Raw genomic sequence first — 57,671 nt, 5'->3', positions numbered from 1 at the left:
TTTCGGGAAGGGACTGTAAACCCACCAAGAACCCTTTCAATGCGGACAAGCCCACATTGATTGTGAAGGTAGTTGACGGATGTGCTACGCACACCGACACAGAAGAAGCCATTGCACAAGGCAATGTCTTTGATTTCGCCTCATTGCATTTTGGCTTATCGGGTCAGGAACTCAATGAAAAGCTGAATGAAGAATTGCATTTGCGCATAGGTCATAAAAATGGCTTTTACACTCAGGAAGAGTCACAACCACAAGTGGTTGCTCCTGTGCATGTGAAGCTAAAAGCTCCGCTTTTCAGCTTCTACACCAAGCCAGTTACCAATATCAATCCAACAAGAGATATTGATTTGGTAGAAGCCTATTCGATTATCAAGGGAGATTCATTTGCTACGTGTACAAGTACACTTCGCAGCATTCAGGATGTCAAGGAAGCCCGTAAGTACAAGGCGTTCAATTTCGATTACGTGACCTTCTCAGGCACTTTCTCACAACGAAATGATAAACACCTTAGAAAGCATTCAGGGCTTCTTACAATTGATTTTGACCATGTAAGCGACCTATCTGGATTGAAAGCGGAATTACTCAAAGACCAGTACTTTGAAACGGAGCTACTGTTTGTATCTCCTTCAGGTGATGGGTTGAAATGGGTAATTCCAATAGAGCTTACAAAGGCAAAACACCAGGACTATTTTAAAGCGGTAGCAAACTACATTCAGCACACTTACAAGCTGGAAGTAGATCAGTCAGGCAAAGACATTTCCAGAGCATGTTTCCTGCCTCACGACCCGCAAGCATTCATTAATCCCAAATACCTGTAGGTTATGGAAAAGAAAACGTTTAATCCGTTGGAATGGATGGAGAATCCTGCCCAACAATCGATAAATACAGAGCAAGCTCAACCATTGAGCAACAGCAACGAATCAGAAGTAGAAACTATCATTCAGCAAATTGAAGCGAACCAGATAGATATTACCACCGCTTACAGCGATTGGCGGAATATCGGCTTTGCCTTTGCTGATGAATTTGGAGAATCAGGCCGTGACTACTTCCATAGAATCAGTCGCTTCTATCCTGATTATTCAGCTTCCGAATGTGATCGGCAGTTTGACAACTGCCTCAAAGCAAAAGGTCAGGGCGTTTCCCTGAAAACCTTTTTCTACCATGCAAAGCAAGCTGGAGTTCAAATTTCCAAGCCAAAGACAACCAGCCAACCTACCAAACAGGAAATGCCGAATCTTCCAGATTCTTTATTTCCTGAACTTCCTGACTTTCTTCAAAAGGTGGTAAGTGTTGTCACATCCAATGAAGAAAAGGATCTGTTGCTCTTAGGCTCTTTGGTTTCAATCAGTGCATGTTTGCCCAAACTATTCGGAATCTATGATGGTAGAAAAGTCTATTCCAATATGTTTCTGTTTATTACAGCCCAAGCCTCCGCAGGTAAAGGCCGCTTGGTACATTGCCGCCAATTGGTCAACCCTATCCATAAGGAGCTGAGAGAACAAGCCAAGTTGCTAAAGCAACAGCATGAATTGGAAATGGCTGATTACAATACCAAGAAAGGCAAAGAAGAAGGAGTTGAAAAACCCGGCAAGCCACCTGAAAAGATGCTGTTCATTCCGGCCAACAATAGCTCTACTGGAGCCTATCAGCTTTTGGGTGATAGTGATGGCAAAGGATTGATTTTCGAGACAGAAGGCGACACATTAGCTCATGCCTTCAAATCCGATTATGGCAACTATTCTGATGGATTCAGGAAAGCATTCCACCATGAAACAATCAGTTACTATCGAAGAACTGACCGTGAGTATGTGGATATTGAAAACCCCTGCCTTTCGGCAGTGCTTTCAGGAACGCCAAAACAAGTTTCGGCTCTCATTCCTAATGCTGAAAACGGCTTATTCAGCCGATTCATTTTCTACTTTATGAATGTACGTCCAACTTGGAAAGATGTCTTTGCAGACACCACTTCTCAGGGCTTGGATGAGTATTTTGACACTTTAGGAGCTGAGTTCTACGAACTCTTTAAAGTATTGAAGGCAAGTCCTGAAATGCAGTTCTGCCTTACGGCAGACCAGCAAGCACAGTTCAATGGGTTCTTTGCCCAGGTGCAAGACCATTACATGACCTTGCAGGGCATTGACTACATGGCAACCATTCGCAGATTAGGATTGATTGCCTTTCGTATCAGCATGATTCTTTCCGCTTTGCGGATATTGGAAACAGGCGATACAAGTACTCAAATCATTTGTGAAGAACGAGACTTTCAAACTGCACTTGCTATGGTTAGGGTGTTAGTCAAGCATTCAGCCAAAGTGTTTACTGAATTGCCGGAAGATGTGAAACCAAGCCCTCGTAAGAATAGGAAACAAAAGTTCTTAGATGCCCTGCCCCAAGAGTTCAACAGGCAGAAGTACCTGGAAGTAGCCAAGCAAATGAATATTCCTGATAAGACAGCAGAAGGTTATATCACTGAGTTTGGTAAAAGTGGCCTAATACACAGAGAGAAGCAAGACCACTACATAAACCTGAATAGTCAGGAAGTTCAGGATTTTAAGGATGCTAAGGACTGACCGTCCTTGGCTTCCTCGGTTTCCTTAAAACCCTGAAGTAACTCACTTCCAAATCTTTGCCTTTATTATCCCTTTATTTTCTTATATTAGTCAAATATTGACAAGTCATAAATTGAAAGGTCATGCATTTTGGTGAGCAAATCAAACAGCTACGTGAAAAAAGAGGATTATTACAAAGACAACTTGCAGCAAGTTTGGAAATAGACACCCCTATGTTTAGCAAGATTGAGCGTGGAGACAGAAGGGCAAAGCGTGAGCATGTTGTTCAACTTGCAGAACTATTGGATTTTGATGTTAACCAACTCCTTTCACTGTGGCTTTCTGATCAAATATTAGACATTGTTAGCAGTGAGGAAGTAGCCTTGGAGGCATTACAAAATGCTGCGACAACACTCAAAAAGAATAAAGGAAAATAAACGCTATGGGAAAAAACTCACTATTCTTTAATATTCTGACATTCGATTGGCCGAAAGCTCCAATCACTTTTTACTTTTCAGATCAGGACAACGGAAAAAGCCAAAAGCTACACTTCACGCTATTTCCAAATGAAGCAGAGAGTTTGTTTCCCAATGTTGTTAGAAATAGCACCAACGAGCTTTATACCACATTCACAGGCGAGACTGAAGGCTTCCAGCCTTTGCAGATAGATTTTAAGACCGAGAATCCCGACCTGATAAGGAGATACTACAACCGCCAAATCAATTTCTATTTCCGCTCCATTCAAAAACAAATAGTAAAGGTTGGCTTTGTGAAGGAGAACCAGGTATGGTTAAAGTCTCGAAAAAATGAAACCTCTCAATGGTGGATATATGAGCGTTTCTCGCTCAAAGTCCAACTGAATACCGTTAGCAAGTTTCCTGAAATACTGCTATCCTATGATGGTCAGTCAAAAGTCTCTAAGCAAAGTGCAGCGGAACTAATCCATCAAGTAAGTCCTACATGCTTCAATTGGGTTATCAATGCCAATCAAATCAAAAGATGGGATTGGATTCAAAATGAAGAAGAACCGGACTATGACAATTGCTTTCCGGTACTGAACAAAGACTTGGAAGGTGCGTTGGGCATTTCTGCGGAAGCCCCGCCCCGAGACAATCGTTATCCAAAGTACCTCACACATATTCAGGCATTTTATAAAAAGTTTATCGATACTCCTAAATTCAGAGAGCTAATCCCTTTGCACAGTGGAGGCTTTATGGATGTTCCGATAACTCGTATTGACACCACTACACCTGAGAGCAATCAATTACTCTTTGGTGGCAACAATGCAAGTGAAGTTCCCAAGTTCGCACTGAGAGACCATAAGCCATTCAAACCAAGCCCCTACTCAAACATCCATTTGTTCTTTATCCTGCATGAAGATGATAAGGACATGGCCGTGAAGATTGAAGAGTATTTCAGGAAAGGCTACAAATGGTTCAAGGGAATGTATGACTATGCCAGATTACTGTTCCATACAGAGAAGGGATTCAGCATTGTTTTTAAGGACAAGGAAAACCCTATTCCTGAAATCGAAAGAGAACTATCAAACCGAGTCATAAACCCGGAAGTAAAGTACATAGCTGTTTATGTTACTCCATACGGCAAATTCGAGTACGACAAGGAGAAACGAGAAATCTATTACCAACTCAAAGAAGTCTTGTTGAAACGCAACATTACTTCTCAGGTAATTGATTCCAACAAAATGCGTGAGCAAGGTGAAGGATGGGTCTACAGCTTGCCAAACATTGCAGTTGCAATGTTGGCCAAATTAGATGGTATTCCCTGGCGTTTGAACACCCCCCATAAAAACGAATTAGTAGTTGGTGTAGGAGCTTTCAAGCATGTCGATGAAGGTGTACAATATATCGGTAGTGCATTCAGTTTCGGCAACAATGGAAAGTTCAATCGCTTTGAATATTTCCTAAAAGATGAATTGGATGTTTTGGCGGGTTCAATAGCCAGTTCCATAAAGGAATACGCCACAGTGAATGAAGACCCTGACAGGCTCATTATTCACTTCTACAAGACCATGAGCGAGAAGGAACTGGAACCCATTCAGGAAGCATTGGAAAACCTGAATCTTTCGATTCCGGTATTCATAATTGCTATCAACAAAACCGAATCAGAAGATATAGTTGCCTTCGACAACTCTTGGAATGAATTGATGCCGCCAAGCGGCACATTCATTAAGATAGGAGAAGCGAAATACCTTCTTTTCAACAACACTCGATACAACGGAGTGAATTACAGTAAGGCAGATGGCTTCCCTTTTCCTATCAAGCTCAAACTGAAATGTACCCAACCTGAATTGCTTCAAGAAATACGAGTAGTCAGAGAGTTGATAGATCAGGTGTATCAGTTCAGTAGAATGTATTGGAAATCAATCAGGCAACAGAACTTACCAGTAACAATCAAATACCCCGAAATGGTGGCTCAAATCGCCCCTCATTTCGTAGGTGAAGAAATACCGCCTTACGGCAAGAACAATTTGTGGTTTTTATGAAAGAAAATTTAGAAAATAAACTAGAAGATCGAAAAATTAAGCCAACCACAATGCGCCTATTAGTGCTTAGAAAATTGGTAGAATCTGGTGCAGCCATCAGTTTGAGTGATCTAGACGCAAAATTCGAGCAAGCGGATAAGGCAACACTTTATAGAACACTCAAAACCTTTGAAGACAAGAAGCTGATCCATAGCATTGATGACGGTACAGGTTCTGTTAAATATGCACTCTGTGAAGAAGGATGCGAATGTGAACCACAGGACCAGCATATCCACTTTCATTGCATAACGTGTGGCGAGACATACTGCCTGACACAATCCAAAATACCTCAAACTGTTATTCCTTCAGGATTCAAAGCCGCCAGTGCCAGCATGGTGTACAAAGGCACTTGTGCAAATTGTACCTAAACTTTGCAAACAGGTTGCATTCCTAAATCAATACATTTGTAGCAAGTGAAGCTTATAGTACACATATCATTCTCATTGATTTTCATCTTGCAGGTTATGTCCCCCAATTTGGACATGTGCTGCGAGTTGAAAAAACTACCTGACCTTTTCTCGCACTTTGAAGAACACAAGGCAAAGGGTGGTGACACATTTTTAGAGTTTTTGGTTGAAGATTATGTACACCACGATGAAAATAGTTCGGGGCATCATGACCATGACAAAGATGATGACCTACCCTTTCATGGCCAGCATCAGTGCTGTCATGGGCCCGTATTTATGACCCTTTTTCAGTATTTTCCTGAAATAGAAAATTTCTGCCTTACCAACCAAGTTAAAGTTTCTACTTATAGCTTTTCTCTTTGCTCTGAGTACTGTGAATCTCCTTTCCAGCCTCCCAAGGCCTGATTTTTCCAGACACCCACAGAAATCAATCTTTAAATTATTGCCAAAGGCAATGACTTAAATACATTTTGCCGTGCCGTCTGGTATCCCCGATGTGGGATATATATGCCCCTTTCAATTCATTAAATCAGGAAATAAAATACGGAATAAATGCTAGATAAAATCATTCATTTTTCAGTCAAAAACAAGTTGATCATCGGCCTGCTTACACTGAGTCTGGTCATTTGGGGAGGCTATTCACTAATGAGGCTTCCCATTGATGCCGTACCGGATATTACAAATAATCAGGTACAGATCATCACCTCTTCTCCATCTTTGGCAGCTGAGGAGGTGGAACGCTTAATCACTTTTCCAATCGAAATCACCATGGCCACCATACCAGAGATAGACGAGATACGCTCTTTCTCCCGCTTTGGCTTATCAGTGATTACCATTGTGTTTAAGGAAGATGTAGATGTATACTGGGCACGGCAACAGGTAAGTGAACGCCTGACCGATGTACAGGCACAAATCCCACCGGGAGTCGGCCAGCCTGGGATGGCACCAATTACAACCGGGCTGGGAGAAATCTATCAGTATGTGGTAGGAACTAAACCGGGCTATGAAGATAAATATGATGCCCGTGAACTACGCACCATTCAGGACTGGATTGTCAGAAGGCAATTATTGGGTACTCCCGGAGTGGCAGATGTGAGCAGCTTCGGTGGCTATCTCAAACAATATGAGATTGCCATTGATCCCGACAGACTCAAAGCCATGAACATCTCCATTGCCGACATTTTTCAAGCATTGGAAGAAAACAATGAAAACACAGGGGGAGCCTACATCGAGAAAAATCTTAGTGCCTATTTTATCAGAAGTGAAGGCCTGGTGAGCAGTCTGGACGACATCCGAAATATGCTCATCAAAAACAATGAAAATGGAATCCCTGTCCTTATCAATGATGTAGCCAAAGTCCAATTGGGAAGTGCTGTAAGGTATGGTGCTACCACCCGTAATGGTGAAGGCGAAGTGGTCAGTGCTATTGTGATGATGCTGAAAGGTGAAAATTCCGCAGAAGTTATAGAAAATGTAAAAAACCGAATTGCAGAGATCCGCAAAACACTGCCTGAGGGCGTTACTATCGAACCGTTTCTTGATCGCACCAAACTGGTCGATACAGCCATAGGCACAGTAAGCAAAAATCTGGCAGAGGGAGCCTTGATCGTGATTTTTGTTTTATTGCTTCTTCTTGGAAATCTCCGTGCAGGTTTAATCGTAGCATCGGTCATTCCCCTTGCACTCATTTTTGCCTTTGGCATGATGAACCTTTTTGGTGTATCAGGCAACCTGATGAGTTTGGGAGCCATTGACTTTGGCTTAATAGTGGATGGAGCGGTGATTATAGTAGAAGCCACCCTGCACCATTTGGGTTTACTGAAGCTAGGAAGGAAATTGACCCAGCAGGAAATGGACAAAGAGGTCTATCATTCAGCCAGCAAAATCAGAAATTCAGCAGCATTTGGGGAGATCATTATTCTCATCGTGTATCTACCCATCCTTGCTTTAGTAGGGATTGAGGGGAAAATGTTTGGCCCTATGGCACAGACAGTGAGCTTTGCTATTCTGGGCGCTTTTATCCTTTCGCTTACTTATGTGCCGATGATGTCTGCATTGGTTTTGAGCAAGAAGACCGAATACAAACCCAATATTTCAGATAAGATCATGACTTTCTTTCATAGATTGTACGACCCTACAATCCGTTGGGCAATGCACAAACGGCCATTGATGATTGCCTTTGCTCTAGGATTGTTTGGCATATCCTTATGGGTGTTTTCCAATATGGGTGGTGAATTTGTACCTACCTTAGAAGAAGGTGATTTTGCCGTGGAAACAAGGGTAATCACAGGAAGCTCTCTCCAAAACACCATAAAAGCAACTACCCAGGCAGAAAAAATCTTATTGGAAAAATTCCCCGAAGTAACTCAGGTAGTTTCTAAAATCGGTGCTGGGGAAATCCCCACCGATCCTATGCCTGTGGAAGCAGCAGATTTGATGATTATTTTAAAGGATAAGGAGGAATGGGTTACCGCCTCTAACCGCGAAGAACTGGCTAATAAAATGGCCGAAGCTTTGGAGGTAATACCTGGGGTAACTTTTGGCTTTCAGCAGCCCATTCAGATGCGGTTCAACGAACTGATGACTGGGGTTCGACAGGATGTGGCCGTAAAAATTTACGGAGAAAACCTCGATGAACTTTCTGAATATGCAAGGCAGATTGGAAAACTGGTATCTGGTGTAGAAGGAGCCGTTGATCTCTATATAGAGGAAGTGACGGGAGTACCACAGATCGTAATTAACTATAAACGGGCACAGCTGGCTAAATTTGGCCTGACCATCCGTGACGTTAACCGCTCGGTGCAAGCCGCTTTTGCGGGGGCATCTGCCGGATTGGTATATGAAAACGAAAGACGTTTTGATCTGGTGGTTAGATTGGATAAAACCAACCGGGAGGATGTTGAGTCGGTTCGTAACTTATACATTGCCCGAAAGGATGGTCATCAAATACCACTGTATCAGGTCGCTGATGTAGAGATCAAAGAAGGCCCATACCAAATCCAACGGGACGATACACGAAGGAGGATCATAGTAGCCTTTAATGTGCGCAACCGGGATGTAGAAAGCATAGTAACAGAACTTCAGCAGAAAATTGATCAGTCAGTGGTATTGGCTCCTGGCTACACAGTTTCTTATGGTGGCCAGTTTGAAAACCTCGTGGAAGCTCGTGAAAGGCTTGCCATTGCCGTTCCGTTGGCTCTTCTACTCATTTTTGTTTTACTCTATTTCACTTTTGGTTCAATTAAGCAGGGCATCTTGATTTTTACGGCTATTCCACTTTCTGCGATTGGAGGCATTTTCGCCCTTTGGCTTAGAGATATGCCTTTTAGTATATCAGCAGGCGTTGGATTCATTGCATTGTTCGGAGTAGCAGTATTGAATGGAATTGTACTGATCAGCGAGTTCAACCACCTCAAAAAAGAAGGAATTACAGATATTTTTGAAAGGATTTACAAAGGTACGAGCGTGCGTCTCCGTCCAGTGATTATGACTGCTGCCGTGGCTTCCCTTGGTTTTTTACCTATGGCCCTCTCTCAATCAGGTGGTGCCGAAGTGCAACGGCCGTTGGCTACTGTTGTAATTGGGGGCTTGATTACAGCCACCTTTTTAACATTGGTCGTACTGCCCATCCTTTACTATTATTTTGAAAGAGGGATAAAAGTAAAACCAGGAACGGTAGCTCTATTGTTATTCATTGGTGTGTTATTCTTCCAGTTTCCTGAAGCAAAGGCGCAGGAGTCTCAAAAAATCTACCAATCGCTGGATGAGGCTATAAATACGGCCATTCAAAACAATCCCGGGCTTAAAGCAGCAGATTTACAAACCCAGCAAGAAAGGTCTTTAAGAGGTGCAAGTTGGAACCTACCCAAGACAAATTTCAGCCTTACCCACGGCCAGTACAACAGTATCTACAATAATGACAACCAGTTCAATATTTCACAATCCATTGCATTCCCTACCGTTTATGCCAACCAAAGCAAATTGGCAAATGCTCAGGTGGAAGCAAGTGAGTGGCAAAAGACAGCTACCCAAAACGAATTGGTGCGACAGGTGAAGGCTACCTGGTATTTCCTGTGGCTGGAGAAAAACAAAAGGCAATTATTGATAGAGCAGGACAGCATTTATCAACGCTTTGTAAGAGCAGCCAGCCTTCGCTATGAAACCGGAGAAAGCAACCTACTCGAAAAAGCAACAGCCGAATCGCAGGTAGCTGAGATTAAAGCCATGTTACAACAAAATCTGGCCGACATAGAGATTTACCAAACTCAGCTACAAACCCTCTTAAACATTGAGGGCTCATTGGACATAATGGCAGGCAAGCTTGAAGTACGGCAAAGTACTGCTCTGTTAGATTCACAAGGGATTACCAATAACCCTACCCTGGCGTGGTTTCGCCAGCAAATGAAAGTGGCCGAAAGAGAAAAATCAGTGGAGAAATCCCGGCTACTACCTGACCTCACGGTAGGTTATTTTAACCAATCGCTCAATGGACCAAATCAGGATATAGACGGCAATCCAGTGACCTATACATCTAGCGACCGTTTCACGGGCTTTCAGGTAGGCGTAGCTATTCCTTTATTTGGAGCAAAATCCCAAGGTTCGGTGATAAAAGCAACTGAACTCAAAAAGCAGGAAGCCGAGGCACAATTGGAAGCTATAACTAACGAATTGCAAGGCAGGTTAAAATCTCTGATTCAACAATACCAAAAATTTCAGGCCAGCCTTGATTATTACGAGCAAAATGCCTTACCACAAGCTGAACTTATTCTAAAACAAGCCCAAAAAGGATTTGAAAGTGGTGAAATAGGTTATGTGGAATACGTACAGGGACTCAATCGGTCACTATCTGTTCGGTTTAACTACTTGGACATCCTCAACCAATATAACCAGACCAATATCGAAATCGAATTCATTTCAGGCATTCAATAAAAGAAATCAACAATGAAAAATATAATAACATATTTCAACAGAATCTCAATGGTTGTTCTTATCGGATTGGCCATTACTTCCTGTAGTTCTAAAAATGAAAGAACAACGGAGGAACACCACGAAGAAGGTGATAATACTGTAGAACTTACTCAGGCACAATTTGAGCAGGCAAGCATAGTCGTAGGAACCTTTGAACAGCGGGTTATTGGCTCAGAACTCCGTGTCAATGGAATCATTGATGTACCCCCGCAAAGTAATATTTCAATTACCATGCCTTATGGTGGTTTTGTGAAAAACACCGAGATGCTGCCGGGTTCAATGGTAAAAAAAGGTCAATTATTGGTCGTGATTGAAAACCCAGAATTTATTCAGTTTCAACAAGATTATCTTGAAAGCCTTGCTAGTCAGGAATTTCTCAAAGCAGAATATGATCGTCAGAAAGAGCTATATGATGAAAAGGTGGCTTCCGGCAAGTCTTTTCAGCAAGCAAAAAGTGACTATATGGCCAATGAAGCCCGTATCAAAAGCATGGAAGCAAGATTGAAGCTGATTGGCTTCAGTGTTTCCAAAATCAAAGAAGGTAACGTTTCAGCCTCCGTCAATATTTATTCACCTGTAACAGGAGCTATTCGAGAGGTGTACACCAATGTAGGAAAATTCATCAATCCTCAGGATGTCATCATGGACATTACCAATTCGGACGATCTTCATGTGGAACTGACCGTTTATGAAAATGATGTCCCAAGAATCAAAGAAGGCCAACGCATCCGTTTTGCCCTGGCAAATTCACCTAATGAATGGCGTGAGGCAGAGGTATTCCTAATAGGCAGTGGCGTTAGGGAAGATCGTTCTGTAACTGTCCATGGGCACTTGAAGAAGATGCATTCAGATTTGAAACCCGGCATGTACATAGCTGCGAAAATTGAAACCGACAGTAATAAAACATGGGCCGCTCCTGATGAGTCAATTGTAAGGTTTGGGGGTAAGCACTATGTCTTTGTCTATGCTGGTGAAAGGTCGGAAGACGGTCAACAGATGCATGATTTTGAAATGTTGGAGGTGCAAAAAGGATCAAGTGAAGACGGTTTCACACAAATTAGTCTCTTGGAAACATCTTTGGAGATCAGCAGTCTGAAATTGGTTACATCAGGTGCATTTACATTATTGGCAAAAGCAAAAAATTCAGAAGATGAAGGAGGACACCTTCACTAATAAATGGCTTAATAGAGCCTTTATTTTAAGCTTAATCACCATCTTCTACAATCTGGTAGAAGGTGGTATAGCCACCTTTTTTGGCTCACAAGATGAAACACTGGCTCTGTTTGGTTTTGGTGTTGACAGTTTTGTTGAAGTCCTTTCAGGTATTGGAATTGCCCACATGGTTGTGCGAATGAAAAAGACCCCTATTGAAAGTAGAGATCATTTTGAAGTGACAGCACTCAAAATCACTGGCACAGCCTTCTACCTATTAGTTCTAGGGTTAATCATAGGTGCAGGTTTATCTATTTATTATCAATCAAATCCTGAAACCACCCTAGTGGGAATGATCATTTCTATAATTTCAATTTTGACCATGTACATTTTGTACAAGCAAAAATTGAAGGCTGGAAAAGAGCTGAGCAGTGAACCCATCATTTCAGATGCCAATTGTACCAGGACTTGCTTTTACCTTTCCTTCATATTGCTTGGCTCAAGTACTTTGTACGAATTATTCAAAATACCTTATGTAGATGCGATTGGAAGCCTTGGCATAGCCTGGTATGCATTTAAAGAAGGAAAGGAAGCATTTGAAAAAGCGAAAACCAAACAACTAAGCTGTACTGATAATTGTTGTTAAACCTCAATTGATTAGAAAATGCGTTTATATACACTGATGCCCGAAAAATTGAAACCTTATTTCTATGCCGAGTTAAAGCATTACAGGGAAAATTTTAGCAAGGGAAATTTAGAAAATGCTTGGAATCATCTTGAACGTGCTCACATTCTAGGGCAGACCTATCCTTGGCATCACAGCTACGTTCATTGGAAAATGCTCCTTTTTGGCATTCATATTAAAAGTGGTAAAGAAATCCTCGGGCAAATTCCAAGACTTCTTGTGGGAGGAGTGAAATCATTCGTTGGTAAAATTCCGGTTGGCAATACTGGTGGTGCAAACATTCCCCCACTAAAGCCCCTACCCATTTCAGATGAGTTACTATCTATTTTCAAAAAATCAGGAATAAAGAATTATGGGACATAATCACAATCATACATCTAAAAATTATGGGAAAGCTTTTGCTATTGGTATTGGGTTAAATACTCTCTACGTGGCAGTAGAAGCCTTTTATGGCTTAGCAGTCAATTCATCTGCATTACTGGCAGATGCGGGACATAACATGAGCGATGTATTTAGCTTAATCCTTGCCTGGGCTGCTATTTGGATTTCTACAAAGAAACCAAGTGGAAAGTATACATACGGTCTCAGGAAATCCACGATACTGGCATCACTTTTCAATGGCTTGCTCATTATCATTGCTTCAGGCTTTATTTTATGGGATGCCATTCAAAAGATTCAAAACCCTATCGAAGTTCCTGGAAACACCATCATCATTGTAGCCAGCATTGGCCTAATAGTCAATACAGGTACCGCACTAATGTTTATAAAGGGTCAGGATGACCTGAACATAAAGGGAGCTTTTTTGCACATGGCCGCAGATGCGGGTGTAACCCTAGCGGTGCTCATTGGTGGTTTGGTAATGAAATATACAGGGGCATTTTGGGTTGACCCTGTGCTTAGTTTTCTAATCGTAGGAGTTATTTTGTATGGCACATGGGGCTTGCTTTCAGACTCAGTCAAATTAGCAATTGATGCAGTTCCCGAAAAAATCGACCTGAATGAGGTCAAGCATTTTCTTGAAAAAATTGAATGTGTAGAAGAAGTTCACGACCTGCATATCTGGGCTATGAGTACTACGGAAACAGCCTTGACAGCCCATCTCGTAATTCCATATGGCTGTGAAGACCAGCTACTATATGACATCAGAGAAAAGCTACATGATATGTTTGAGATCACCCATACCACTTTGCAAGTAGAGAAAGGTTGGGATGATGATCAGTACAGACCTTACAATAATTAACTAAACCAATTCCACATCCATGTGCTTCCAGTAAGTTCATTGCGTTCGTTCAAAACATAAAAGCAACATGAATAAGAAGAAGATTAAATGTGCTTGTTTAGGGGACGTTTTCAATCTACCCGTTACCCAATTAACCTATCAATTCTAAATCATATTATTTCATAATTCTGTAAAAGAGTAGCATAATTCTATAAAACAACAACCGCTTTATTTTCGTATCTTTGAAGTAAGTGAAAAGAATAATATCCATAACGCTCGCTTTACTCATGTTGGTTTCCAGCGTGGGATTTTCAATGAACACCCATTTTTGTGGTGGTGAGGCGGTGGAGACCTCTTTTTCAATCGGGCTTCATAATCCTGATTGTGGTATGCCCGACATGGATAGAGAGTGCGAATCCATTCCATCCAAAGAGAAACAAATAAAGCAGAAACCTTGCTGTGAAAATCAACATCAGTTATTGCAGTTGGATGAAAATGCAGATGTACAAATCACATCTATTGAAGTTAACCCTGTTTTCTTAGTTGCATTCATCCATTCGTTTGTTCAGCCTGTTTTATTTGCTGATCAATCTTTTATTCATAACACCTATTATTCTCCCCCCATTCCTGACAGGGACATTCAAGTCCTTTTTCAGACGTTTTTGATTTAAGCCATATACTACATTTTGATGTTCCTTGTCCTGTGACTCTGGAGCATAGTGGCATTTATTGCCATTGAACAATCTATTTCTGTTCAATCAAACTCAAATGTATTATGCTTAATAAAATCATTAAATATTTCTTAGAGAATAAGTTAGTCACTATTCTCGTTCTCACAGGTTTTGTAGCCTGGGGAATTGTAACTGCACCATTCGGGTGGAAAGTTGGTGCATTGCCTTCTGACCCTGTCCCTGTGGATGCCATACCGGACATTGGCGAAAACCAACAAATCGTTTTCACCCAGTGGTCAGGCCGTTCACCTCAGGATATAGAGGATCAAATCTCCTATCCATTGACTACCTATTTATTAGGAATACCTGGTGTTAAATCAATCAGGAGTTCATCTATTTTCGGATTTTCCAGTATCTATATCATCTTCTCAGAAGATGTAGAATTCTATTGGTCTCGTTCCAGAATACTTGAAAAACTCAATTCCCTGCCATCGGGGCTATTACCCGAGGGTGTTCAGCCAGCTTTGGGGCCGGATGCAACCGCCTTGGGTCAAGTCTATTGGTACACCCTCGAAGGAAGGGATAAAGACGGCAACCCCACTGGTGGTTGGGATTTACATGAAATACGTACAGTACAGGATTTCTATGTAAAGTATGGCCTCAATGCAACCGAAGGAGTATCAGAAGTTGCTTCTATTGGTGGTTTTGTTAAAGAATACCAGATTGACGTGAATCCTGATGCCCTGAAAGCCTATAATATTCCGCTTCACAGGGTGATGCAGGCAGTACAAAAATCCAATAAAGATGTAGGTGCCAAAACCATTGAAATAAACCAAGCCGAATACTTAGTACGAGGTTTAGGTTATGTCAAAAAAGTACAAGACATAGAGAAGGCCGTAGTTGCGGTACAAGATAACGTACCGATTAGAATAAAGGATATAGGAGTTGTAACACTCGGCCCTGCAACAAGGCGGGGTATCCTAGATAAGGATGGTGCAGAAGTAGTGGGTGGTGTAGTGGTGGCCAGATATGGAGCAAACCCTTTACAAGTAATTAATAATGTAAAAGATAAAATCAATGAAATTGCGCCTGGTCTTCCAAAGAAAACATTAGCTGACGGCAGAGAGAGCCAGCTAACAATTGTTCCGTTCTATGACCGCTCAGAATTGATTTACGAGACCTTAGGCACACTAGAAGAAGCTTTATCACTGGAAATACTCATCACTATTTTGGTGGTAATTGTGATGGTTTACAACCTAAGAGCTTCATTCCTCATTTCCAGCCTTCTTCCTATTGCCGTACTCATGGTTTTTATTGCCATGCACTATTTTGGTGTAGATGCAAACATTGTGGCACTATCAGGAATTGCCATTGCTATTGGTACAATGGTGGATTTAGGAATCATCCTTTCTGAAAATATCATAAAACATATAGACGAAGCACCTCCCGGCCAAAAACTTATTGAAACTATTTACAACGGAGCATCAGAAGTAGCCACTGCAATTCTAACTGCTGTATCTACTACCATCGTTAGTTTTATTCCTGTATTTACCATGCAGGCAGCCGAAGGTAAGCTGTTTGGTCCATTGGCATTTACAAAGTCATTTGCACTTTTAGCTGCTTTGATCGTTTCCTTACTGATTCTCCCCACCCTCGCACATTGGTTTTTTGGCTTCAATATCAAGAATAAGTTTCTGAAAAAGTATGGCCATTATGGTTTAGTATTCGTGGGAATTGTTAGCCTCATTTTAGGGCAGATTTGGGCTGGTGTACTGCTCATTCTTTTCGGTGCTATAGGTATCATCAAAAACTTGGAAAGGATTAAGAGTAAAAAACTTTCACGAATCTGGAAATTCTTACTGAGCTATGCGGAGTTGATTGTTGTACTTATTGGCGTAGTATGGCTTTTGGCTAAATACTGGCTGCCTTTAGGAGCTTCTCAGTCTCTATTCATCAACTTCATTTTTGTATCCTTACTTGTGGGTTGTATTCTGGGTGGTTTTACCCTGTTGGAATATCAGTATAAACAAATACTCAACTGGTGTTTGAACAACAAGATAAAGTTCCTGTTCATACCGACATTCCTGATTTTTTTAGGGGCAACTATCTGGCTTGGCTTCAATAGCGTTTTTGGCTTTGTTTCAAAAAGCTTTGAAAAGGTAGGATGGAATATCAATCAAACGAAAGGATGGTCAACTATGGTACATACCTTTCCGGGGATTGGTAAAGAATTTATGCCTTCCCTTGATGAAGGTAGCTTTTTGTTGATGCCTACATCTATGCCTCACTCCGGGGTAGAATACAATCGCAAAGTGGTTGGCCAATTGGATATGTTGCTCACAAATATCCCGGAAGTTGAATTGACTGTAGGCAAACTGGGACGGGTAGAATCTGCACTAGATCCTGCACCCATATCCATGTATGAGAATATTATCAATTACAAATCCGAATACATTCTCAATAAAAAAGGGCACAGACAGAGATTCAAGGTCGATACAGACAATAGATTTATTACCGTATCCGGTGATACTCTAACCAACGCTGAAGGTTTGGAGCGAGGAATAGAGGCGAATGAATTAATTGCTGATGAAAATGGTGAGTATTACCGCAACTGGAGAGACCACATCAAATCTCCCGATGACATTTGGAATGAAATAGTCATTGTAACCAAATTACCAGGGGTTACTTCTGCACCTAAACTTCAACCTATAGAAACCCGATTGGTCATGCTCCAAACAGGGATGAGAGCACCAATGGGCATAAAGGTGTATGGCCCTGACCTAAAAACCATCGAGAACTTCGGTTTACAATTAGAAAATATCCTGAAAGAAGTTCCATCGGTTAAGGCAGAAGCCGTTTTTGCAGATAGAATTGTAGGTAAACCGTACATCCATCTCAACATTAACAGGGATGAAATTTCACGATATGGATTGAATATAGAAGATGTGCAGCAGACGATTGAGACTGCTATTGGTGGTATGAAAATAACCTCTACCGTAGAAGGACGTGAACGCTTTCCTGTAAGAGTGCGCTATCCAAGAGAATTAAGGGACGACCCTGAAGCATTGGGGAAAATACTGATGCCTACACCAACTGGTGCACAAATTCCTTTATCTCAAATAGTAGATTTTGAATACATAAGAGGGCCACAAGCTATAAAAAGCGAAGAAACCTTTCTTGTGGGTTATGTACTATTTGACAAGCGAGATGGGTTCTCTGAGGTCACAGTAGTTAATGATGCTCAAAAGACAATTCAAGACAAAATTGACTCAGGTGAATTAAACGTGCCCTCTGGGGTGAGCTACAAATTCTCCGGTAGTTATGAAAATCAGGTTCGTGCAGAGAAACGACTATCCATTATCGTTCCGCTGGTACTGGGTATCGTATTCCTAATTCTTTACTTCCAATTCAAATCTGTTTCTACTTCGCTCATGGTATTTACAGGTATTGCTATGGCATTTAGCGGAGGGTTTATTATGCTCTGGCTATATGGTCAGGATTGGTTTGTAGATTTTTCATTATTCGGCACCAATATTCGAGAGCTATTTCAAATGCATACCGTCAATTTAAGTGTAGCGGTATGGGTAGGATTTATAGCCCTATTTGGTGTAGCCACCGATGATGGTGTTTTGATTGCTACCTACCTGGATCAAAGTTTTGAACGCAATAAGCCCGCCACTATTGAAGAAGTAAGACAGGCGGTAATTGAAGCAGGACTCAGAAGAATAAAGCCCGCTTTGATGACAGTGGGTACAACCATGATTGCATTGTTACCTGTACTTACTTCTACAGGTCGTGGTTCCGACATCATGATACCTATGGCAATCCCATCATTCGGTGGCATGGCCTTCGCATTAATCAGCATTTTCATTGTACCTGTGATTTATTGCTGGAGAGAAGAACGTAAAATCCTAAAAGCACAATCATGAAAAAGTACATTATAATTACAGTCATCACTTTGGGATTTTCTATTTTGGCAAATGCCCAATCCCTAGATGAATATTTCAAAATTGCTGCTGAAAACAATCCGGGACTACAAGCTAAATACAAGTCTTTTGAAGCAGCGATGGAGCGGGTTGCACAAGTGAGCAGCTTACCAGATCCAAATTTGTCTTTTGGCTATTTTGTATCTCCAGTAGAAACTCGTGTAGGCCCACAAAGAGCACGTTTTTCTTTGACACAAATGTTCCCTTGGTTTGGCACTTTAAAAGCTCAGGAGAATGTGGCTACATTAATGGCAGAGGCCAAGTATCAGGAGTTTCTTGATGCCCGAAACAAACTACATTATCAAGTGTCTGCGGCATATTACCCACTTTATGAACTACATAGACTTATAGCAATAGAGGAGGAAAATACAAGTATTTTATCGTCCTACAAAGACATTGCTACCGTCAAGTTTCAGAATGGTAAAGGTGCAATGGTGGATGTGTTGCGGGTAGAAATCATGCTCAAAGATGCAGCAACCAATTTGTCCATTTTGAAGCAAAAGAAAAAGCCACTTGAAACCCGTTTCAACACACTACTGAATCGACAGGAAGACGAGACAATTATCGTTCAGGATTCATTGTATGTAGAAAACTTGCCTTTAACATATCGAAGGGATTCTCTATTGACTTCCAATCCATTACTCGATGAGTTGAACTTAAAAATAAAGGCAAGTGAAGCTCAGGAATTAGCCGCAACCAAACAAGGTATGCCTAAAATCGGTGTAGGCTTAGATTATGTCATTGTTGGCCAACGAACAGATATGTCTGTTCCTGATAATGGTCAGGACGTATTGATGCCGATGGTGACTATGAGCCTCCCTATTTTCAGAGGTAAATACAAGGCAGCTCAGAAGGAAGCCCAACTGATGCAGGAATCTTATGCGCTACAAAAAGAAGATGCGGTAAACAGACTTACAAGCACGTACGAAATGATTTGGTTCGAAATTCAAAAGCAACTCGACCAAATCATACTTTATGAAGAACAGATCATGACATCTCAGCAGTCTTTGAATCTACTTTTTACCGCTTATGGCAATTCAGGAAAGGACTTTGAAGAGGTCCTCAGAATGCAACAACAAATTCTAAAGTATCAAAAAATGAAAGCTACTGCCTTGTCTGATTACAACATAGCAATAGCAGAACTCGATTATATCACAGCTAAAACGAAATAATCATGGAACATCAACATCATAATCATACGCACGAAAATCATAATCATGGCCATGATCATCACAATCATGACCACCACTCTGGTCAACATCAGTCACATGGTGACCATCATGGACATCATGAACACATGATTGAGGATTTCAAAAAACGATTTTGGATTTCTTTGATCATCACACTACCCATCATTGTGCTAGCACCAATGATTCAAGAGTTATTGGGTTATCAACTTCGTTTCAACGGAGACAGATATGTACAGTTTATCCTTTCATCTGTCATCTTCTTTTATGGAGGCTGGCCGTTTTTGAAAGGATTGGCTGATGAAATAAAAAAGAAAGCTCCGGGAATGATGACGCTGATTGCTTTAGCTATATCAGTCGCCTATTTCTACAGCTCGGCAGTCGTTTTTGGCCTGGATGGAAAAATATTCTTTTGGGAATTGGCCAGCTTAATTGTCATTATGCTTCTGGGGCATTGGATAGAAATGAAATCCGTAATGGGAGCATCAAATGCCTTGCAGGAACTTGCCAAGATGATGCCCTCAACTGCTCGCAGAATCAAAGAAGGTGGTGAACATGAGGATGTACCGATAGCCGATCTAAAAAGCAATGACATCATATTGGTACGTCCGGGAGAAAAAGTACCTGCAGATGGCATTGTTGTAGAAGGCGAAAGTCATGTCAATGAGTCTATGCTTACAGGAGAATCAAAGCCTGTCGCTAAGAAAAAGGACAATCAGGTCATCGGAGGTTCTGTCAACGATAATGGCACCTTAAAAATCAAAGTGAAGCATACGGGTGAAGATTCCTACTTGTCTAAGGTGATAGGAATGGTGAAGGAAGCTCAGGAAACGAAATCCAAAACCCAAAATCTGGCGGATAAGGCTGCTGCATGGTTATTCTATATAGCTCTGGGTGCAGGCGTCACCACTCTGGTAGTGTGGTTAAGTATAGGAAAAGATTTTGAATACGCCCTGGAACGCATGGTTACTGTGATGATCATTTCCTGTCCTCACGCATTGGGCTTGGCTGTTCCGCTGGTTGTGGCGATTTCCACGGCTGTGTCCGCTAAAAACGGATTGTTGATTCGTAATAGAACTGCATTTGAAAATGCTCGAAACATTACAGCAATCATTTTTGACAAGACAGGTACGTTAACCAAAGGTGAGTTTGGGGTAACACGTTTCAAAAGTGTATCTGACCAGTTATCAGATGATGATTTGTTACAAATAGCAGCCTCTATCGAAAACAGTTCTGAACATCCCATAGCAGCAGGTATCGTCCGCAAAGCAAAATCGAAAGATTTGGCTTTGCAAGAACCTGAAAACTTCCAAAATATTACAGGAAAGGGAATTAGTGCAAAGCTAAACGGGGAGGAAATCAAAATTGTAAGTCCCGGAATGCTCAAAGAACAAGGAATTGATGCTCCTTCTGATGCATTTAAAACTGATGATGAGACGGTAGTATTTGTATTGATTGATAACGCTCTAGCTGGCTATATCGCTCTTGCAGACGAAGTGCGACCAGAGTCTTTATCTGCCATTAATACTTTAAAAGAAAGGGGCATAAAAGTTTACATGGCTACTGGCGACAATCAACAAGTTGCAAAAGCAGTGAGCGAGCAACTTTCTCTGGATGATTACTTTGCTGAAGTCTTGCCAGAAGACAAACAACGCATCATCAAAGAGCTTCAACAGAAAGGAGAATTTGTGGCCATGACTGGTGATGGAGTCAATGATGCTCCTGCTTTGGCTCAGGCCAATGTTGGAATCGCTGTAGGTTCTGGGACTGATGTTGCAGCAGAAACAGCTGATATTGTTTTGGTCAACAGCAATCCAAAGGACATTGCAAACCTTATTCTTTTTGGCTCAGCTACATATAAAAAAATGATGCAAAACCTTTGGTGGGCAGCCGGATACAACATTCTTGCAGTTCCATTGGCGGCAGGTGCCTTAGCAAGCATTGGTATTATCCTTAGCCCTGCTATTGGTGCAGTACTGATGAGCCTAAGCACTGTAATAGTCGCATTGAATGCACAATTATTAAAACGTCAAATAAAGAAATAAGATGAAAAATATAAATAGATCAACAGTCATTATCGCCATTAGCACACTAGCTATTGGTCTGATATTGGGATGGTTAATATTCGGTGGCACTGATAAGACTTCCGAGAATGAACACATCCACAACGCTGGTGAGACAAAAGAGACAATTTGGACTTGCTCCATGCACCCTCAGATCAGAAAAAACGAACCGGGTGATTGTCCTATTTGCGGAATGGATTTAATTCCGCTGGAAAGCGAAACCAATGAAGTTGACCCAATGGCGGTGAGTATGTCTCCAATAGCCATGCAGCTCGCTCAGGTACAAACCATGAAAGTTGGAAGGGACAACACTAATAAATCTTTACGTTTAACAGGAAAAGTACAGGCCGATGAACGGTTGCTTTATACGCAATCTTCTCACATACCAGGTAGGGTTGAAAAACTAACCGTGAATTTTACAGGTGACTTTGTTAAAGAAGGTCAGATCATAGCTTACTTCTATTCTCCTGATTTAGTCACCGCACAAGAAGAACTGTTTGAAGCAAAAAAAATCAAAGAAACACAGCCTGCATTGTTCAATGCGGCAAAAGAAAAGTTGAAAAACTGGAAGCTCACAGACAAGCAGATAGATCAGATATTGGCATCTGAAAAAACGATTGAACTGTTTCCAATTCTTGCCAATGTTTCGGGTTATGTTACTCAAAAAAGGGTCAATCTTGGTGACTATGTTAAACAAGGTGAAGCCTTGTACGAAATTGCAGACCTGTCAAAAGTATGGGTGCTTTTTGACGTCTATGAGTCAGATATGAGTTGGATAAATAAAGGTGATGCCGTTTCATATACCATCCAATCTTTACCAGGTAAAACCTTTAATGGAGCGATTAGCTATATCGACCCTGTCATTGACCCGAAAACAAGAGTAGCGAAAGCCAGAATTGAAACCGCAAACAAGGAATTACTGCTCAAACCGGAAATGTTTGCCAGTGGAACGATTGAGTCAAAAACCAATACCTCTAATACATCTTTGACCGTTCCCAAAACTGCCGTTATGTGGACGGGAAAACGCTCTGTAGTTTATGTGATGCAAACCTCAGCACAAGGCATTGGTTTCTTGATGCGAGAGGTGACACTGGGACCGGAGTTAGGAGAAAGTTATGTGATAGAGTCGGGTTTACAATCTGGTGAAGAAATTGCAATCAATGGTACATTCAGTATAGATGCTGCTGCTCAATTAGCAGGGAAACCAAGCATGATGAATCCGGAAGGTGGTGTGGCAATGACTGGTCATAATCATGGAGGTAACCAGAATACGACAATGACAAATATGCCAGTTAATTCAAAGAAAACAGCAATATCTGATGAAGCCAAAAAGTCACTAGTACCATTATTTGATAGCTATTTCAAAATGAAAAATGCGCTGGTGAATGATGATTTTGAAAAAGCTAAAGTAGCAGGAAATGAAATAAACAGCTCCCTTTCAAAAGTGAACATGAATCTTTTCAAAGGAGATGCCCATACGCTTTGGATGCAACAATCATCAGTATTGAAACAGAGTGCACAGCATCTTGAACACCTTTCTGATATAAAAGCTCTAAGGGCGAGTTTCATTAAAGTTTCAAAATCGATGATAGCTATTGCGGAATCCTTTGTGCCAATCACTACCCCTGTATATCTACAACACTGCCCAATGGCTGATTCTAATAAAGGGGCAGACTGGTTGAGCAATAAAGAGGAAATTCTCAATCCTTACTTCGGCCAGGCTATGCTCAGTTGTGGTGAAAATACTAAAACGATCAAATGAAATCGTGTTGTAAAACGGGAGATCAGTCTCCTCCTTCAAAACTTAAAAAATGGGCTTCAAGAGTGATCTGGGGTATTGTGCTCCTTGCCATTCTTGGCTTATCAATAATTCAAATGTTTAACTTATAAATTCTAAAAAAATGAAAAAATCAAATTCAATGCTTGTCTTAATACTCTCAGTTAGTTTAAGTCTATCGCTAATTGCTTGTGGCAATTCAAACCAAAACAATCAGGAAGAATCAGCGAAACAGCACGATCACAGTGCAATGTCGCATGAGGCAGACCATTCTATGGCCACAGGTTCAGAAATGAGTATGGAAGAAAATAAATCTATTACTGATTTAATAGACAGTTACCTCGCTTTAAAAACTGCATTAGTTCAAGATGATTCAAAAGCTGCTGCCAACGCAGGTCAAAAACTTGCCGAAGCTACTTCAGGTCTGGATATTTCCACTTTTGATGCCACCAAACAAGCGGCAATCAAGGAAATATTGGAAGTCCTAAAAGAACATGGTGAGCACATTGCCAAAAGTGAAATAGCACATCAGCGAGAGCATTTTGAAGGCATGACAAAGGACTTCATGGACTTACTTGTACAAGTCGGCACGGATAGAACCCTATACCAGCAATATTGCCCCATGTATAACAAAGGAAATGGTGGGAGTTGGTTAAGTGCGTCACAGGAGATCAAAAACCCTTTATTTGGCAGTAAGATGCTTACTTGTGGTTCAGTAAAGGAGACCATTTCAATGAAATGAGAAAATGGCATAGATTAGCCTTAGGGGTACTATTTATTGTGTTGTTGGGGATTCAATTCTTCCCCATTCAACGCAATGAAACAGAGTTAGTAAGTAATGCTGATTTTATCAAATCCTACCAACCACCAATTGCTATTGGCAATATGATTCAATCATCGTGTTACGATTGCCACAGCAACCAATCAAGATACCCTTGGTATAGCAATGTTCAACCCATAGGTTGGCTATTACAAAATCATATTTCAGCAGGAAAATCTGAATTAAACCTATCTGCATTTGGCAATCTTTCGAACCGCATGAAACGAATGAAAATAAAGTCAATCATTAGTCAAATTGCAGATGATAAAATGCCACTTCCTGCTTATGTGCTTATGCACCCTGATGCCAAATTGGATTCCTTAAAAAAAGCTCAATTGACTAATTACTTTGACTCATTGGTTAATAATTTTGACAAATGAAACCTGTTTTAGTTTGAGGTATAAAGAAGTACATAAATCAACCCTCCCACACCCATGTGCTTCCAGTAGGTTCATTGCGTTCGTTCGTACCTCTCTCACTTCAATCACCCACTTCCTGCACCGCACAGCAAGAGTAGCCCGATATTCCATTCCGCAAAACTGCATTCCATACCGTGCCACACTTGCTTTTCCCAACGCACACCCCAACGCAGGTAAAGCGGTGTTCGTCAGTCGTTCCGTTTTGTTCCGCAAAAACATATCTGCAAGGGTGCAATAAACTCCCGGAGTTTATGCCGATTTTTATCGGTGGTCGCCCTTGCATATACCGTTCACTTACCAGTTCGTTTGCGCTCCAGTCGGTGCTCACTCATTGCCGTTCACTTGTTTTGCTTCACACACTCTCTCCATCCTCACTCGCAGCTATCTCATCCCCCCCAAACCCCTTCTATGGTGTTCGCTATACTCACATTCTAAATTATTGGGGGTCTGTCGCTGCTTATTGTTTTTGCTCGCCTGCGGGTCGCTGCGGGCTGATCGGGCTGTCATGCTTTTTGCAGCTAATCCAGTGTCTACAGTCGCTTCATTTCAGTCTCTCGTTCCTCTTTCCTTTCATTCAGCCACTTTCAGCACCCCACACAAGAGTAGCTCATTCACTTCACTACACGAGCCAACATAGTTCCATTCCGCAATACGGCTGTTTGACCTTCAATTGGTATTTGGTGGATGAATCAAGATGTCAAATACTCCAACACGAACAACAGCCATTAATTGCTTCATTTCACCCCAACAATCGTTTCGTTCCGTTCAATCGCTACCCTTGCCTTTGCCGACCCTGATGCCAAAAATCACGCCAGCCCTGCCGTAAACGGTAGGCGTCTGCCGCCCTCATTCTTCGGGCTTTTGCAGCCACCACCCTTGCTCCGCTCGCAGGCGGCTCGCATGAATGGCTACGCCTTAGTTTACCTGCGTTCACCCACGACAACCACTTTCTAAGTCATTCAGTAATAATTATTAAGTATTTGCTTAAATATTAAACTAATTTCCTTTCCTTAGCATTTATTTAAGCGACTTCTTAAATACAGTGTATTATGACCAAAACATGTATCAGAGTCTATGCGGACGTTGATCAAATCAATCAATGTAAACAGGACATCGAAAAAGTAGAGGAATCAGTCAGCCGATTAGCCAAAGCACTTAACCTTGCTGGTAATGAAGTGCGTTTAAAAATTCTCTTTTTATTGGAGAAAGAATCCAAAATGTGTCCTTGTGACTTGAGTGATATTTTGAACATGACCGTTCCTGCAATATCCCAGCATCTAAGAAAATTAAAAGATGCAGGATTAGTGGAAACTAAGAAGGTTGGTCAAACTATTTTCTATTCAATATCAGAATCAAACACCAATATCCTGAATCCCATATTTAAGTTGTTGGAATCCGAAAAAGTATCAATATCATGAAGAATAAGCAATCAAATTCATTGGCAGTCACAAGCCTATTGACGGCTGTAAGCGCATCTCTTTGCTGCATCACTCCGGTACTGGCATTACTTGCTGGATCAAGTGGTATTGCCGCAGCATTCTCGTGGTTAGACCCCTTTCGCCCTTGGTTGATAGGAATTACCGTGGTTGTATTAGCCTTTGGATGGTATCAAAAATTAAAACCAAAATCAGCTCAGGAAATTGCATGTGAGTGTGAGGATGATGAAAAGCCCTCCTTTTGGCATTCCAAGAAATTTCTGGGTATAATGACAGTGTTTGCAGCGGTCATGCTTGCTTTCCCATATTATGCTGATGCCTTTTACCCCGAAACCCAACTTTCAATTTCCGAGAACGCTAATCTTGAATCGACTTATGAAATAAATATTACTGGAATGACCTGTTCAGGATGTGAGGAACATGTAAAACTTGAAATTGGCAAACTTTCAGGTATTTCAGGGTTAGAAGTTTCTTATGAAAAAGCCAATGCCGTAGTGACCTTTGATGAGTCAAAAACAAATATTGATGAGGTTAAAGCTGCTGTAGATAAAACTGGTTATAAAGTAGAATCCATAAATAAACAATGATGAGCGAAGTAGTTCTTGAATCCACAATCACTTGTCCCAATTGCGGTCATAAAAAAGAGGAAATTATGCCAACTGATGCCTGCCAATATTTTTATGAATGTGAAAAATGTCACAAGGTATTAAAACCTCAATCAGGAGATTGCTGTGTGTATTGCAGTTATGGTTCTATTCCTTGTCCCCCTATTCAATTAGATAATGGCAAGTCATGTTGTCAAAAAAAATAGAGACAAGCAAAGTTAGGCGGGTTCGCACAAGCCCAACGCACAACCGGGCTGTCAAGGTCAAGCCCTACGGGTTTTGATAAAAATCTCCACCCTACGGGTAGTATTTTTCCCAAAAACCTTGTCAACCCTCCCACACCCGCCTTTTCAAGAGCTTTCTCTTTTCTTTTTTCCCTTTTTTCTTTTCTCTTTTGAAAATGTCTGTGCGAAGCGCAGCGAGCATAATTCTAATGGCTTGCTATATGAAATCGTTTCGCTTGAAAACACACAGACCAGAATCCACCTACACCAAACCCCATTTCTTTATCCTGAATAAAGGATTGAACAGTGGGAAACCGCTGATTGCACCTTGCCCGAATTGCTTTGTTTGCCTGACTGAAAATGAAGGAGACAGAGAGTTTATGTACTGGCTTTGCTTCGGATTGTGGCGTTCCAAATCCTTCCAGTTCTTTCTTCGTGGATCTGTAATCCCTTTCATATCCATTCACGAATTGAGAAAGCACTTGATTGAATCAGAAACGAAAGCAAGCACCAATGCCCAGGCATTTGAAAAGGCTATTAATGCACTCAGACTTTTAGAAATCCATGAAGAAAAAATCAAGGTCTCCTTGAAGATGGTAGATACAGCAAGAAGGTCAATTTTCTGCCAGCTACTTCGTGACACAGGCGCAGGTTAACTACCTGCAATGTCAACTTGTAACTACCTGACAAGCAAAAAGAAGCGTTCCAACGCAACAGCACCCAAGCCAACAACCTTGCATATTTCTTGGAGTATTTTAGATGCGATAGGATAAAGCCGTGTTTAGTCCGTGCCAAGTCCAAGCATTTGTTTAACCCCGTAAAATTTAAAAAGCAATGGGAAAAATTTCACAAGGTGTATTAGGCGGCTTCTCCGGCAAGGTCGGAAATGTCGTAGGTGGAACTTGGAAGGGCATTGACTACATGAGAATCAAGCCTGCCAACGTAACCAACCCGAGAACAGAAGGTCAGGTTGACCAACGTTCCAAATTCTCAACAGTTCTAAGGTTCTTGCAACCAATGACTGACTTCCTGAGAGTAGGCTTCAAGTTGTATGCTAACAAGATGACGCAGTTCAATGCGGCCATGTCATACAACCTGAACAACGCAATCACGGGAGCTTATCCAAACTTCATGGTTGACTATGCAAGTGCATTGGTTACCCGTGGAAACCTCTCAGGTGCAGCCAATGGAGCAGCTTCTTCTCCAAGTGCTGGAGATGTACAAATCACCTGGGACGACAATTCAGGAAGTGGTAGCGCACAGGCAACAGACAAAGCTCTGATTGTTCTATTGAACACCACACGCCAAGAAGCAGTATTCACCATAGCTGGACCAGCAAGATCAGCCGGAACTGAGACCATTTCCGTGCCTTCTGAGTACACTGGTGAAGATGTTGAAGTGTTCTTAGGGTTTATCTCAGAAGATGGCTCTAAAGTCGCTAACAGCTCTTATTTAGGCTCTGTAGCAGTTGCGTAAAGCGATTGACGTTTTCTTGAAAAACCGCTTTCTTTGTAGAGCGGTTTTTTTATGCCCGTACCTTTGATTTTTCCTTTCTTTAGCCCTTAATTAGCTATAAATCAACACTTTTTGTTGCTAATTTGCACCTATTGACAGCTAACTAACTGATAGTCAGTAGTACATTAGATATTGTATCGGAAAGTAACCTCTCAAACAACTCATAAACACCAGTAAACTAACCTAAAAAACAGCCTAAATAAGCATTTATTGATGCTTTTAGACTGTTTTTATTTAGCTCATATTCTCGATTTTTAGCACCCTTTTGTACCTTATTTGCACCTAATTGTTTATCTTCTTGTAGGTTCTTACCATCTCGCCTATAACCGAGCGGATAAACCCTACATCATCCACGTTATTGGCAACCGCATAATCACAACAGGTACCTGCTTTCCATGTGCGTATCTCAAAAGGTCCTGGTCTTGGAACCCCCTCCGGATAAACAATCACCCAGTTCGTTTCAATTGCTTTGGCTGTAAGCCCATAGTCACGCTCACATTGAAGCGCCTCCGGTACCGTGCAGAGCAACAACCAAAGGAAAATGACCATCCTCTTCATAGAAATTATCCGGGAGGTTCACTGAAAAAAAGTTCTTCTCCACTCACCAACACTCATTCTACCTTGAAAACGATAAACTGGATCAATGTTTTTTGAACAGCCTACGATCATATAAATGCAGCACACGCACACCATAATGAACAAGGAGTTAAATTTCAGTCTTGTCATGTTTTTTTTATGCAAACAGATATAATCCCATAGTAATAATCAGCTCGGATATTTTGTGCCAAAAAAAAACATATGAAAGGAAAGATTAGGTTGCATATAATAAGTTAACTTACTATATATGCACTTACCTTTAAAAATATGCTTGATTACAGCGATTTTCAATTTAGAAATGATGAGGATAGCCCTGACTATTTTCTCTGGCAAGTTTTTTCAGACTGGCAGAATGGAAAAAACTTATTAATTGAAGAGTATAATATCACTTCTCCTCAAATGACAATACTAACCGCTATTTATTGGTTACTCCAAAATGAACGAGATACTATCCAAGTGGCTGTTGCTGATGCAGCAAAAATGGATAAAATGACCACTTCTACTGTCTTGAGAACACTACAAAAAAAGGGGCTCGTGACACGAACAGAGCATGCGAGTGATACAAGGGCAAAAACAGTTCACCTTACCAAAAGAGGTCTAGAAACAACGGTTAAATCATTGAAACGAGTTAACAATTTTAATTTAGACTATTTTTCAGCCTTGGGTGATTCAAAAATGACATTTATCAATTTATTACGGAAACTCTTAATAATTAATAGTATGCAAACAGAATTTAAATCCACCTATCAGACAACTATTAAAGCTCCAATAGAAAAAGTTTGGGATGCGTTAATTAACCCTGAAATTGTAAAAAAATATTTTTTTGAATCTAATCAAGAAACAGACTGGAAAGTAGGTAGCCCTATTCTTTGGACTGGAGAATATGAAGGAACACCTTACACAGACAAAGGAGTTGTTTTAGAATTTTCACCAAATAAAAAACTTTCATACAGCTACTTAAGCAGTTGGAGCGGTTTGGAGGATAAAACGGAAAACTATCTTTTGGTTACTTACCAAGTAAAACCCATAGAAGCTGGAACCGAATTGAAAATCACACAATCTAATTATGATGAAGATAAAGCAAAACATTCTTCTGAAAATTGGGCGGTTGTAATAGATGGTCTTAAGAAAATCGTGGAATAAATTAAGTATAGGGTTAACTACACCTAGAACAAATTATCAATAATAAGAGTAACCATTAACGGTGCTTATTCCCCTTGCTTAAAAAGCAACCTGATAGCTACACCTCCCATTGGAACCCTGGTGCCATCTCCAGTTATTGATGAAATGGGATGCCTGTAGAATGGACGAATCTCATAGACTAACCCTTCACTCTGAAATAACCGATAACTCAAGGCTAAGTCCAATGTGGCAGCAGGAAGCAATTCATTGCCTTCTCCTCGGATGGTTTCAGAGCTTCCAAAAGTCTCGGTTACAATCATAGGCTCCCCATCTCCACTAAAAACATGAACATCTCTTGTAGTGGTGCTGTTAACGTGCGTTTGTTGTTTCACTGAATAGTAGGAGTTTATCCCAATCAAGGCGAAAAGATTGTCCTTCCTTTCGTTCAAGGTGTAAACTAATTGGATGGGTATACCCAGATTGAAGTATTCCGAGTGAAACGCATCTTCTCTCTTATCGGGGTTGTTCAAATCACCCACAAAGCTAGTTGACTCTCTATCCGTACTCATATAGTTCACAACAAGGCCCGTCCCGATAGAAAGTTGATCTGCAATCGGGAGTTCAAATGAAACTCCACCATTGTAACTCATCGCTCCGGTGAGGCCCTGACTACTATTATCAACGCCTATGCCTGATGCGAGTATTACACCAAAGAGTAATTGTTTATTCCCTTCTTTATCATTTTCTAGCGCCAGATAAGTCGAGTCTGCAAATAGGTCTGCCAGGTTACTATCGGTCTGTTTCAATGAATCCGGAATACTATGTATGTCGGCATGATCTGTTTCAGAAGTGGTTTTATGCAAATTGTCTGATTCCGTTTCAAACGCAATAGTCTGCCTATGAATATTTGCTTTGCGAGAGGGTACCTTCTCGTATGCAAGCCTTAGGGAATTACTCACCCACTGCTCATCCTTCACATCAATCAGTTCTTCCCTTGGTTGTAATTGTGAGGCAGGTGGTATGATTTTCTCATTTTGGATTATCGGGGCTATAGGTTTTGGAAATATTGTTAGCTGATATAGGGGGTCAAAGCAAATAGCCAATACAATAGATGCAGCGACACTGGCACCGAGCCAGAAAATCACTCGCTTTTTGCTTTTCTTTCGCTCGAGAAATCGCTCCCATGCACCTTCATCATAAGGCGCTTCCAGGTCAAGAAATGCTCCCCTCATTTTTTTGGCTAAAAGATCATCAAACCCCTTTTCCATCATTTTCGGTTTTCATATTGCATGACCAACTCGCGTAGTTTCTTTTTTGCCCTTGTTAAATAGGTTCGGGAACTACTTTCAGGGAAACCCATCCTTTCGGCAATTTCTGCATGGCTATAGCCCTCTACTTCAAACAGGTTAAATACCAGCTTCTGTGTCAATGGAAGTTTGTTTATAATATCAATCAGATCTTGTGTTCCCAGCTTGTCCAAAACACAGTATGATGGGGATGGACTTTCCATTATTGCATCTGATATATCTACATGCAGATGAAATTTTCGCTGCTTCCTGTAATAGTCAATGGCAGTATTCACTACGATTTTCCTTAACCAATACTTAAAAGGTTGAGAGGGTTGATACTGATCGATGGCGTTAAACACTTTCAGAAATGAATCTTGGACAACTTCAACAACATCATCTCTATTATTCAGATAAGAAATACCTATTGACATAGCATATCCGTAGTATTTCTTGAACAACAACTCCTGATATTTCTGTGATTTTTTCGTACAGCCGGCAATAAGCTCTGCATCATTCAGGTATTTCTTCAACGTGTCGGTACTTTATCCTAAAAGCGGGAAGAGGGAACTCAACTATACAGCTCCCTCATACCGCCTAACCATCACCCTCATTTGATTATTGATCGCTTACAGTTACGTTACACTCACCATCACAGCTGATGTCATTGAGGGAGCAAAAGTCCCTCACATTAACGAGCGTTTCTTTTAAGTCGCTTGCAGACATATGGATATAGGCTTCTTCCATATTGATAGTCAGATTCTCGGAAATGTATTCCCCATTGGAATCACAACCTTGAGAAATGGCCTTTACGAATATCGCTGCTCGTGGAGGGTAACTGAATTCCACACCACCAGAGATGATTTCATACGTTACACCACAGTCTTTTGGCCTGTCAACTTGTACTGTGAGTACATTTCCCACCCGACTGACACTTTCTATACTCCAGTCAAAATTGCATTCTTTGGAGTTTGCCCGCCTGGCATTCGCTTCTGCATACATTTCATCATTGAAATGAAAAGTGTAATCATCTGCAGATACAGAATATGCTTCAGGACTTACATTGATGTCATCGTTAGTAGCATCATCGCAGTTTTGCAAGAGCACAATCAGCGCAATGGCTGTCAGAGATATAATATAATTTTTCATATCATTAAATATTATTTACCTCCATACGGATCGAAAACTGGAAACGCTACACCTATCCAAAAAAGAAATAAAATCGCGAGTTCAATGAAATCACTCCCATCATATTAGCTGATATGAGAATGGCTGTCTTTTCAAATAAACTATCCAAGACCACAGGAAAATTATGGGGCTCAAAATCAGTTATGACGTCCTTCAAAAATTCCTACGAGAGTTTGAACACTTGCTGAATTGCCACCTGAAGGCGATCTCCTTTCGAAAAAACAATCTTACTTAATAACCTCGCTAACAAGGATTACTGGGCTTATATTGGTATAATTAGAAAAATCTGATCGAATAGCATCTCTGTTCGGAGCAATCGCTTTCTGATATTCATTCAGACTTTTTACATAAAAAGTACCAATCGCCATAAAGGGAAGTGGTGTATTGGGAATACCACTGGCAACCCCCTTCTCAATGGTGTACTTAACCAGGTTTTGGCCTAAAAAACCTGCTACCATCGGCATGTGGTTGCTTACATAATACGCCATATCAAAGGTCTTCCCTTCTGCAAATGGATACATAATGGACACTTTGATTAATCCTTTTTCTTCAATTACAGAATTGGATTCCGTTGTTCCTCCAATCTGACCTTCCTGGCTATATACTCCATAACAAATGATGAGGATTAAGAACGATAGAATGAATTTCAGTTTCATAGCAGATGTTTCTAAAATTTGATTGATTACTGTACTTACTCAATCAAGATATCTTCAAAAAGTCTTCAGTAATTGTAAAAATTCGACATCCAACTAAAAGAGAATGTTATCTTCAGTTTATATAGGTGTCCAAGAAAAACTCGATGTTCTCGTTTCAAAGCAGCTCGCAGTTAAGAACATCGTCTGAGGTAACTTTTCGGTTTGAAACAACCCTTAACCGTACAAAATCTACACATAGCGAATGAACACCACTATGGTTTATAAATAATGTTACCTATTGCCTTTTTTAAAAGTTTCTTCGGTAAATGTGGTTTTGGTAAGTTCAAGGCTGCCACTCCACAGGTCCTTTTGAAAATCCTTGTTGTAAGAATCAACAGATGTTTTAAACACTTTACCGTCTGAGAAATAAATTCCTCTCAAGTCGTTGTACCTCTCCGCATACGCCAGGTTTGCTAAATTTCTTCCCGCTTGTGCAGGAGTATGGATGTTGCTTTTGAATAAGGTCAACACAGGAAAGATATTTTTCCATAAAAATCGCATAACAGGTGTGTAAGTTCTTGCTAGCCCTGTACCCGGTGTTAATCCTGGGTCATAGGCATTTACCCTGATATTTGTGTGTTTTAGCCGTTCTTGCAATGCATAAGTCGTCATGATATTGCACAACTTTGACGTGGAGTACCTTCTTTGTCCGACAGTATTTTGTTTTTCGAAAGTTTCTGTAGGGAAAGCAAGTTCGTGAGCACTTGTATAAATAGGTGGTTCTATGGGTGTTTTTAATGCAGGGTCGTGGGTCTCACTCGATGTGAATGTTATATGTCCATCATCTTTAATCAAGGAAAGTAATTGTATGGTCAAAGCAAATGCTCCTAAGTGATTTACACCAAATGTCCGTTCAAACCCGTTTGCGGTATACTGCGTTTCTCCAATATTCTGTACACCTGCATTGTTGATCAAGATGGAAATGGAAAGGCGTTTTTCTTTGGCTAATATCTCTGAAAATTGGCTAATGGATTGTAATGATGCCAAATCCAATTCCAAACATTTTAGGTTTTTATGACCTGTCTTATCCTTTATCCTTTCAACCACTTCTTTTCCTGCCCTCACATTTCTGGCAGGAATAATAATTTGCTCGTTTTTTGCAATACGAGCCATTTGTAAGGCACAGTGAAAACCAATTCCGCTAGTCGCACCGGTGATAATGATTGAATCCATGTTTTTGCTTTTATTAAATGATGAAGCAAACTTCAGTACTTCAAAAGCAAAAACTTTTGCCATTTGGCAAATAATGAATTCAGATACCTTTTCTAATTCTACTTAGTGAGGATTGCGTGATTCCCAAGTAAGAAGCGAGATAGGATAGCGGAACTCTATTAGCTAAATTCGGGAATTTCTCTAAAAAATTCAGATACCTTGTTGTGGCATCTTCGGCTAACATTGGGCTCAGCTTGTTTACTTTTTCCACCAATGCTTTTTCTGTTATTTTGTTAATAATTCCGTCCCATTGAATGATAGTAGCTGATAAATCATTGAGTGATTCTGTAGAAAACACAAGCAGTGTACAATATACGACAGCCTGTACATATTCCGAAGATGGGATTTTTTGTGTGAAGCTGTTTATGTCCACTGCAAAATTGTTTTCATCAACAAAATATTTGGTGATTTCATCTCCTTTGCTGTTGTAGTAGCATACCCGAAGGATACCTTCTTCGATAAATGTTACTTGTCTTGGTATTTTACCTGCTTCAGAAAAGTAATCACCTTTTTTCAACTCCAATACCTGTGCCTTTCTCTTTATCAAGTTGATTTGCTGTTGATTTAGCTGCCCAAATTCCAACAGATAGTTAATTAATTTGTCCATAGCCACAAAGATTCACAATACACTTATTTCGAAATTTATCAAATGACAAAAATGTTGATCGACTTTGCCCTTAAGTCATTTGGAACGTCATTAGGTCATAGGTAACTACACATAACCCATCAAATCAACTTTTAGCTTCACTTTGGAGTCCCAGTGGCTTATTCAGATTGACTACAAAGTCACTAACCTGTTGCGAAAGATCCCTGGGAGCATAGCCCGAAAATTGTTTTATATCCTTGATAAAGTGAGACTGGTCTGAATACCCAAGTGCATAAGCGACATCCCCAAGTTTGTTGTATTGACCCGTTTTTATTAGCTCCATTGCATTTTGAAACCGACACACACGGGTATAAAATATGGGCGTGACACCAATGGATCGTTTAAACCTCCGCTCAAACTGTTTGTCAGAAAGTTTCAGGGTCTTACATAAGTCAAGCATCCGTATGGTGTCAATTTGCGCATGTATTAAATCCAAAGAATGATGAATAAGCTGGTCGAATGCCAATGAATTAGACATCCTTCTAATTAGAAACTGCTCCAGCACCTCCATCCTCTGTTCAGTTGACTGAATATTAAGCAGATGATCGGCCAATCCGCACCCTTCGGCAAACTCATCAATACAGACCATCTCATCAGTGAGTTCATCTGTATCCATTCTTAGCAACGCCCTTAACCCACCCGGCTTGAACAGCACTCCGTTCAACTCAAAGACATCTGCACCAAAAGTCACTGTTGGTTTAGTAGAGGGGCCATATACAAAAGAAGTCAGTAACTCACCTTTTCCCTTCTGATAGAAAGCGCTTTTTCCCTGGTTGTGTTGGAAAATAATACCAGTAGAATTATCCACGAATGAATTGAAAACAATCTCTTCGCCTAACCCACCGCTGTATTGGAGCGTCCAGAAATAAGACACATAGTTACTCAAGGCATAAGATGGAAGAATAATCTGGTAATTCATGTCATTTTGCAATACTCGAGTATAGCTTATTTGTTTTCTAAAAGATCTGCCGCTGTATCACTGCCAAGTTGTTCAGCTAATCCTACCAGTATTCCTTCTGCTCCACGTATGTAGCAAAGTCGATACATGTTCTCAAATTGAACCACTTCTCCAAGTACTTTAGCACCGTGCTTCTCAAGTCTAATCAGTAGTTCGTCAAGATTATCAACCCTGAACATGACGCGCAGATAACCTAGTGAATTCACAGGGGCGGTCCGGTGGTCTGCAATTGTCTGAGGATTTAGAAACTGTGATAGTTCAAGTCTTGAGTGCCCGTCAGGAGTAACCATCATTGCTATCTCAGCAGATTGATTTCCAAGTCCTGTCACACGTCCTGCCCATTCTCCTTCTACCATCATTCGTCCTTCCAGTGTCAAACCAATTTCTGTAAAAAATGCAATTGCATTATCGAGTGATTCCACAACGATACCAATGTTGTGCATCTCCATTAACCTGCTTCTTGCCATAATTTATACCCTGCTTATAATAGTTACTTGGATTGTATACAATACGAAGTTATTCTTTGAATTTGGCTGTCTTCATTAAACTCATAAACATCACATGCCGAAACAAACGAAACCCGTTTGCCATCTCTTAAAAATTCTGCTGTTCCATTAATTACAACTTTATTTCCATCTGTAATGATATTGAGTGTTTTGAAGTCTATGGTTACCGACTTGAAGTAGTTTCCAACTTGCTCACAATTGTCAATAATGGCTTGTTTACCTGAGAATTTGTCTTCTTCGACTACAATCCATTCTGCATCCTTAGCTATGAAATCGTAGGTTTTTTCAAATTCCCCGTTGGAGAATGCCTTTGCAATTTCTGTTTTTGTCATGCTGTTAAGATTATTTTTTTGTGATTGTCTTTTTTCATTGTTTGAAGGGTTGTTGTTTTATCATTAAGATTTAAACACCAATGTTCATTTTAATGTCATCAACCAATTCAGGCAGTCCATTCGCAAATGCATGGTCTGTTCCTTTCAAAACTCTTACGGTTGCATCGGGCATGGCTTTCTTATAGAAATTAAAATGTTTGAACGGGACAATTGTATCGTCTTTACATTGATAGAGAAAAATCTTATTCACTTGCTTGAGTTCGTTTTCAAAATTATCCTTGAGTACAAAGTCGTCCACATCCCAACCATTTTTTCCCCATAAAGGTGTTGCAACTAAGTAGAGTGCTGAAATCAAAAAATTTGGTTTTTCTTCTGAAATGAATTTAAGCAGCATTGAAGCTCCTAATGAATGTCCAATAAGGATTGTAGGCTTGTTCGCTTTCTTAAACTCGTTGATGAAAAGATTTTTCCACATTTGATACGTAGGAGCTTCTGGATCATTAATTATTGGGTAAAGCATTTCAAATTCGTTTCCCAATTCATTTTTTAAGTACGTTACTAAATCAAAACTTCCTTGTCCTACGCTACCTTGCCCACCACCACTATGAGCGAATAAAATTTTTATTGGTTTCATTTTGAAGGTCTTTTAATTGTCCGCTCAAGGCTTTATTACACACAACAAAACTACTATCGATACCGTCCACTTGAATATGCCGAAAGCGACATTCTTGTGGGCTGATTGCGACAGTTAACTCTTACACTGCTCAATTAGAGCTGAGAGCCTTCAATAAACGTTGCTGAAGATAATCCGTCCAGGAAACCGAACAGCTTCCGTAGCACTCTACCTCGGGGGTCAACCCCTTGTGGGTAAATACTATTTTTGTCCCGTTATCTTCTTCGAAAAGCTCAAAGCATATCTGGGTGCCTACCCACTCATCAGTATCCACTATATAGCTGAGTTCACTTTCTGTTACGAGCCAGATAATTTTCTTGCCCGGAACCAGCTCTACTAATTTCTGTCGGTTGTAATGTGCTCCTCCTGCGGCAGTAAATGAAAATTCATCATTCACATTATCCCATTTACCTTCAAATTCCTCACCGTGCATACCAGACCACCAGCCAGGCACATTTTTGATTACCCTAAAGACCTCAGATGGTGATCGGTCAACCAATAAAGTCAGTGTAAAGTCTTGATTGCTCATTTTCTCAAACATAAGATAAGGGTTAATGTGTTTAATCGGTTATTGCAACACAGATTTGTAAATAGTCCTATTATGAAGCACTGTATCCATCCACTTTTCGTGACCATCCTCCAGGATGTACTTCAATCCCAATTCTCGTTTTTTCGGCAAACCTTTTGGTGAAGCGATAGCCAATGACTTTTGAAGTTGTGATAATGTCAGATCCGTGCAATAGACGGGGCTTCCGGGTTGCTGTTTCCATGATTCCTTTAGTACTCCATAGTCCAGCGAGTCAAAGCCGCTTGTGTCAATCAGCATGGCCACAATTTCGTTGGCGTTTTTATCGTCCCCGGATATCGGAAGCGCAATTCTATTTGGGTCTCCTTTTGGCTTACCTGAATAAATCAGAGACTCGGCAAAGATGTTGTTATACGCTTTAATGACGGGTCTTTGAATATGATTTGACACCCAAATGCTTTCAAGCATTCCTTCCTCGACTTCCTTGATGCGTCCATCTCTTATAGGATAATAATTGCAGGTATCTATAATCGGTATACCAGAGTGACTATCCCCAAAGGCATGTTTTGGAAGTTCAGGAACCTGGACAAACGGGATACTTAAAACAATTACATCTACATCTGTGATGACGTCTTCAAACTACCAGCATGAGCTCCTGTTTCACAAGCTAAATGCTTGAGTTTATCCAGGCCACTTGCATTCGTCATTTTCACGGCATGCCCTGCTTTTGTATACTGTTTGATTAAGGTTCCCCCAATCTGTCCGGCTCCAATTACTCCAATGTTTAACTTACTGGCTTTCACTATTCTTTTTTTATGTTCCGAGATATTTGGATCTTGAAAAGAGTCTAATAAAAAAACTGCTCAGAAACGATTTCCCCATCCTTTATTTCATAGAGCATAACCTCGTTGATTTGAATTCGTCCGAAACCCTGGGCGGTAATATCCATGTCCCGAGCTACGGCTATGTAATTCCCTCCCATTACAGGTTCGGAAGTTCTCGCCCCATGAAACTCTTCAACCTTGGCCACAAAATCTTTCCCTTTTTTACGGACAGCAGCTTTCCCTTCAGCATATCCCATGTAAGGTGAATGGGCAGGGTCTATACTCTTTACGTTAGTGGAGAAAAGGTCATCCTGTATATCAAACCACCGCTCCTCTATCGCAAGAGCTTTGAATCGATCTAATATTTCTTCATTCGTCACAGGTATGACGGAGGCCAACCTCACTAATCCTTCATTGATGAATTTGGTCCAACCCTTCATACAATCTTCATAATCTTCAGCCTGAGGCGTCATGCCCTTATGCGTAAATTGAACCACTGTGAGATCTCCTTCTACACTTATGTCAAATTGAATGCGGGTATTTACCCAACTCGCCACACTGCTATCTTTCACCTGCCAAACCACCCGCTTATAAGGTACTAGCTCCTCCACCTGATGGGTGATATAAACATCCCCAAACCGAACGGTAAAGGTGTCCCCTATATTTTTGGCACCACCTTCAATCTTCGTCCACCATTCACTCACATCATTGATGGCTTTATAAACTTTTAGTGGTGTCTGCTCTACTTGCAGGGTTATCGAAAGGTCTTCATTAGTCATTTTTTCCATTTTGATTGAGATTATTATTTATAAAATTAACTGCTAAAACAAACGCTAAGGGCGTGTGAAATAACTTTACAAAGAGCTGATTTAGAAAGGTTATCAAGAGCCCGCCCCAACGTAACTAGTTGAAACTATTTATCCACTTGCTCCACCCGAACCTCCGGCTTTCCTTTTCCAGTCATAATGAAATCTCGGAGGCTGCCAGTCAAATACCCATTCCACGCACTGGAGCAATCGGTATAGCATTCTATGTCTGGAGTTAACCCCTCATGAGTAAATTGAACTTTGGTTTGGTTGCCTACGCTGGAAATATCAAATATGACCCGGGTGTTTGTCCACTCATCCTGTTTCTCTATGAAAGTAAGCTTGCTGTCTATTATCAGCCAAACCACCTTTTGATAGGGGACAACCTCCTCCAGCTTTTGTTTTGAGTAATGAACATCCCAAAACTGAACCTCAAACTCCTCATTCAACTTGCGGGTGCCTCCCTTGTAATTTTCGGTCCACCAGCCACCGATGTTTGTAACAGCACCAAAGACTTCCTCAGGTGTTTTATCCACCAGAAAAGAAACGGTAAGGTGTTGGTCTTTTGAATCGGAAGAAGCAGAGGTTGCTGAATCCAACTTCCACTTTTCCACCAACTCCTGATTAAATCCCCCCTCTTTTGGATTTGGCTCTCCCTTACCTTTTGTTATGAGGTTCTTTAAACTACCGTCAATGTAGTTGGTCCAGCCATCGCTACATATTTCAAAGCATTCATATGCGGGTATCAATCCCTGATGGGTAAACTGAAGTTTAGTCTGCTTTCCTTCTTTAGAAATCTCAAAAATGATTTTAGTGCCCGTCCACTCTTTTTCGTCCTTCGTGAAAGAGAAATAATTCTCCAATACGTGCCACACCACCCTTTGATTTTGGACTACTTCTACCAGCTTGATTTTACAATAATGAACATCCTTATAATGATAAATGAATTCTTCACCCAACTTACTGGTGCCACCTTCAATATTCTCTGACCACCAACCGCGTACGTTGGTAACTGTATTAAAAACCTCCTCCGGGCTTTGATCTACCAGAAAGGCAGTGCTAAAATCTGATGCTATTTGTTTGTTCATGTTTTCGTTTTGTTCTTGTGTTTTTAATTCTCCTATTTCTTTTTGGCCATTCAATACCTCTGCTCGTGTTAGCGTAGACACGAGCATGATTGGTACTACTCCTATCATCATATTAATTAATGTTCCTTTCATCGTATTTGTTAAATCTCAATTGATCATCACAAAACTATTGGCCAAATAATTCAAGAATAGCGTGTAAAATGGACTTTGTGACGGGTTGATTTGGACACGATGAGTGCGTATTTTTGTACAAACATTAATATCATGAAGCACGTCACCATTGTAGTTCCAGAATGCATTGTCAACCTCAATAGCATAGGTGGGGCTTATGAAATACTGAGCCGTGCCAATGGCTATTGGCAGAAGATTGGAAACAGCCCAAAGCTCAAGATCCAGGTAGCTGGTTATGCTCAGGAACAGGGTTTAAAGGAGCAGTTTTTCAAAGTGTATCCCGATGATCTCAATCAGATCAAAAAAACAGATCTGGTAATCATACCCTCTATCTTCGATGATTTTACTAAAACTGTCAAAAGGAACGAAAAACTGATTAATTGGATTACGAGGCAATACAAAGAAGGCGCTGAAATTGCCAGTATGTGCTCAGGTGCTTTTCTACTTGCTGCCACAGGCATATTGGATGGAAGAACCTGCTCTATCCACTGGAATTCCACGGAAGAATTCAAAAAAATGTATCCGGATGTTAAAGTAGCACAGGATCAAATAATCACGGATGAAAAGGGAGTGTATACCAATGGGGGCGGTTACTCTTTTCTAAACCTGATGCTCTACCTGGTAGAAAAGTATTTTGACCGGGAAGTGGCTATTTTCTGTTCCAAGATCTTTCAGATCGACATAGAGCGCACTTCACAATCACAGTTTTCGATCTTTCATATCCAGAAAACGCATGGTGACGAAATCGTAGAACAAGCCCAATCATATATCGAAGAACACATGACTGAAAAAATTTCGTTTGAAAAGCTGGCCGACAGCCTGGCCGTAAGCAGACGAAACTTTGACAGACGATTCATCAAGGCAACAGGAAACACGCCCGTGGAATACCTGCAACGTGTGAAGGTAGAGGCGGCCAAAAAACAGCTGGAAAATGGTCGCAAGCCCATCAATGAGATCATGTACGAAGTGGGCTATGTAGACATGAAGGCCTTCAGGGAAGTTTTTAAGAAAAACACGGGCATGTCCCCGCTAGACTACAAAACCAAATACAATAGTCAGGCGGCTGTTGCCTATTGATTCCGTTTATAAAATCAATTTGAAATTTTTATCCGTAGCTAAAGCAATTACACAAGCTATGGAGCAGTACAAGGCAGTATAGAAGTACTCATAGTCATGATGAGCAAAGTGGTTGTGAAGTGGTAGAATTATCCACCCAGAAGGGTGAAGATTTAGATAGAAGAGGTATTTTTAAAGACTTTGCAGGGAACCATTGGGCCATTGGAAACGCAATTATGACGCTAGGAAGAAAAACCATGAAAGGTCAGATGTATCAATGACGTATAAAGAAATAATTCCAGGTAGACATTTACAAAGCAAAATTCACAACTTCTGGGAGCTAAAAGGTGAAGCATCGAGCAATAAATGGGAACGTATTTTTCCTGATGGTTGTCCGGGTTTAATCATAAACCTTGGTGATAAATGCGTTACTGATAATGGGGCTACATGCATGGATCACGGTAAAACTTATGTGGTTGGTGCAATGACATCTTTTAAAGAAAGCTACATAGACGAGCACACACACTTGATAGGTGTCTGTTTTAAACCTTCCACCTTTGCATCTTTTTTCTCTTATGCTTCTTTAGGCGAGGTTAAAAATAAGACCGTTCAATTTGACCAAAACCTATCTTTTAACAAAGACCAGTTTTTCAATGGTAACTATATTGACTATTTGAACCAGTTTTTTTATGATAAAGTATGTAGTAAGACCATAAGGTTGCGCACGATAATAGATTCTATGCAGGCTTCAAAAGGACTATTAACAATCAATGAGTTGTCTAAACAAAATGGTATTTCACCAAGGCAATTAGAAAGACTATTCAAAGATTTTATCGGGTTAACACCAAAGGAATATTCCAACATTATTCGGATTCAACAAGCATTAGCCTTAATAGAATCAAACAACAACAATAAGGCTTTATTAGATATTGCTTTTGAATGTGGGTTCTATGACCACTCCCACCTCACCAATGCTATTAAACAACATACGGGATTTGTACCTTCCGAACTTTAAAATGTCGTTTTTTTCCAAAGCATAGCCTTTGATAACCTCCTACTTTTGCAGAAAAGAATAAATCTAAAACAAATGAGAAAGATAAAGCTATTTATTGCAACCAGTTTAGACGGTTTCATTGCCCAACCAAATGATGATCTTAGTTTTTTAAAGCTAGTTGAAAAAGAAGGGGAAGATTATGGCTATGCAGCATTTACATCAACTATTGATACTATTATTATTGGACGTAAAACCTATGACTATGTAGTAAAGGAAATCGGTGCTTCTCACTACGATAATGGTAAAAGGGATGTCTATGTCATTACAAGTACTGAACGTCCCGATAACGGTAGAATAAAATTTCATACAGGTAACCTGAAAGACTTGGTAACCAAACTTAAAAGTCAGGAAGGAAAAGATATTTATTGTGATGGTGGTGCTCAAGTCATTCACGAACTGCTTAAAAATGACCTCATTGATGAAATTACCATTTCTGTTGTTCCGGTTCTCGTAGGGAATGGTACAAGATTATTTAAAGAAGGCAGACCAGAACAACTATTACAATTTGTAAGTGCTAAAACGTTTGATACGGGATTGACTCAACTGTATTATAAACGAAAGCGAAAAAGTGACAAGGAATAAAGTTTAATTGAGAGCAATATGGAAGCTACTGAAATCCAGGAGTTTGTCATTTGACTAAAAATACATTCCAAATCCCTATTTTTAACTCATGCCAATAAGGTACTGGAACGTTAAGCCCTCAGAAACCACCCAGAACTATGTTCGGTTTTATTGGTTTTTGGAGAGTGATGAGTCCTACACTCACCACTCCATGGCTGATGTATGCCCGGAGCTGGTGTTCCATTACCATGGTCGTTTCAATGAAATACTGGCCAATGGTCAACAAGAACGGTCCTTTCTGGCAGGAATAAACGCACCATCGAGTCAGACCAGACAGTTCTCTATCGATCAGGCCTTTGGCATGTTTGGCGTTTATCTATATCCTCACGCCATCCCCCTGCTTTTTGATATTCAGGCAAGTGACCTCACCAATCAGATGGTGGATATCGACATACTCACCCGGAAGTATGGATCCGATCTGGAAGAGCGAATCATGTTGAGCAAGTCCCACGAAGAGCGTGTCAGCATCATGGAGACGTTCATCACCCAACGACTTCAACAGCAGAAAGAAACAAGTCTTCCGGTATTCAAAGCGCTTCAATTCATCATGAAATCAGAGGCTACCCCTACTGTCAAAGATCTGACCCAGGACTACTTTATTTCCGAGCGACAACTGGAGCGACAGTTCCAACGCTTCACAGGCTTTTCCCCCAAGCAATTCATCCGAATTGCCAGATTTCAGAACACCATGCAGTTTTATGGAAGCCAAGAATTGCGTCTTACCGATGTGGCTCTCAATTGCGGTTATTACGACCAGTCACACTTCATCAATGACTTCAAGCAGTTTTCTGGCCTGAACCCAAAAGAATACTTCAAAGGCAAGACCACAGCTACCCTTTGGCGCGACTCGAAAACACATTTCAAAGACCAGGCTATACCACAGTAAGTCCATACTTGATGGTAGATGATGTAGCCCAACAGCTAGAGTTCATCAAGAATGTATTTCAGGTGAAGCCAACTGAGGATTTAGGTCAGAACCCTGATGGTCATACGGAGATCAAGCTGGGAGATACGACCATTATGATCGGTCAGGGCAGACCACAATGGCCTTCCAGACAGAGCATGAACTATATCTATGTAGAGAGCGTGGATGAGATCTACAAACGTGCCAGACAATTTGGGGCGAATATATTGCTGGAGCCTACAGAACGATACTATGGTGACCGTGAATGTGGCTTTGAAGACAATCAGGGAAACCAGTGGTGGTGTGCCACATACAAGCAAACCTTATCCAGAGATGAAATGAATAAGCGGTTCGAAACAAACAAAAGGTAGCTACCACTAATCAGTAATGTAGTTTCACAATACCTTCGGGAACTTCCGAAGGAAGAATGAGAAGTCTTGGAATCCTTCAGAAGAAAAATCTTAAGCCTGGTGCCTTAAGCTGAAGGACGATTGAGGAGCGCACATTTTCCCACGTTATTAATGTATTGATATGCGTAGCTTTCACACAAACTTCATAGGATATTTCGTCTTTATTTGTCCTTTGACAATTTTCCTCAATTTCGATTCCATAAGCTTTCGTGTCAGGGGCTTGAGGTAGTCGAGGTACAAAATGCCTTCTGTGTGGTTGTATCATTCTGGCTTGATAAAATGAAAGCACTTGAAACATTAATGAACAAAAATCATCCAACCGGAAAATGACAAGAACAATCAAATTTAAAACCATACTCCCTTACCCACCAGAATTAGTTTGGAGGGCATTGACAGAACCCCAACAGCTTGGCAATTGGTTTATGGAAAACGACATCAAACCACTGCCAGGGCAGTACTTCACCTTCAGGATGAAGCCACAAAAAGGCTGGGATGGAATCACGCATTGCCAAGTGCTATCCGTTGAGCTATTCAAGCATATTTCATACACCTATCTTGGAGAAGCGACAGGTGAAAAAACACTAGCTTGTTCGGGTATCCATTCTGATACCGCAGATAAAATGACCAAAGGCATCTTCGCAAAACTTGATACAATATTGAGCTTCAAGCTAGAACCCACTTGTGGAGGTACTATTCTCTATCTTGAACACTCAGGCTACAAAGGGCTAAAACTTGTGATTATAAGCTTGGTGATGCAAATGGGTTGGAAAAAGCAGCTGAATAAAAAGCTGCCCAAAGTGCTTGAGCGATTAAGTGATCCTAATGATTAATAATTGACTCAACTCTCTATACTCCCATACAAATCGGTTAAGATTTAGGTATGTCGATTTTTTACAATGATCTCTACAACTTCAGATTGAAATTTGTTGTCTTTGCACGTATGACAAAAATAATAACCTGGACCATTCTTTCATTCCTTTGCTGGACCAATACTTTTGCCCAAAAGGATACTATCATCCAGCACACACTAGATAGTATCAGAACCTCGTCAGACTACCCTGGCCTTGTGTTCACTTTCATTGATCGTGATAAGAACGTTCATGCCTTTGCCAGTGGCTGGGCGGATAAGGAGCAAGGAATCAAAATGACCGTTGACCATAAGCTACACGGTGGAAGTACCGGGAAAACGGTGGTGTCTGCAATTATCATGCAGCTGATTGAAGAAGGTGAAATTACTCTGGATGATAGCATTTCTCAATACCTGGGAAAATACAATTGGTACTCACGCTTAGCCAACGCAGATCAAATCACCATAAAGAACCTCCTTCAGCACACCTCCGGTATCGTCCGTTATGAGTTCAAAGAGGCCTTTTTGAATGACCTGACAAAGGATCCGGATAAAGTATGGAAACCTGAGGAGCTACTTGCTTATGTACTTGATGATGAACCTCCCTTTGAACCAGGCAGAGGATTCACCTATTCGGACACAAATTACATTCTCTTGGGGATGACCATCGAGCAGGTAACTGGAAACACATTTTATAAGGAAGCCGAAGAAAGAGTCTTCACTCCTCTTGGAATAGAGAGCTTCAGTCCTACGAATAACAATCAAATTGATAACATGGCCCAGGGGTATTATGATGAAGGAACCGATTATGCCCTTGGCTTCAAAGCCCCCTTTCTGGTAGATGGAAAAGCTCAAAACAACACGCAGTTTGAATGGACAGGTGGAGGCTATGCCTACAAGAATGCTGACTATGCAAAGCTATTGATGGCTATTTACGAAGGTGAACTTTTTGATATGGAGGCGCTGGGTAATGCCTTCTTCGATTTTGTTGAAGCTGAAGAAATTCGAGGAAAATACGGACTTGGGGTCATCCGGTACGAGTATCCTGAAATTGGTGCATTTATCGGGCACTCAGGATTCTTCCCAGGCTATTATACCATGGGGTTTTATCACCCGGAAACCGGTCAGGCCTTCACCATGCAGGTCAATTGCACCCAAATGCCGCAGCTAAAAAACTTTAGGGATGATTATCTAAGGCTGATTCGCCTATCCCTTTCTTTCAAATAGTTTTTCGCTCAATAAACGATACCATCAGTCAAACTTCAAATTGCAACAGAACAACGTTAAGATTTCGGTTTTGTATTGGAAGCTCGGGATTATTACCTGTCGTTACTTCATCAACCCTCTCAAAACCGAAAGATTGATAGTATCTAATTAGCCTGGCATTGTCAGCCCAGGTATCCATTCTGACAAATCTTCTACCTTTTCCTTTTGCATGGCCTTTCGCCCAGGCCAATAGGTTTTCAAAGAGCCTTTGTCCTTGATGGCTTTGCTCAATGACTATCCTGTGAAGGTAGATTGCGTCCTGTTTGTCCCTTACGCCCCATATAAATGTATCCTCATACTGAACACTGAATATTCCGGCCATAGCATCAGCAACAACTATCTTATGTTGATTGGAGTTAGCTATTTCCTTCTGCACATCCGAATAATCAATCTCCTCCCAGACCTTGTATCCTGCTTTTTGCTGATGAGTTTTGGTCATCTCAAACAACTTTCGGACTTCCGGAAAGTCTTCAAGAGTGGTTTTTACTATTCGCAATCGCACAGAATTCATACAATAGTTAGCGTAGGACTTTTTAATACTTATGGATAACTATATTTCCTTTTAATGTCAAATCAAATCCTTTGTTGAGTAGCAAACTTGTATAAATTCGACATCCAGTTAGGGGTTAAGAAAGTTAGGTATTGTTGTAAATGCTTTGCAGCATGTCGATTTTTTACAAGTATTCTATTGGCTAAGAATGAAAATTTGCTACTTGACTACAGTGAAAAAAGTTCAACTATCTAATGAAAAAAAGTATCCTAATATTACTAGTGTTCGCCTTCTTCGGTTGTCAGGAAAAGGAAAATACACAACTGTTCATTAGAGCATTTAAGGCAGCTCAGCAAAAAGACTATTTCACAACAAAGGATCTCTTTGATGCCAACAAAGAGTCATTTTCAACAGCTCAGTTTCATATTCTCCAAGCCATAACAACCAACGCCTTCAATCAGATTGAGCTTTCAGAAGAATCTATCAATGTTTTCTTGCGAAATCACAGTGCTTCAGCTCCAGACTCCATCAATCAAATGATCTGGGACATTAGGCACGACAATGCATATAAAAAGTATCAATACAAAAAAGCAAAAGAATCTGTCCGGTTCCTCTTAACTAATTATAGCTCCTCTCTTTCACAGGAGGAGATCGATGATTATGAAAACTCATTGAAACTCTGGACCATTCTGGAAGATCAGCCCGCACAACAAATAATCATAGAGTCTGGTGTGGAAATACAAATGAGTAGGGATTTGGCCGGACTAAGAAATCTTCCAATTACATCTGGTTCAGATACAACCAATTTCATATTCGACACAGGAGCCAATCTCTCGACAGTAACCCGCTCATCCGCAGAGAAGTTACAAATGACTATACTGGAAGACTCCATTCTGGTGGGTACTATTACAGGCGATCAGGTCTATGCCCAACTAGCCATCTGTCCGGAATTCTTTCTGGATCAGATAGTTGTTAAAAATGCGGTTTTCATTGTTTTCGATGATGATAAGCTGGCTTTTCCTCAAATCAACTATCAGATCCACGGTATTATTGGTTTTCCTGTGATGGAAGCCCTGGATGAGATCCGAATCTCTCAAAGCGATCTTTTCACAGCAAACACCAGTTCTGATGAGTTGCAGCCGTCCCAAAATCTTGCCTTAGATCATCTAAACCCGATCATTCATGTAGACGGTAAACATTATAGTTTCGATACAGGTGCAGATGAAACTATGCTCTTTAAGCGATATTACGAAGAAAATAAAGAGAGTATAGCATCCAGCAGTACACTAACAGACATCCAGTTTGGGGGTGCCGGTGGTCAGACAAACCAAACAGGGTACCGGATCAAATTTACCGCATCCATTAGTGGTAGAACACTCGAACTCAACAACATTCCAGTATTACGAGAAGAAATCTCCCAGAAATGGAACGGGCTATATGGAAATATAGGCCAGGATGTCATTCATCACTTTGATGTGATGACACTGAACTTTAGGGATATGTATATCAAATTTGATTAAAATGTACAGACACCTCGCACCCTTATTTTTCATATCATTTGTACTTGCCTGTAATCGGGAAAACACAGAGACTTTACCTTGTCCTCCTATTGTAACCGAAGGAACATATGACTACCCGGTTAAACCAGGCACACCAGAGTGGGAAGCATTCACAAGTCGTGATCAAATGGTAGCCGTTTCACAAATCCCTGAAGACATCCTCGAAACAATCAGTACGGATGCTTTACTAGAAACACTACTGCATTGTCCTATGGTTATGGATTATATTTTCTATGATGAGCTACAAAAAGGCTTCAGTCACATAGCGACAGACATCAATGGTTTCGAAGAGCTGTATATCAGAGACGATCTATATAAAGCATTGATACAACGGCTCCAAAAAATGGACTTACATTGCCAAAACGCTTATCCTCCAATCATTGATGGTGCATATGCTAACACAGACCTTGCTTTCCAGACCTACGACTTCTTTCTTTTTCAGGATGACCTGATCACTAAACTTGATCAAAACATTCAAACGGAACTTTTTGACATCATATACATGACTGTGAAGCAAAGAAAAGAATACGGTCACAATGATTATAGCCTTTTAGTGGCATACGCCACTTTAGGAAAACTAATGCTTCAACTGGATTATCTCCCATTTGTAAAATCGGTTGAGCGAACCCCTTATTTAGCCATGTTTTGTGAAGAAATCCCGGTTTATCGGCCTATAGATATCTTCCCTATTGATACAGTGGAGAAATACACTTTAGAAATGAAGAATTGACGTTAACCATAACCCAACAGTAGCAGGTATTACTATAAACCCACACTTAATTATTATTAGGTCGTACTAAAAAAAACCTTATCAGCATAGCCAGTTTTACGACAATCATATTTACAAATTGTTCAGATGAGTTTCTGAATAACGAATGTATCCTTGATGAAATCAACGGCAGAAACATAATCTTACCACGCTTATAAAATGGGATATCATTCTTGCTTGTACGACCATAGAGAGTGGCCACAGCATCACCCAGGAACCTGGCAGCTTCACGTACGTTCAGCAGCCTATCTTCTTCGCCTTCCGGCTCAGAAGCCTTGTGATCTCTCACGCTTACCAAGAGCCTCTCGATCCGATCCAGGCGCTCATATAATTCTTGAAAAGGGTTTTCCATTGCAACTTGTTTAACTTCTGTTTGCAATATTTGGAGGTTGATTCTTATGGGTTCTTAGTTTGGGAAGGTTCGGGCAAAGGAGCGCAAAAGATGGCCTAAGAAAGCCTGATTGGGGCAACTTCCGCCAGCATAATTCTTATATCTTCACATCACTTAAAATAACTCACAACAAGTTTACTAAAATAGTAAACTTATTTCCTTAAATTAGTGTTGTTCATGAAGGTAGCTTTTAAAACAAAAGAGCTTGAGCAGTTGTACATCACTCCTTTGAATGAGATAAGAGGAAAGCAAAAATTCTCCAGGGATGTGATCAAACAGTACCAGGCAAAAGTTAGGATTCTAACGATAATCGACAACTTGAAGGATCTTTATCCTATCAGGTCTTTGAATTTCGAAGCATTGTCTGGCAATAGAAAAGGGCAGTTTTCAATCCGACTGAATAAACAGTTTCGGCTGATTATCATTGAGGCAGAAGACGAATTGATAGAAATTGAAATCATCGAAATATCAAAGCATTATGAGTAGCAATAGAAAATTAGCAAACGATATGGTACCTGGATCAGCAATGCACCCTGGGGAGCTTTTAAAAGATGAACTGGAAGCCAGGGAAATGAAGCAGATTGAGTTGGCAAAAGAACTTGGTATCGCTAAGAATGTAATGTCAGAGATTATTGGGGGCAAGCGCAACATCACTCCAGAACTAGCCGTGCGCCTGGAAGATGCCCTTGGCATCAAAGCGGAATTCTGGATGAAATACCAAGTTGCCTATGAGATCGACAAGATACGAATCAAGAACAAAAAGGCTGTAGAGAAGGCCAATATCCCTGCAAAAACAAAGGCCCAGATGGCTTCAATTTGAAGCTACAAATTGCCATCAACTTTAAATATTGTTCCACTTCATATATTGTCCCGATTTGACCCAAAAACCACCCCAAACAGGTCAAAAACAAAGAAAACTAACCGAAAACAGAGTAATCCATGTACCTCTGTTGTACCCTCTAACAGTTAATTAACTGATAATCAATAAAAAGAACTTTCTGTATCGGCAAGTAATGCCCATTCATCTTTATCAATCTCAGAAAGCCAAAAAGTACATTGGAGAATCAGTGTACATGGATCGAGCATCAAACTGGGTAGTTGATGAAGTATTGAGCTCCATTTGTACCTGATATTGGCTAAGGCCTTGCTTATCTCAATAACTCATCGTAATATTGCAATGACATAATGCAAAGAAAGATGGGCGTAACCAAGACAGACCTTTTTTCAACCGTACAAAACGAAGTAGCCGTGGCAGCAAAGGCATTTGCTCACCCCGCCCGTGTAGCCATCATTCAGCATTTGCTTAGAACCAATGCCTGTGTCAATGGAGATTTGGTGCAGGAATTGGGCCTGGCTCAGGCCACTGTAAGTCAGCACCTGCGTGAATTAAAAGACATTGGCATCATCCAGGGCACCATTGAAGGATCACGCATTAGCTACTGTATCAATCCGGTGCGGTGGGCCGAGATCAAAAGTCAGTTCAATGAAATTTTCAATCAGTTTGATTTGCCCTCTTCACAGGAATGTTGCTAAAAAAAATGGTCTAATCATATCGTCATATTGCAATAACATCACAACACATGAAATTATCAGAAATCAAATCAGCCTTATCCGAAATACAGGAAGTAAAATTCCGCCTACCCAATGGGGAGTATGTTCCTTCACATTTTCACGTCACGGAGGTTGGAAGCATTCAGAAGCACTTTATTGACTGTGGCGGAACGGTGAGAAAAGAGACTGTGGTCAATTTTCAACTTTTCACCGCTGCTGATTACGATCACCGACTGAGTGCTCAGAAACTTCACGCCATCATAGAGCTCTCAGAAAAGCACCTCGGGCTGGAGGATTCGGATGTTGAAGTGGAGCATCAGGGAGAAACCATAGGAAAGTATGGCCTGGAGTTTCAAAATGGCTCGTTTCAATTGACCAACAAACAAACCGATTGCCTGGCCAAGGAAAAATGCGGTATTCCAGTGGAAAAACCAAAAGTCAGGATTTCATCACTTGTTGCTCAGGAAAACGCTTGCACTCCCGGATCAGGATGTTGTTAATCAAAAAAATCAGCTCATAAATCATGCAAACACAAAACTTAGTATATCCCGAACTTCAAATGACCATTGAAAAAGCAAGGGAGCAAAACATTTCGGATGAGCGACTTGCTGTGCTCAAACCAATGATCGAATACATTCAGACCAAAATCGATCAGGGCAAAGAAGTCAACCTCAACTTTATCTGCACCCATAACTCTCGAAGAAGCCAGTTCTCCCAGATTTGGGCACAGACGGCAGCCAACTATTTCGGCATTCCGGCGCTTTGCTATTCGGGGGGTGTGGAAGTTACCGCATTCAATGAGAGAGCAGTAGCATCTATTAAGCGGAGTGGTTTTAGGGTTTCCTCCAAAGGCGACAGCAACCCTATTTATCTCATTTCTCATTCTGATGATAAAGAGCCCATCAAGGCCTTTTCAAAACTCTTCGACGATCCCATCAATCGGGCAGATCAGTTTGCCGCGGTGATGACGTGTTCGCACGCAGATGAGAATTGCCCGTTCATCCCGGGAACAGAAAAGAGAATTCCCGTGCGATATGACGATCCCAAGGAATTTGATGGCACCCCTGAGGAAGCAGAGCGATATGATCAGCGATCAATGCAGATCGCTTCTGAGATGTTTTATACATTCTCACAGGTCAAAAAATGAAAATAGCCTTCTTTTCAGACATACATGCCAATCTGCCCGCTCTCGATGCCTTCTTCAAGGACATTGAACAAGTAAGGCCAGACGCCCTATACTGTCTGGGAGATCTGGTGGGCTACAATGTCTGGGCCAATGAGGTGGTAGAAGCCATAAGAAAACGCCACATCCCTACCATTATGGGGAATCACGAAGAGGCTTTGCTTCTACCCCTCAAAGAAGATGACAGGTCTGCCAAAGGGATCACCGCGAGGTTGCTCACCACGGAAAACAAGGACTACCTGACCAATCTTCCCAGGCACCTGAAACTCGTCTTTGAGACCAACGGGGAGCCTTTCACCCTTTTGCTGGTGCATGGTAGCCCAAAAGCCGTGAATGACTACCTGGTAGAGGACTACCCTGAAGACGAAATCGTAGAAATGATGAAAGCGCAAAATGCACAGTTTGTGTTGTGTGGGCATACACATATCCCATATCACCGAACCATTCAGACAGGAATGGATTACACCCATTTAGTCAATATTGGTTCTGTAGGGAAGCCAAAAGATGGTGACCCCAGGCTGTGCTACGCCCTAATCACCCTGTATGAAAATCTTTCAAAACACAACCCAAATGCGATTCGGGTGGAATTCAGAAGAGTAAACTACGACATAGATGCAGCTGTAAGTGCCATAAAAGAAAGTGAATTCCCTAATGAATTGGCAGATCAACTTCTGCAAGCCAAATAGTTATCAAACCATCATCACAATCATGACCAACAACACAAAAAAACTTAGTTTCCTGGATCAGTACCTCACCCTTTGGATATTCCTTGCCATGGCCATTGGAGTAGGCATTGGCTATTTGTTTCCATCTACCTCCACCTTCATTGATTCGTTTAGTAGTGGTAGCACCAATATTCCCATTGCCATAGGCCTGATCCTGATGATGTACCCACCGCTGGCCAAAGTGAATTACAAGCTGCTACCGCAAGTCTTTAAAAACGTGAAGGTTCTTTCTATTTCGTTGTTGCTCAATTGGATCATCGGTCCTGTTCTGATGTTCATTTTGGCCCTGACCTTCCTGCAGGATTACCCCGAATACATGGTTGGGCTTATTCTGATCGGGCTTGCCCGATGCATCGCTATGGTGCTGGTATGGAATGATCTGGCAGAAGGGAGTAGTGAATACGGCGCAGGATTGGTGGCTCTGAACAGCATCTTTCAGGTGTTTGCATATAGTTTTTATGCCTGGTTGTTTATTACGGTTTTACCCCCCTACTTTGGTTTTGATGGAGCCATTGTGGACATATCCATTGTCACTATTGCAGAAAGTGTAGCCATCTACCTGGGTATTCCATTTCTGATGGGAATCCTGAGCAGAATGGTATTGGTAAAAGCAAAGGGAGAAGACTGGTACAAAACCAGGTTTATCCCCACCATTTCGCCCATTACCCTGATTGCTTTGTTATTTACCATCGTGGTAATGTTCTCCCTAAAAGGTGAATTGATCGTGCAGATCCCCATGGATGTCGTGAGAATCGCTATTCCGCTATTGATTTATTTTGCCTTGATGTTCCTGATTGGGTTCTTCATCAGCAAAGCGATGGGAGCCGACTATGACAAAAACGCATCCATTGCATTTACAGCGGCCGGAAACAATTTTGAACTGGCCATAGCCGTGGCCATTGCTGTTTTTGGTCTCAATTCAGGACAAGCATTTACCGGAGTAATAGGCCCACTGGTGGAAGTCCCGGCATTGATTCTATTGGTACGGGTAGCTTTTTGGCTCAGAAAAAAATACTATCCCGCCAAACCAGTTCAATAGTAAACCCCTAAGTACTTGATTACTCAAGGCTAATTGAATAATTTGTATGGGAGCTGGTGGCTTTAGTCCTCAAAGCTCAAAATAGGTGGGTCTAATATTAGTCCATTGGATAAGACCGATTGTATCGGACAACCCTTTTGATGTATTTTGAGACACTCAAACTAGCTATGAGCAAAAACAGCCTGATCGGAAGTATATGAACATCACCATAGAAAATATCATTCTTATTGGGTCGGTACTATTGCTCATAAGCATCATCGCCGGGAAAACCAGTTATCGATTCGGTATCCCCACGTTGTTGCTATTCCTTACCATTGGCATGCTGGCCGGATCAGATGGTATTGGAGGTATCTATTTTGACAATCCTCAAATCGCACAGTTCATAGGAGTGGTTTCTCTTAATTTCATCTTGTTCTCAGGAGGTTTAGACACCAGTTGGCAATCTGTAAAGCCCGTATTAAAAGAAGGTATTGCCCTGTCTACACTCGGTGTTCTCTTAACCGCCATTGGTCTGGGCTATTTTGTTTACCTCATCACGGACTTTAGTCTGTATGAGAGTCTCCTGCTGGGTGCCATTGTCTCGTCTACCGATGCTGCGGCTGTCTTTTCCATATTGAGAGGTAGAAACCTCGCTCTGAAGAAGAACCTCAGACCTACATTGGAGCTGGAAAGTGGAAGTAACGACCCAATGGCCTATGTACTTACCATTGCCTTTCTTTCACTGGTACAGGAGCCGGAGCAAAGCATTTTCTCAATTATACCATTGTTGTTCCTTCAAATGAGCATAGGTGGAGTAGCCGGTTTTCTCTTCGGAAAGCTCAGCAAAATCGTGATTAATAAAATCAAACTGGATTATGAGGGGCTATATCCGGTGCTCACCATAGCCCTTATGTTTATCACCTTTTCCGCAACGGACGCCATAGGCGGCAATGGCTTTCTTGCGATATATATCTGTTCGGTTTATCTAGGCAATCAAAATTTGATTCACAAAAAGACCATCATGCGGATGTTTGATGGGCTGGCCTGGTTGATGCAGATCGTCCTGTTCCTTACGTTGGGTTTATTGGTCTTTCCGAGTCAGATTATCCCCTTCATCGGTGTTGGCCTGTTGATCAGCATCTTCCTCATCCTGGTCGCTCGTCCGCTCGCCGTTTTCATTGCACTCATCCCGTTTAAAATGAGGCTGAAACGGAGATTTTATATTTCGTGGGTGGGCTTAAGAGGTGCAGTACCCATCGTATTTGCCACCTATCCACTGCTGGCCGGAATAGATAAATCTCATGCCATTTTCAACATCGTATTCTTTGTGTCCATCTCCTCTGTGCTTGTACAGGGCACCACCTTGTCCATCGTAGCGAAATGGCTGAACGTTGGACTGCCAGAGAAGGCAAAGCCGCTATCCCCCACGGATCAACTCATGGTGGAGCATCCCAAAACCTTAATGAAGGAAATAGTGGTGGAGGAAAACTCTACGGCCATCGGTTTGAAAATAGTGGACTTGAAGTTTCCGAAAAACGCCATCATCGCTATGATAGAGCGTGAAGGGAATTACCTAACCCCAAACGGTTCTACCGAACTGATGGCCCGTGATAAGCTGGTGGTACTCACCGACAAAAAGGATGTATTGAATGAAGTCTATACTTCACTGCGAATGGATAAGTCATGATACGCCTATGCCGCTGACTAAAAAAACAAAAAAATTCAACCAACTTCGTATTTTAGTGGTTTGAGATGTTTGATACCATTTACTACGTTCATAATTGAATATTCTAAAGAAAACAGGCACAATTACATCCTTATTAGCCATTTACCTGTTGGCTATTGGGTTGGCTTGTTCTGCACAGGCTCATCTCCTCGTGCAAAAGCAAGGGACTGCTGCTTATTATCAATCAGATCAGTTAAGCGATCAGTTCAAGCACACCTTCCCCCCGACCTACAATGTCATCATTCAGGGGACTTCTTCACCAAGACCCTATCCCACCAATGAGAGTCAGACCTGGGCGGTTCTGTGGGCACATTCATTCCATTTCGACAGGCCATTTAATGGACTATACTATCATGTGCTCAATCTTCTTATTGAGCAAGAGAAGACCGATCTCCTCTACCCTTTTCATTTCTTCTTTTAGTTCCCTCCCATACTTCACCTGAAGGCACTTCTGTTTGCCTTTTTCTTAATTGAATTTCCGGCGGCTTACATGCCGGAAATGATGATCACTCACATAATAAAATATAAAAACATGGAGTTGGGAACAACCATTATCGGGCTGGGTGCAACAGCCTTGTGTATTGTACCATTTGTATTAATGCGCAGAAGCACTAAAAAAAAGGAGCATGAACTTATTAATGGCTTGAAGGTCATTGCAGCTTCCTACAATCGGGAAGTATCAATCTATGACTGTGGGATTGACTTTGCCGTGGGGATCTCCGCGGCAAGAGACTTTGTCTTCTTTGTTAAAATCAGAAATGAGGAGATGCTGGAGCAGTGTATTCCGCTGAATGCCATCCAAAAATGTAGGATAGACAGCACCAAAAGGAGCATCAAAACCAAAGGTGGTCATGAGTCGGTAACTGACAAACTGGAACTTACTTTTTTACCAATAGATAAAAGTATTGCGGCCAGCCAGTTTGAGTTTTTCAATTCTGAGGACCACTTTCAACTCAATGGAGAGCTACAACTCATCAAAAAATGGGAGGCGCTTATCAATGAGATTCTGAGTGGTAAAAAACCGTAGGTATTTCTGAATCATGTGGCCCTGTGACACCATCTCAGGGCTACATATTTATCTCTCCTGAGCCCCATACCTTCTATTTATCAAGTTGAAATGAGGTAGAAATAATATGCGCCTGCAGTCCATTGGAGCGGTGCATATAGCTGTATCTTAAGGCCACGGTTTGCAAAGCTGATTTGTGGACAAAACGCTTTTTTAACCCAATGCCCATGGTGTAGGTTT

At 41.1% G+C, this 57,671-nt stretch carries 61 protein-coding genes (2 of these 61 only partly in view); 42 read left to right on the top strand and 19 right to left on the bottom strand.

From position 1 onward, the window contains the following. From GV030_RS02445 to GV030_RS02340, 22 genes are all read left to right on the top strand, one after another. Positions 1–818 carry the 3' portion of a BT4734/BF3469 family protein gene (locus GV030_RS02445; RefSeq protein WP_159579456.1) on the top strand. It extends 103 nt beyond the left edge of the window, so only the last 818 of its 921 coding nucleotides appear in the window; its start codon lies off the left edge, out of view; it ends in the stop codon at positions 816–818. Between the two features lie 3 nt (positions 819–821). After that, entirely contained in the window at positions 822–2,570 is a 1,749-nt protein-coding gene (locus tag GV030_RS02440; RefSeq protein WP_159579454.1) for a DUF3987 domain-containing protein, read from the top strand. A 122-nt stretch (positions 2,571–2,692) separates the two neighbouring features. Next, complete coding sequence (locus GV030_RS02435) at positions 2,693–2,986, top strand: helix-turn-helix domain-containing protein (RefSeq protein ID WP_159579452.1); 294 nt, start codon at positions 2,693–2,695, stop codon at positions 2,984–2,986. A gap of 5 nt (positions 2,987–2,991) precedes the next feature. Next, positions 2,992–5,052 (top strand): Piwi domain-containing protein, encoded by a 2,061-nt coding sequence (locus tag GV030_RS02430; RefSeq protein WP_159579450.1) that lies wholly within the window; start codon positions 2,992–2,994, stop codon positions 5,050–5,052. Continuing rightward, a complete protein-coding gene (locus GV030_RS02425) occupies positions 5,049–5,459 on the top strand; it encodes a Fur family transcriptional regulator (protein ID WP_159579448.1) in 411 nt (136 codons plus the stop codon). Before GV030_RS02430 ends, GV030_RS02425 begins: the two co-directional genes overlap by 4 nt. Before the next feature lie 591 nt (positions 5,460–6,050). Further along, positions 6,051–10,427: a CusA/CzcA family heavy metal efflux RND transporter gene (locus GV030_RS02420; protein WP_159579446.1), complete on the top strand. Its 4,377-nt coding sequence runs from the start codon at positions 6,051–6,053 to the stop codon at positions 10,425–10,427. Positions 10,428–10,439: 12 nt separating this feature from the next. Next, positions 10,440–11,639 (top strand): efflux RND transporter periplasmic adaptor subunit, encoded by a 1,200-nt coding sequence (locus tag GV030_RS02415; protein ID WP_159579444.1) that lies wholly within the window; start codon positions 10,440–10,442, stop codon positions 11,637–11,639. Further along, positions 11,617–12,264 (top strand): cation transporter, encoded by a 648-nt coding sequence (locus GV030_RS02410; protein ID WP_159579442.1) that lies wholly within the window; start codon positions 11,617–11,619, stop codon positions 12,262–12,264. Before GV030_RS02415 ends, GV030_RS02410 begins: the two co-directional genes overlap by 23 nt. Before the next feature lie 18 nt (positions 12,265–12,282). Further along, positions 12,283–12,666: a DUF3703 domain-containing protein gene (locus tag GV030_RS02405; RefSeq protein ID WP_159579440.1), complete on the top strand. Its 384-nt coding sequence runs from the start codon at positions 12,283–12,285 to the stop codon at positions 12,664–12,666. Next, complete coding sequence (locus GV030_RS02400) at positions 12,656–13,543, top strand: cation diffusion facilitator family transporter (protein ID WP_159579438.1); 888 nt, start codon at positions 12,656–12,658, stop codon at positions 13,541–13,543. Before GV030_RS02405 ends, GV030_RS02400 begins: the two co-directional genes overlap by 11 nt. A 230-nt stretch (positions 13,544–13,773) precedes the next feature. Next, the gene (locus GV030_RS02395; protein WP_159579436.1) at positions 13,774–14,193 is read left to right on the top strand and encodes a hypothetical protein; all 420 of its coding nucleotides are present in this window, start codon (positions 13,774–13,776) and stop codon (positions 14,191–14,193) included. 104 nt (positions 14,194–14,297) lie between these two features. Further along, positions 14,298–18,122 (top strand): efflux RND transporter permease subunit, encoded by a 3,825-nt coding sequence (locus tag GV030_RS02390; RefSeq protein WP_159579434.1) that lies wholly within the window; start codon positions 14,298–14,300, stop codon positions 18,120–18,122. After that, on the top strand, positions 18,119–19,351 hold the full coding sequence (locus tag GV030_RS02385) for a TolC family protein (RefSeq protein ID WP_159579432.1): 1,233 nt from the start codon (positions 18,119–18,121) through the stop codon (positions 19,349–19,351). Before GV030_RS02390 ends, GV030_RS02385 begins: the two co-directional genes overlap by 4 nt. A gap of 2 nt (positions 19,352–19,353) precedes the next feature. Then, complete coding sequence (locus GV030_RS02380) at positions 19,354–21,411, top strand: copper-translocating P-type ATPase (RefSeq protein WP_159579430.1); 2,058 nt, start codon at positions 19,354–19,356, stop codon at positions 21,409–21,411. A gap of 1 nt (position 21,412) precedes the next feature. Then, positions 21,413–23,191: an efflux RND transporter periplasmic adaptor subunit gene (locus GV030_RS02375; protein WP_159579428.1), complete on the top strand. Its 1,779-nt coding sequence runs from the start codon at positions 21,413–21,415 to the stop codon at positions 23,189–23,191. 139 nt (positions 23,192–23,330) lie between these two features. Continuing rightward, the gene (locus GV030_RS02370) at positions 23,331–23,948 is read left to right on the top strand and encodes a DUF3347 domain-containing protein (protein ID WP_159579426.1); all 618 of its coding nucleotides are present in this window, start codon (positions 23,331–23,333) and stop codon (positions 23,946–23,948) included. Then, a complete protein-coding gene (locus tag GV030_RS02365) occupies positions 23,945–24,406 on the top strand; it encodes a heme-binding domain-containing protein (protein ID WP_159579424.1) in 462 nt (153 codons plus the stop codon). Before GV030_RS02370 ends, GV030_RS02365 begins: the two co-directional genes overlap by 4 nt. A gap of 1,088 nt (positions 24,407–25,494) precedes the next feature. Continuing rightward, the gene (locus GV030_RS02360; protein WP_159579422.1) at positions 25,495–25,863 is read left to right on the top strand and encodes a helix-turn-helix transcriptional regulator; all 369 of its coding nucleotides are present in this window, start codon (positions 25,495–25,497) and stop codon (positions 25,861–25,863) included. After that, positions 25,860–26,468 carry a mercuric transport protein MerTP gene (gene merTP / locus GV030_RS02355; RefSeq protein ID WP_159579420.1) on the top strand — a complete coding sequence of 203 codons (609 nt, stop codon included), beginning with the start codon at positions 25,860–25,862 and terminating at the stop codon, positions 26,466–26,468. The genes GV030_RS02360 and merTP overlap by 4 nt, the downstream gene beginning before the upstream one ends. Further along, complete coding sequence (locus GV030_RS21555) at positions 26,468–26,692, top strand: GDCCVxC domain-containing (seleno)protein (protein ID WP_159583577.1); 225 nt, start codon at positions 26,468–26,470, stop codon at positions 26,690–26,692. Before merTP ends, GV030_RS21555 begins: the two co-directional genes overlap by 1 nt. Before the next feature lie 239 nt (positions 26,693–26,931). Next, positions 26,932–27,366 (top strand): hypothetical protein, encoded by a 435-nt coding sequence (locus tag GV030_RS02345; protein WP_159579418.1) that lies wholly within the window; start codon positions 26,932–26,934, stop codon positions 27,364–27,366. 178 nt (positions 27,367–27,544) lie between these two features. Next, positions 27,545–28,186: a DUF6266 family protein gene (locus tag GV030_RS02340; protein ID WP_159579416.1), complete on the top strand. Its 642-nt coding sequence runs from the start codon at positions 27,545–27,547 to the stop codon at positions 28,184–28,186. Between the two features lie 321 nt (positions 28,187–28,507). Here the strand turns inward: GV030_RS02340 and GV030_RS02335 are convergent, their stop codons facing one another. Further along, complete coding sequence (locus GV030_RS02335) at positions 28,508–28,774, bottom strand: hypothetical protein (RefSeq protein WP_159579414.1); 267 nt, start codon at positions 28,772–28,774, stop codon at positions 28,508–28,510. Positions 28,775–29,089: 315 nt separating this feature from the next. On the opposite strand from GV030_RS02335, the gene GV030_RS02330 reads away from it, so the two are divergent. Continuing rightward, a complete protein-coding gene (locus GV030_RS02330; RefSeq protein WP_159579412.1) occupies positions 29,090–29,965 on the top strand; it encodes an SRPBCC domain-containing protein in 876 nt (291 codons plus the stop codon). Between the two features lie 65 nt (positions 29,966–30,030). Here GV030_RS02330 and GV030_RS02325 read toward each other — a convergent pair whose 3' ends face one another. The 15 genes from GV030_RS02325 to GV030_RS21520 form a co-directional block, all read right to left on the bottom strand. After that, positions 30,031–31,176: a hypothetical protein gene (locus GV030_RS02325; RefSeq protein WP_159579410.1), complete on the bottom strand. Its 1,146-nt coding sequence runs from the start codon at positions 31,174–31,176 to the stop codon at positions 30,031–30,033. A 35-nt stretch (positions 31,177–31,211) separates the two neighbouring features. Beyond that, positions 31,212–31,763 carry an RNA polymerase sigma factor gene (locus GV030_RS02320; RefSeq protein WP_255465034.1) on the bottom strand — a complete coding sequence of 184 codons (552 nt, stop codon included), beginning with the start codon at positions 31,761–31,763 and terminating at the stop codon, positions 31,212–31,214. 85 nt (positions 31,764–31,848) lie between these two features. Beyond that, positions 31,849–32,379, bottom strand: a complete 531-nt coding sequence (locus GV030_RS02315; RefSeq protein WP_159579408.1) for a hypothetical protein — start codon at positions 32,377–32,379, stop codon at positions 31,849–31,851. 266 nt (positions 32,380–32,645) lie between these two features. Beyond that, positions 32,646–33,074 carry an EthD family reductase gene (locus GV030_RS02310; RefSeq protein WP_159579406.1) on the bottom strand — a complete coding sequence of 143 codons (429 nt, stop codon included), beginning with the start codon at positions 33,072–33,074 and terminating at the stop codon, positions 32,646–32,648. Positions 33,075–33,344: 270 nt separating this feature from the next. Continuing rightward, a complete protein-coding gene (locus GV030_RS02305; RefSeq protein ID WP_159579404.1) occupies positions 33,345–34,349 on the bottom strand; it encodes an SDR family NAD(P)-dependent oxidoreductase in 1,005 nt (334 codons plus the stop codon). A gap of 16 nt (positions 34,350–34,365) precedes the next feature. Beyond that, positions 34,366–34,932, bottom strand: coding sequence for a Crp/Fnr family transcriptional regulator (locus GV030_RS02300; RefSeq protein WP_159579402.1), 567 nt, complete (start codon positions 34,930–34,932; stop codon positions 34,366–34,368). A gap of 124 nt (positions 34,933–35,056) precedes the next feature. After that, positions 35,057–35,890, bottom strand: a complete 834-nt coding sequence (locus GV030_RS02295) for a DUF6597 domain-containing transcriptional factor (RefSeq protein WP_159579400.1) — start codon at positions 35,888–35,890, stop codon at positions 35,057–35,059. Positions 35,891–35,916: 26 nt separating this feature from the next. After that, the gene (locus GV030_RS02290; protein ID WP_159579398.1) at positions 35,917–36,396 is read right to left on the bottom strand and encodes a VOC family protein; all 480 of its coding nucleotides are present in this window, start codon (positions 36,394–36,396) and stop codon (positions 35,917–35,919) included. Between the two features lie 23 nt (positions 36,397–36,419). Further along, on the bottom strand, positions 36,420–36,767 hold the full coding sequence (locus GV030_RS02285) for a nuclear transport factor 2 family protein (RefSeq protein WP_159579396.1): 348 nt from the start codon (positions 36,765–36,767) through the stop codon (positions 36,420–36,422). Between the two features lie 70 nt (positions 36,768–36,837). Next, entirely contained in the window at positions 36,838–37,401 is a 564-nt protein-coding gene (locus GV030_RS02280; RefSeq protein WP_159579394.1) for an alpha/beta hydrolase, read from the bottom strand. 130 nt (positions 37,402–37,531) lie between these two features. Beyond that, positions 37,532–37,981, bottom strand: coding sequence for an SRPBCC domain-containing protein (locus tag GV030_RS02275; protein ID WP_221413273.1), 450 nt, complete (start codon positions 37,979–37,981; stop codon positions 37,532–37,534). Positions 37,982–38,008: 27 nt separating this feature from the next. Beyond that, positions 38,009–38,434, bottom strand: a complete 426-nt coding sequence (locus tag GV030_RS02270; RefSeq protein ID WP_221413272.1) for an NADPH-dependent F420 reductase — start codon at positions 38,432–38,434, stop codon at positions 38,009–38,011. Positions 38,435–38,580: 146 nt separating this feature from the next. Further along, positions 38,581–38,769 carry an NAD(P)-binding domain-containing protein gene (locus GV030_RS21670; RefSeq protein WP_159579390.1) on the bottom strand — a complete coding sequence of 63 codons (189 nt, stop codon included), beginning with the start codon at positions 38,767–38,769 and terminating at the stop codon, positions 38,581–38,583. A gap of 44 nt (positions 38,770–38,813) precedes the next feature. Beyond that, entirely contained in the window at positions 38,814–39,569 is a 756-nt protein-coding gene (locus GV030_RS02260) for an SRPBCC domain-containing protein (protein ID WP_159579388.1), read from the bottom strand. A 134-nt stretch (positions 39,570–39,703) separates the two neighbouring features. Continuing rightward, complete coding sequence (locus tag GV030_RS21520; RefSeq protein WP_255465033.1) at positions 39,704–40,816, bottom strand: SRPBCC domain-containing protein; 1,113 nt, start codon at positions 40,814–40,816, stop codon at positions 39,704–39,706. A 132-nt stretch (positions 40,817–40,948) separates the two neighbouring features. Here GV030_RS21520 and GV030_RS02245 point away from each other — a divergent pair, with 132 nt between their 5' ends. The 7 genes from GV030_RS02245 to GV030_RS02215 all read left to right on the top strand — a co-directional run bounded on the left by GV030_RS02245 (position 40,949) and on the right by GV030_RS02215 (position 46,974). Then, entirely contained in the window at positions 40,949–41,932 is a 984-nt protein-coding gene (locus tag GV030_RS02245; protein ID WP_159579386.1) for a GlxA family transcriptional regulator, read from the top strand. Positions 41,933–42,188: 256 nt separating this feature from the next. After that, on the top strand, positions 42,189–42,926 hold the full coding sequence (locus tag GV030_RS02240; RefSeq protein WP_159579384.1) for a helix-turn-helix transcriptional regulator: 738 nt from the start codon (positions 42,189–42,191) through the stop codon (positions 42,924–42,926). 72 nt (positions 42,927–42,998) lie between these two features. Beyond that, positions 42,999–43,547, top strand: a complete 549-nt coding sequence (locus tag GV030_RS02235) for a dihydrofolate reductase family protein (RefSeq protein WP_159579382.1) — start codon at positions 42,999–43,001, stop codon at positions 43,545–43,547. An 88-nt stretch (positions 43,548–43,635) separates the two neighbouring features. Further along, positions 43,636–44,472, top strand: a complete 837-nt coding sequence (locus tag GV030_RS02230; RefSeq protein ID WP_159579380.1) for a response regulator transcription factor — start codon at positions 43,636–43,638, stop codon at positions 44,470–44,472. After that, a complete protein-coding gene (locus GV030_RS02225) occupies positions 44,424–44,861 on the top strand; it encodes a glyoxalase/bleomycin resistance/extradiol dioxygenase family protein (RefSeq protein WP_159579378.1) in 438 nt (145 codons plus the stop codon). The genes GV030_RS02230 and GV030_RS02225 overlap by 49 nt, the downstream gene beginning before the upstream one ends. Before the next feature lie 365 nt (positions 44,862–45,226). Next, positions 45,227–45,730 carry an SRPBCC domain-containing protein gene (locus GV030_RS02220; RefSeq protein WP_159579376.1) on the top strand — a complete coding sequence of 168 codons (504 nt, stop codon included), beginning with the start codon at positions 45,227–45,229 and terminating at the stop codon, positions 45,728–45,730. 110 nt (positions 45,731–45,840) lie between these two features. Continuing rightward, complete coding sequence (locus GV030_RS02215; protein ID WP_159579374.1) at positions 45,841–46,974, top strand: serine hydrolase; 1,134 nt, start codon at positions 45,841–45,843, stop codon at positions 46,972–46,974. Between the two features lie 28 nt (positions 46,975–47,002). On the opposite strand, the gene GV030_RS02210 is transcribed toward GV030_RS02215, so the two are convergent. After that, a complete protein-coding gene (locus GV030_RS02210) occupies positions 47,003–47,509 on the bottom strand; it encodes a GNAT family N-acetyltransferase (RefSeq protein WP_159579372.1) in 507 nt (168 codons plus the stop codon). A 248-nt stretch (positions 47,510–47,757) separates the two neighbouring features. Between GV030_RS02210 and GV030_RS02205 the strand changes: the two genes are divergently transcribed. After that, positions 47,758–49,023 carry a retropepsin-like aspartic protease gene (locus GV030_RS02205; RefSeq protein WP_159579370.1) on the top strand — a complete coding sequence of 422 codons (1,266 nt, stop codon included), beginning with the start codon at positions 47,758–47,760 and terminating at the stop codon, positions 49,021–49,023. 1 nt (position 49,024) lies between these two features. After that, positions 49,025–49,792, top strand: coding sequence for a hypothetical protein (locus GV030_RS02200; RefSeq protein ID WP_159579368.1), 768 nt, complete (start codon positions 49,025–49,027; stop codon positions 49,790–49,792). Positions 49,793–49,838: 46 nt separating this feature from the next. On the opposite strand, the gene GV030_RS02195 is transcribed toward GV030_RS02200, so the two are convergent. Then, entirely contained in the window at positions 49,839–50,210 is a 372-nt protein-coding gene (locus tag GV030_RS02195; RefSeq protein WP_159579366.1) for a hypothetical protein, read from the bottom strand. A 189-nt stretch (positions 50,211–50,399) separates the two neighbouring features. Here GV030_RS02195 and GV030_RS02190 point away from each other — a divergent pair, with 189 nt between their 5' ends. The 10 genes from GV030_RS02190 to GV030_RS02145 all read left to right on the top strand — a co-directional run bounded on the left by GV030_RS02190 (position 50,400) and on the right by GV030_RS02145 (position 57,452). Then, the gene (locus GV030_RS02190) at positions 50,400–50,708 is read left to right on the top strand and encodes a type II toxin-antitoxin system RelE/ParE family toxin (RefSeq protein ID WP_159579364.1); all 309 of its coding nucleotides are present in this window, start codon (positions 50,400–50,402) and stop codon (positions 50,706–50,708) included. After that, entirely contained in the window at positions 50,701–51,042 is a 342-nt protein-coding gene (locus GV030_RS02185; protein ID WP_159579362.1) for a HigA family addiction module antitoxin, read from the top strand. The genes GV030_RS02190 and GV030_RS02185 overlap by 8 nt, the downstream gene beginning before the upstream one ends. Before the next feature lie 377 nt (positions 51,043–51,419). After that, positions 51,420–51,755, top strand: coding sequence for a helix-turn-helix transcriptional regulator (locus tag GV030_RS02180; protein WP_159579360.1), 336 nt, complete (start codon positions 51,420–51,422; stop codon positions 51,753–51,755). Between the two features lie 47 nt (positions 51,756–51,802). After that, entirely contained in the window at positions 51,803–52,273 is a 471-nt protein-coding gene (locus GV030_RS02175; protein ID WP_159579358.1) for a DUF6428 family protein, read from the top strand. Between the two features lie 23 nt (positions 52,274–52,296). Then, positions 52,297–52,920 carry a protein-tyrosine-phosphatase gene (locus GV030_RS02170; RefSeq protein ID WP_159579356.1) on the top strand — a complete coding sequence of 208 codons (624 nt, stop codon included), beginning with the start codon at positions 52,297–52,299 and terminating at the stop codon, positions 52,918–52,920. Next, positions 52,917–53,642 (top strand): metallophosphoesterase, encoded by a 726-nt coding sequence (locus GV030_RS02165; RefSeq protein WP_159579354.1) that lies wholly within the window; start codon positions 52,917–52,919, stop codon positions 53,640–53,642. The genes GV030_RS02170 and GV030_RS02165 overlap by 4 nt, the downstream gene beginning before the upstream one ends. Before the next feature lie 22 nt (positions 53,643–53,664). Next, the gene (gene arsB / locus GV030_RS02160; RefSeq protein WP_159579352.1) at positions 53,665–54,720 is read left to right on the top strand and encodes an ACR3 family arsenite efflux transporter; all 1,056 of its coding nucleotides are present in this window, start codon (positions 53,665–53,667) and stop codon (positions 54,718–54,720) included. A gap of 196 nt (positions 54,721–54,916) precedes the next feature. Then, positions 54,917–56,386 (top strand): potassium/proton antiporter, encoded by a 1,470-nt coding sequence (locus GV030_RS02155; protein WP_159579350.1) that lies wholly within the window; start codon positions 54,917–54,919, stop codon positions 56,384–56,386. Positions 56,387–56,480: 94 nt separating this feature from the next. Then, on the top strand, positions 56,481–56,846 hold the full coding sequence (locus GV030_RS02150; RefSeq protein ID WP_159579348.1) for a hypothetical protein: 366 nt from the start codon (positions 56,481–56,483) through the stop codon (positions 56,844–56,846). A gap of 111 nt (positions 56,847–56,957) precedes the next feature. Continuing rightward, positions 56,958–57,452: a hypothetical protein gene (locus GV030_RS02145; protein WP_159579346.1), complete on the top strand. Its 495-nt coding sequence runs from the start codon at positions 56,958–56,960 to the stop codon at positions 57,450–57,452. Positions 57,453–57,525: 73 nt separating this feature from the next. On the opposite strand, the gene GV030_RS02140 is transcribed toward GV030_RS02145, so the two are convergent. Then, positions 57,526–57,671 carry the end of a DUF3570 domain-containing protein gene (locus tag GV030_RS02140; RefSeq protein WP_159579344.1) on the bottom strand. The gene runs 1,132 nt beyond the window's last position, so 146 of the gene's 1,278 nt are visible here — the last part of the coding sequence; its start codon lies beyond the right edge, outside the window; its stop codon occupies positions 57,526–57,528.

It is taken from the genome of Marinoscillum sp. 108 (assembly GCF_902506655.1).
GTDB lineage: Bacteria > Bacteroidota > Bacteroidia > Cytophagales > Cyclobacteriaceae > Marinoscillum > Marinoscillum luteum.
Note: the sequence above shows the minus strand (reverse complement) of the source record. Positions and strands in the feature narration are given on the sequence as shown.

Coding starts and splice junctions, on each gene's coding strand:
- GV030_RS02205 (WP_159579370.1), top strand. CDS start 47,758: ATGAAAAAAAGTATCCTAATATTACTAGTGTTCGCCTTCTTCGGTTGT.
- GV030_RS02400 (WP_159579438.1), top strand. CDS start 12,656: ATGGGACATAATCACAATCATACATCTAAAAATTATGGGAAAGCTTTT.
- GV030_RS02170 (WP_159579356.1), top strand. CDS start 52,297: ATGCAAACACAAAACTTAGTATATCCCGAACTTCAAATGACCATTGAA.
- GV030_RS02220 (WP_159579376.1), top strand. CDS start 45,227: ATGACAAGAACAATCAAATTTAAAACCATACTCCCTTACCCACCAGAA.
- GV030_RS02370 (WP_159579426.1), top strand. CDS start 23,331: ATGAAAAAATCAAATTCAATGCTTGTCTTAATACTCTCAGTTAGTTTA.
- GV030_RS02165 (WP_159579354.1), top strand. CDS start 52,917: ATGAAAATAGCCTTCTTTTCAGACATACATGCCAATCTGCCCGCTCTC.
- GV030_RS02385 (WP_159579432.1), top strand. CDS start 18,119: ATGAAAAAGTACATTATAATTACAGTCATCACTTTGGGATTTTCTATT.
- GV030_RS02440 (WP_159579454.1), top strand. CDS start 822: ATGGAAAAGAAAACGTTTAATCCGTTGGAATGGATGGAGAATCCTGCC.
- GV030_RS02420 (WP_159579446.1), top strand. CDS start 6,051: ATGCTAGATAAAATCATTCATTTTTCAGTCAAAAACAAGTTGATCATC.
- GV030_RS02345 (WP_159579418.1), top strand. CDS start 26,932: ATGAAATCGTTTCGCTTGAAAACACACAGACCAGAATCCACCTACACC.
- GV030_RS02290 (WP_159579398.1), bottom strand. CDS start 36,396: ATGGCAAGAAGCAGGTTAATGGAGATGCACAACATTGGTATCGTTGTG.
- GV030_RS02360 (WP_159579422.1), top strand. CDS start 25,495: ATGACCAAAACATGTATCAGAGTCTATGCGGACGTTGATCAAATCAAT.
- GV030_RS02410 (WP_159579442.1), top strand. CDS start 11,617: ATGAAGGAGGACACCTTCACTAATAAATGGCTTAATAGAGCCTTTATT.
- GV030_RS02425 (WP_159579448.1), top strand. CDS start 5,049: ATGAAAGAAAATTTAGAAAATAAACTAGAAGATCGAAAAATTAAGCCA.
- GV030_RS02260 (WP_159579388.1), bottom strand. CDS start 39,569: ATGACTAATGAAGACCTTTCGATAACCCTGCAAGTAGAGCAGACACCA.
- GV030_RS02285 (WP_159579396.1), bottom strand. CDS start 36,767: ATGACAAAAACAGAAATTGCAAAGGCATTCTCCAACGGGGAATTTGAA.
- GV030_RS02270 (WP_221413272.1), bottom strand. CDS start 38,434: ATGCTTGAAAGCATTTGGGTGTCAAATCATATTCAAAGACCCGTCATT.
- merTP (WP_159579420.1), top strand. CDS start 25,860: ATGAAGAATAAGCAATCAAATTCATTGGCAGTCACAAGCCTATTGACG.
- GV030_RS02185 (WP_159579362.1), top strand. CDS start 50,701: ATGAGTAGCAATAGAAAATTAGCAAACGATATGGTACCTGGATCAGCA.
- GV030_RS02275 (WP_221413273.1), bottom strand. CDS start 37,981: ATGTTTGAGAAAATGAGCAATCAAGACTTTACACTGACTTTATTGGTT.
- GV030_RS02300 (WP_159579402.1), bottom strand. CDS start 34,932: ATGGACAAATTAATTAACTATCTGTTGGAATTTGGGCAGCTAAATCAA.
- GV030_RS02145 (WP_159579346.1), top strand. CDS start 56,958: ATGGAGTTGGGAACAACCATTATCGGGCTGGGTGCAACAGCCTTGTGT.
- GV030_RS02325 (WP_159579410.1), bottom strand. CDS start 31,176: ATGAGGGGAGCATTTCTTGACCTGGAAGCGCCTTATGATGAAGGTGCA.
- GV030_RS02190 (WP_159579364.1), top strand. CDS start 50,400: ATGAAGGTAGCTTTTAAAACAAAAGAGCTTGAGCAGTTGTACATCACT.
- GV030_RS02390 (WP_159579434.1), top strand. CDS start 14,298: ATGCTTAATAAAATCATTAAATATTTCTTAGAGAATAAGTTAGTCACT.
- GV030_RS02375 (WP_159579428.1), top strand. CDS start 21,413: ATGAAAAATATAAATAGATCAACAGTCATTATCGCCATTAGCACACTA.
- GV030_RS02235 (WP_159579382.1), top strand. CDS start 42,999: ATGAGAAAGATAAAGCTATTTATTGCAACCAGTTTAGACGGTTTCATT.
- GV030_RS02155 (WP_159579350.1), top strand. CDS start 54,917: ATGAACATCACCATAGAAAATATCATTCTTATTGGGTCGGTACTATTG.
- arsB (WP_159579352.1), top strand. CDS start 53,665: ATGACCAACAACACAAAAAAACTTAGTTTCCTGGATCAGTACCTCACC.
- GV030_RS21520 (WP_255465033.1), bottom strand. CDS start 40,816: ATGAAAGGAACATTAATTAATATGATGATAGGAGTAGTACCAATCATG.
- GV030_RS02245 (WP_159579386.1), top strand. CDS start 40,949: ATGAAGCACGTCACCATTGTAGTTCCAGAATGCATTGTCAACCTCAAT.
- GV030_RS02295 (WP_159579400.1), bottom strand. CDS start 35,890: ATGAATTACCAGATTATTCTTCCATCTTATGCCTTGAGTAACTATGTG.
- GV030_RS02405 (WP_159579440.1), top strand. CDS start 12,283: ATGCGTTTATATACACTGATGCCCGAAAAATTGAAACCTTATTTCTAT.
- GV030_RS02310 (WP_159579406.1), bottom strand. CDS start 33,074: ATGAAACTGAAATTCATTCTATCGTTCTTAATCCTCATCATTTGTTAT.
- GV030_RS02365 (WP_159579424.1), top strand. CDS start 23,945: ATGAGAAAATGGCATAGATTAGCCTTAGGGGTACTATTTATTGTGTTG.
- GV030_RS02380 (WP_159579430.1), top strand. CDS start 19,354: ATGGAACATCAACATCATAATCATACGCACGAAAATCATAATCATGGC.
- GV030_RS02335 (WP_159579414.1), bottom strand. CDS start 28,774: ATGGTCATTTTCCTTTGGTTGTTGCTCTGCACGGTACCGGAGGCGCTT.
- GV030_RS02200 (WP_159579368.1), top strand. CDS start 49,025: ATGTACAGACACCTCGCACCCTTATTTTTCATATCATTTGTACTTGCC.
- GV030_RS02415 (WP_159579444.1), top strand. CDS start 10,440: ATGAAAAATATAATAACATATTTCAACAGAATCTCAATGGTTGTTCTT.
- GV030_RS02180 (WP_159579360.1), top strand. CDS start 51,420: ATGGGCGTAACCAAGACAGACCTTTTTTCAACCGTACAAAACGAAGTA.
- GV030_RS02305 (WP_159579404.1), bottom strand. CDS start 34,349: ATGGCAAAAGTTTTTGCTTTTGAAGTACTGAAGTTTGCTTCATCATTT.
- GV030_RS02315 (WP_159579408.1), bottom strand. CDS start 32,379: ATGAAAAATTATATTATATCTCTGACAGCCATTGCGCTGATTGTGCTC.
- GV030_RS02175 (WP_159579358.1), top strand. CDS start 51,803: ATGAAATTATCAGAAATCAAATCAGCCTTATCCGAAATACAGGAAGTA.
- GV030_RS02340 (WP_159579416.1), top strand. CDS start 27,545: ATGGGAAAAATTTCACAAGGTGTATTAGGCGGCTTCTCCGGCAAGGTC.
- GV030_RS02230 (WP_159579380.1), top strand. CDS start 43,636: ATGCCAATAAGGTACTGGAACGTTAAGCCCTCAGAAACCACCCAGAAC.
- GV030_RS02215 (WP_159579374.1), top strand. CDS start 45,841: ATGACAAAAATAATAACCTGGACCATTCTTTCATTCCTTTGCTGGACC.
- GV030_RS02430 (WP_159579450.1), top strand. CDS start 2,992: ATGGGAAAAAACTCACTATTCTTTAATATTCTGACATTCGATTGGCCG.
- GV030_RS02330 (WP_159579412.1), top strand. CDS start 29,090: ATGCTTGATTACAGCGATTTTCAATTTAGAAATGATGAGGATAGCCCT.
- GV030_RS02435 (WP_159579452.1), top strand. CDS start 2,693: ATGCATTTTGGTGAGCAAATCAAACAGCTACGTGAAAAAAGAGGATTA.
- GV030_RS21555 (WP_159583577.1), top strand. CDS start 26,468: ATGAGCGAAGTAGTTCTTGAATCCACAATCACTTGTCCCAATTGCGGT.
- GV030_RS02280 (WP_159579394.1), bottom strand. CDS start 37,401: ATGAAACCAATAAAAATTTTATTCGCTCATAGTGGTGGTGGGCAAGGT.
- GV030_RS02240 (WP_159579384.1), top strand. CDS start 42,189: ATGACGTATAAAGAAATAATTCCAGGTAGACATTTACAAAGCAAAATT.